General features: G+C 63.3%; 43 protein-coding genes (1 of these 43 cut by a window edge). 7 read left to right on the forward strand and 36 right to left on the reverse strand.

Annotated elements, in window-relative coordinates; genetic code table 11:
• The 7 genes from AB1384_10535 to AB1384_10565 all read right to left on the reverse strand — a co-directional run.
• Positions 1-405, reverse strand: partial view of an SCP2 sterol-binding domain-containing protein gene (locus AB1384_10535; protein ID MEW6554708.1) — the 5' portion only. It extends 30 nt beyond the left edge of the window; 405 of the gene's 435 nt are visible here — the first part of the coding sequence; it begins with the start codon at positions 403-405; its stop codon lies beyond the left edge, outside the window.
• Positions 406-760: 355 nt separating this feature from the next.
• Positions 761-1,429 (reverse strand): HAD-IA family hydrolase, encoded by a 669-nt coding sequence (locus AB1384_10540; GenBank protein MEW6554709.1) that lies wholly within the window; start codon positions 1,427-1,429, stop codon positions 761-763.
• A 90-nt stretch (positions 1,430-1,519) separates the two neighbouring features.
• A complete protein-coding gene (locus AB1384_10545) occupies positions 1,520-2,140 on the reverse strand; it encodes a histidine phosphatase family protein (protein MEW6554710.1) in 621 nt (206 codons plus the stop codon).
• 11 nt (positions 2,141-2,151) lie between these two features.
• A complete protein-coding gene (locus tag AB1384_10550; protein MEW6554711.1) occupies positions 2,152-2,733 on the reverse strand; it encodes a metal-dependent hydrolase in 582 nt (193 codons plus the stop codon).
• A gap of 4 nt (positions 2,734-2,737) precedes the next feature.
• Positions 2,738-3,316, reverse strand: coding sequence for a ribonuclease HI family protein (locus tag AB1384_10555; GenBank protein MEW6554712.1), 579 nt, complete (start codon positions 3,314-3,316; stop codon positions 2,738-2,740).
• 40 nt (positions 3,317-3,356) lie between these two features.
• Positions 3,357-4,064, reverse strand: coding sequence for a C4-type zinc ribbon domain-containing protein (locus AB1384_10560; protein ID MEW6554713.1), 708 nt, complete (start codon positions 4,062-4,064; stop codon positions 3,357-3,359).
• A complete protein-coding gene (locus AB1384_10565) occupies positions 4,061-5,182 on the reverse strand; it encodes a Nif3-like dinuclear metal center hexameric protein (GenBank protein ID MEW6554714.1) in 1,122 nt (373 codons plus the stop codon). Before AB1384_10565 ends, AB1384_10560 begins: the two co-directional genes overlap by 4 nt.
• A gap of 151 nt (positions 5,183-5,333) precedes the next feature.
• Between AB1384_10565 and AB1384_10570 the strand changes: the two genes are divergently transcribed.
• The gene (locus AB1384_10570; protein MEW6554715.1) at positions 5,334-6,587 is read left to right on the forward strand and encodes a metallophosphoesterase; all 1,254 of its coding nucleotides are present in this window, start codon (positions 5,334-5,336) and stop codon (positions 6,585-6,587) included.
• Here the strand turns inward: AB1384_10570 and AB1384_10575 are convergent.
• The 14 genes from AB1384_10575 to AB1384_10640 form a co-directional block, all read right to left on the reverse strand.
• Positions 6,584-7,372, reverse strand: coding sequence for a methyltransferase domain-containing protein (locus tag AB1384_10575; GenBank protein MEW6554716.1), 789 nt, complete (start codon positions 7,370-7,372; stop codon positions 6,584-6,586). The genes AB1384_10570 and AB1384_10575 overlap by 4 nt on opposite strands.
• Positions 7,373-7,499: 127 nt before the next feature.
• The gene (locus tag AB1384_10580) at positions 7,500-8,378 is read right to left on the reverse strand and encodes a hypothetical protein (protein MEW6554717.1); all 879 of its coding nucleotides are present in this window, start codon (positions 8,376-8,378) and stop codon (positions 7,500-7,502) included.
• 40 nt (positions 8,379-8,418) lie between these two features.
• Complete coding sequence (locus tag AB1384_10585) at positions 8,419-9,549, reverse strand: HXXEE domain-containing protein (protein MEW6554718.1); 1,131 nt, start codon at positions 9,547-9,549, stop codon at positions 8,419-8,421.
• A gap of 52 nt (positions 9,550-9,601) precedes the next feature.
• The gene (locus tag AB1384_10590) at positions 9,602-11,314 is read right to left on the reverse strand and encodes an FAD-dependent oxidoreductase (protein MEW6554719.1); all 1,713 of its coding nucleotides are present in this window, start codon (positions 11,312-11,314) and stop codon (positions 9,602-9,604) included.
• 35 nt (positions 11,315-11,349) lie between these two features.
• Positions 11,350-11,568, reverse strand: coding sequence for a ferredoxin family protein (locus tag AB1384_10595; protein ID MEW6554720.1), 219 nt, complete (start codon positions 11,566-11,568; stop codon positions 11,350-11,352).
• Between the two features lie 94 nt (positions 11,569-11,662).
• The gene (locus tag AB1384_10600) at positions 11,663-12,163 is read right to left on the reverse strand and encodes a hypothetical protein (protein ID MEW6554721.1); all 501 of its coding nucleotides are present in this window, start codon (positions 12,161-12,163) and stop codon (positions 11,663-11,665) included.
• Position 12,164: 1 nt separating this feature from the next.
• Positions 12,165-13,100 carry a 3-hydroxyacyl-CoA dehydrogenase NAD-binding domain-containing protein gene (locus AB1384_10605; protein ID MEW6554722.1) on the reverse strand — a complete coding sequence of 312 codons (936 nt, stop codon included), beginning with the start codon at positions 13,098-13,100 and terminating at the stop codon, positions 12,165-12,167.
• 12 nt (positions 13,101-13,112) lie between these two features.
• Positions 13,113-13,892 (reverse strand): glucose 1-dehydrogenase, encoded by a 780-nt coding sequence (locus tag AB1384_10610; GenBank protein ID MEW6554723.1) that lies wholly within the window; start codon positions 13,890-13,892, stop codon positions 13,113-13,115.
• A 21-nt stretch (positions 13,893-13,913) separates the two neighbouring features.
• Entirely contained in the window at positions 13,914-14,261 is a 348-nt protein-coding gene (locus AB1384_10615) for a cupin domain-containing protein (protein ID MEW6554724.1), read from the reverse strand.
• A gap of 15 nt (positions 14,262-14,276) precedes the next feature.
• Complete coding sequence (locus tag AB1384_10620) at positions 14,277-15,026, reverse strand: cyclase family protein (protein ID MEW6554725.1); 750 nt, start codon at positions 15,024-15,026, stop codon at positions 14,277-14,279.
• On the reverse strand, positions 15,004-15,801 hold the full coding sequence (locus AB1384_10625; GenBank protein MEW6554726.1) for an IclR family transcriptional regulator: 798 nt from the start codon (positions 15,799-15,801) through the stop codon (positions 15,004-15,006). Before AB1384_10625 ends, AB1384_10620 begins: the two co-directional genes overlap by 23 nt.
• A 149-nt stretch (positions 15,802-15,950) precedes the next feature.
• Positions 15,951-16,649, reverse strand: a complete 699-nt coding sequence (locus AB1384_10630) for a tetrahydromethanopterin S-methyltransferase subunit A (protein MEW6554727.1) — start codon at positions 16,647-16,649, stop codon at positions 15,951-15,953.
• A 6-nt stretch (positions 16,650-16,655) separates the two neighbouring features.
• Positions 16,656-17,753, reverse strand: a complete 1,098-nt coding sequence (arsB, locus tag AB1384_10635; protein ID MEW6554728.1) for an ACR3 family arsenite efflux transporter — start codon at positions 17,751-17,753, stop codon at positions 16,656-16,658.
• Positions 17,754-17,780: 27 nt separating this feature from the next.
• Complete coding sequence (locus tag AB1384_10640; protein MEW6554729.1) at positions 17,781-18,140, reverse strand: metalloregulator ArsR/SmtB family transcription factor; 360 nt, start codon at positions 18,138-18,140, stop codon at positions 17,781-17,783.
• Positions 18,141-18,303: 163 nt separating this feature from the next.
• Between AB1384_10640 and AB1384_10645 the strand changes: the two genes are divergently transcribed.
• Positions 18,304-18,699, forward strand: coding sequence for an arsenate reductase ArsC (locus tag AB1384_10645; protein MEW6554730.1), 396 nt, complete (start codon positions 18,304-18,306; stop codon positions 18,697-18,699).
• 75 nt (positions 18,700-18,774) lie between these two features.
• On the opposite strand, the gene AB1384_10650 is transcribed toward AB1384_10645, so the two are convergent.
• The 14 genes from AB1384_10650 to AB1384_10715 all read right to left on the reverse strand — a co-directional run bounded on the left by AB1384_10650 (position 18,775) and on the right by AB1384_10715 (position 36,124).
• Positions 18,775-19,788 (reverse strand): amidohydrolase family protein, encoded by a 1,014-nt coding sequence (locus AB1384_10650; protein MEW6554731.1) that lies wholly within the window; start codon positions 19,786-19,788, stop codon positions 18,775-18,777.
• Positions 19,789-19,814: 26 nt separating this feature from the next.
• Positions 19,815-21,968 (reverse strand): molybdopterin-dependent oxidoreductase, encoded by a 2,154-nt coding sequence (locus AB1384_10655; GenBank protein ID MEW6554732.1) that lies wholly within the window; start codon positions 21,966-21,968, stop codon positions 19,815-19,817.
• 59 nt (positions 21,969-22,027) lie between these two features.
• Positions 22,028-23,110, reverse strand: a complete 1,083-nt coding sequence (locus AB1384_10660; protein ID MEW6554733.1) for a hypothetical protein — start codon at positions 23,108-23,110, stop codon at positions 22,028-22,030.
• 13 nt (positions 23,111-23,123) lie between these two features.
• Positions 23,124-25,289, reverse strand: a complete 2,166-nt coding sequence (locus AB1384_10665) for a molybdopterin-dependent oxidoreductase (GenBank protein ID MEW6554734.1) — start codon at positions 25,287-25,289, stop codon at positions 23,124-23,126.
• Positions 25,290-25,323: 34 nt separating this feature from the next.
• Positions 25,324-26,160, reverse strand: a complete 837-nt coding sequence (locus AB1384_10670) for an MBL fold metallo-hydrolase (protein MEW6554735.1) — start codon at positions 26,158-26,160, stop codon at positions 25,324-25,326.
• An 11-nt stretch (positions 26,161-26,171) separates the two neighbouring features.
• Positions 26,172-26,969, reverse strand: a complete 798-nt coding sequence (locus tag AB1384_10675) for an SDR family NAD(P)-dependent oxidoreductase (GenBank protein ID MEW6554736.1) — start codon at positions 26,967-26,969, stop codon at positions 26,172-26,174.
• 75 nt (positions 26,970-27,044) lie between these two features.
• Positions 27,045-27,842, reverse strand: a complete 798-nt coding sequence (locus tag AB1384_10680; protein MEW6554737.1) for an SDR family NAD(P)-dependent oxidoreductase — start codon at positions 27,840-27,842, stop codon at positions 27,045-27,047.
• The gene (locus tag AB1384_10685) at positions 27,839-29,383 is read right to left on the reverse strand and encodes a long-chain-fatty-acid--CoA ligase (protein ID MEW6554738.1); all 1,545 of its coding nucleotides are present in this window, start codon (positions 29,381-29,383) and stop codon (positions 27,839-27,841) included. Before AB1384_10685 ends, AB1384_10680 begins: the two co-directional genes overlap by 4 nt.
• 32 nt (positions 29,384-29,415) lie before the next feature.
• Positions 29,416-30,813 carry an NADH:flavin oxidoreductase gene (locus tag AB1384_10690; GenBank protein ID MEW6554739.1) on the reverse strand — a complete coding sequence of 466 codons (1,398 nt, stop codon included), beginning with the start codon at positions 30,811-30,813 and terminating at the stop codon, positions 29,416-29,418.
• A gap of 172 nt (positions 30,814-30,985) precedes the next feature.
• The gene (locus tag AB1384_10695) at positions 30,986-32,149 is read right to left on the reverse strand and encodes an acyl-CoA dehydrogenase family protein (GenBank protein MEW6554740.1); all 1,164 of its coding nucleotides are present in this window, start codon (positions 32,147-32,149) and stop codon (positions 30,986-30,988) included.
• A gap of 3 nt (positions 32,150-32,152) precedes the next feature.
• The gene (locus tag AB1384_10700; protein MEW6554741.1) at positions 32,153-32,962 is read right to left on the reverse strand and encodes an enoyl-CoA hydratase/isomerase family protein; all 810 of its coding nucleotides are present in this window, start codon (positions 32,960-32,962) and stop codon (positions 32,153-32,155) included.
• 124 nt (positions 32,963-33,086) lie between these two features.
• Entirely contained in the window at positions 33,087-34,403 is a 1,317-nt protein-coding gene (locus tag AB1384_10705; protein ID MEW6554742.1) for an NADH:flavin oxidoreductase, read from the reverse strand.
• 27 nt (positions 34,404-34,430) lie between these two features.
• Positions 34,431-34,901 carry an OB-fold domain-containing protein gene (locus tag AB1384_10710; GenBank protein MEW6554743.1) on the reverse strand — a complete coding sequence of 157 codons (471 nt, stop codon included), beginning with the start codon at positions 34,899-34,901 and terminating at the stop codon, positions 34,431-34,433.
• Between the two features lie 20 nt (positions 34,902-34,921).
• Positions 34,922-36,124: a thiolase family protein gene (locus AB1384_10715; GenBank protein ID MEW6554744.1), complete on the reverse strand. Its 1,203-nt coding sequence runs from the start codon at positions 36,122-36,124 to the stop codon at positions 34,922-34,924.
• 269 nt (positions 36,125-36,393) lie between these two features.
• Between AB1384_10715 and AB1384_10720 the strand changes: the two genes are divergently transcribed.
• From AB1384_10720 to AB1384_10730, 3 genes are all read left to right on the forward strand, one after another.
• Entirely contained in the window at positions 36,394-37,230 is an 837-nt protein-coding gene (locus tag AB1384_10720; protein ID MEW6554745.1) for a MerR family transcriptional regulator, read from the forward strand.
• Positions 37,231-37,259: 29 nt separating this feature from the next.
• Positions 37,260-38,288, forward strand: a complete 1,029-nt coding sequence (locus AB1384_10725; GenBank protein ID MEW6554746.1) for an amidohydrolase family protein — start codon at positions 37,260-37,262, stop codon at positions 38,286-38,288.
• Positions 38,289-38,521: 233 nt separating this feature from the next.
• On the forward strand, positions 38,522-40,009 hold the full coding sequence (locus AB1384_10730; GenBank protein ID MEW6554747.1) for a 4-hydroxyphenylacetate 3-hydroxylase N-terminal domain-containing protein: 1,488 nt from the start codon (positions 38,522-38,524) through the stop codon (positions 40,007-40,009).
• 26 nt (positions 40,010-40,035) lie between these two features.
• Here the strand turns inward: AB1384_10730 and AB1384_10735 are convergent, their stop codons facing one another.
• A complete protein-coding gene (locus AB1384_10735; GenBank protein MEW6554748.1) occupies positions 40,036-40,335 on the reverse strand; it encodes an STAS domain-containing protein in 300 nt (99 codons plus the stop codon).
• Positions 40,336-40,808: 473 nt separating this feature from the next.
• Between AB1384_10735 and AB1384_10740 the strand changes: the two genes are divergently transcribed.
• Together AB1384_10740 and AB1384_10745 are read left to right on the forward strand one after the other, a co-directional pair.
• A complete protein-coding gene (locus AB1384_10740) occupies positions 40,809-41,189 on the forward strand; it encodes a MerR family transcriptional regulator (GenBank protein ID MEW6554749.1) in 381 nt (126 codons plus the stop codon).
• Between the two features lie 790 nt (positions 41,190-41,979).
• Positions 41,980-44,241, forward strand: coding sequence for a PAS domain S-box protein (locus AB1384_10745; protein ID MEW6554750.1), 2,262 nt, complete (start codon positions 41,980-41,982; stop codon positions 44,239-44,241).
• Positions 44,242-44,497: the final 256 nt, after the last annotated feature.

Genomic DNA, 44,497 nt, shown 5'->3' on the forward strand with positions numbered 1-44,497 from the left:
GTCATCGAGCCCCTTGCTCTTGAGGAGACCGATATAGATGGCGTAGGCGGGCTTGATCACCGGTAGCATCTTGAGCAGCTTGGGCACCGATCCCTCGGCGTCGATCTCGCCGCTGGAGAGGGCCCCCAGCAGGTTGAGCTGCCCGCACCAGAAGGCGTGCGCCGTGTCCAGTTCCATGGAGAGGGTCGCGTCGGGCTCCCATGCCTCCCCAGGTCCGCCCGGGTATACCTTGACCTCGTCGCCCCTGCAGTCGATCCAGTATTCTCCCTCCGGGTCACGGTAGTCGAACTTCACCAGCAGGTTGGAGTCCAGGGCCTTCTGGCGGATGGCGTCGTCCTGCATCAACTCGTCGAACACCCCCACGAGCAGGTCGTAGAATACCTGGATGTCTGTGAAATACGGCATGTCGTTCCTCCTCTCGAGCGTATCTTCCCTCGCGTCCTAATACTTATCTCCAAAATCGTGCCGCTTGAACCATTTCACCCGTCTCAAACGGGCGAGGCTAGGATGGTGCAAGGGCCCTCCGATGCTTCTCTTTCGTCCTAGGAGGGGTTTTTATGGACCTTTACCCGGAAGGCCCTTCACCAAACTTTTACTCCGCTCCCCCGTGCTCCGGACACAGCAGCGCAATCCGCCTTGGTGGTGGATCAGCGGGAACGGGAAAGACGCTTTGCGTTGTGGGGTACAGCGAAACTCGCCTTGCGGCGCGCGGACGTGCATTAAATTATCACGCCGTTGGGCAAGTGTCAAACAGATGGGGTCAGATGCCGGGGAAGAGGGTGAGGAGGGCCGGCGGGTCGGGTATCCAGTAGTCCGGCCTCTCCGCCTCCAGTGTCTCGCGGGCGAAAGGTCCCCAGGCCACCGCTCCCGCGAGCACGCCGGCGGCGCGGGCGCAGCGCAGGTCGTATGGGCTGTCGCCGATGAAGGTGGCCTGCGCGGGCACGGTCGCCAGGCGGTCCAGAGCCTCGAGCACCGGTTCGGGGTGGGGCTTGTGCAGGGTGGTATCGTCGGCGGTGATCACCACCTCGAAGAACCCGTCCAGGCGGAAGAACGCGAGATCGGGGAGGGCGCTGAAGTCGCGCTTGGAGGTCACCACCCCCAGCCGGTATCCCCTCTCGCGAAGCCCGGCCAGGGATTCCCTGATGCCGGGGAACTCGCGCACCATCTCGTCGTGGTGCTGCGAGTAGAGGTTCTGATAGAGGGAGAATATCTCGTCGGCGCGCCCCCGGTCGATGTCCCGAGCCTGCAGATGCAGGGGACGCCCGATCTCCGAGAGGATCTGTCCGTCGCTGCGCGGCGGCAGCTCCAGGATGCGCAGGGTCTCGCGGAAGCAGAATATGATGAGCTCGATGGTGTCGGCCAGGGTGCCGTCGAGGTCAAAGAGGAGGACGCTCAGGTTCTTGAGCGTGTCACTCGATGCGTCCGGCAATGTCGTCCCTCCTCCATCATCCGGCTTGTCCCGTGCATATGCCTCCGCCGCTTCACGGCATGTCTCCGGGAATAAGACGAGCCCAGTTCCTCAACGGAGGTGCTGGGTCTCGTTGACCAGCGTGACCATGGCCGTCTCCGGGATACCGCCGTCGAAGAACTTGACGGTGGAGATGGAGGCCAGGTCTATCTGCAGGCGGAACATGTCGTCGATGTCCATCTTCAGCGCCTCGCAGAGGATGCCGCGAATGGGGCCGCCATGGGCCACGACCAGGACGCGTTCGTTCCCGGGGTGGCGGGCGGTTATCTCCCGCATGGCAGCCATCACCCTTTCCCTCACCGCGCCGAAGTCCTCGCCGCCTGGGATTGGCACAGATGAGGGGTTGCGCATCCACTTGCCAACCGTCTCGCCCTCCTCCGCGAAGAGGTCGGCGATGAGCTGGCCGTCCCACTCCCCCATGTCCACCTCCATCAGGCCCTGCATCACCTGTACCTGCAGGCCGTTGGCCTCCGCTACCGGGCGGGCGGTCTCCCGGCAGCGCCGCAGGGGGCTGCAGTAGACGGCAGCCAGCTCCATGCCGTCGAAGAAATCCCTCACGCGCTCGGCCTGCTTGAGCCCGGTTTCGTTCAGCCCGACGTCCAGGCGTCCCAGCAGGCGCTTCTGGACGTGGTAGTCGGTCTCACCGTGTCGCAACAGATAAGCTGTTCCCATGGCGTCATATTCTATGTGCATCCGCGGGGGAAGGCAAACGGGGTCAGGGAGGGCGAGACACCGCTAACCACGAAGCCCTTGAGGGTGCGCCAGTTCTTCACTCCCAGGTAGCGCAGGGAGATGACGAGCAGCGCCGCTCCCGCGATCTCGGTGGACCAGAACATGGGGTCTCGCAGGTACTCAAGGATCTGCTCGATGATGGTCCCCTGTGAGGGGTAGCGCAGGAAGGGCCCCATGGCGGGCCACCAGGCGGTGGCGGCCTCGGTCCAAATGCGGTCCAGCACCAGGTGGCCGGCCACCCCGCAGGCCAGAAGGAGGATGCGGCTGTCCCCCCGCCTCTTCAGGCCATAGGTGCCGGCGACGAGGAGGAGCAGGGAGAGGGCGAAGGTGTGGGCGAAGATGCGGCCGTTCTCGAAGTGGGGCTTGAAGAGGACTTCCCCCACCGCCTTGTCGATGATGTCCGGCAGTACCGCCCCGGCCAGCAGCCACCTCAGGTCCGGCGCCCTTGACACGAAGCCGCGGTTCTCTCCCCACCAGGTGGAGACCAGGGCGGCGGGGGCGGCGGTGAAACCGAGGTGGGCGAAGAAGAACATGCCCTTACGCCTCCGGCTCCAACTCAGGTCCAGGTTCCAGCTCCGGCTCTTCCTCCGCGAAGAGCTCCTCCTGGCCCTCGGGGGGAGAGAGCGGTTTTCGGGCGGGAAAGCCCTGCACCGGGGCTCCCTCGTCGAGTGCCCGGTTGGCCAGCTCGTCCGCGACGGCGTTCTCCGCGCGGGGTACATGGGTGATCTTCCAGTCCCGGTAGCGCAGCAGCATGGACATGACCTGGGCGTTGAGGCTGTGCAGGGTCTTCTCCCTGACGCGGTACTCCCCCTTGACCTGCATGGCCATGAGCTCGCTGTCGGTGTAGATGCGCAGCCGGTCCACCTCGAAGACGGAGAGCAGCCGCAGCGCGTGCACCAGGGCGGTGTACTCGGCGTAGTTGTTGGTGGTCTGGCCGATGGCCTCCCCGAAGGCGGCGACCCGCCTGTCCTCGCGGGTGAGCACGAGCACCCCGATGGCGGCGGGCCCGGGGTTTCCCCGCGCTGCCCCATCGACAAAGACGTGCAGCTCCTCGAATCGCCTCGCTCCCTGGAAGGCCGCCTCCACCACGCTCTTTTTGCTCTTTCTCTTCTCCACCTCTCACCGCCTCGTCCGGGCCGTGTGCCGGTCCGCCCCGCTATTTCACCAGAATGCGCCCGCAGTTGGTGCAGTAATACGCGCCCTCCGACTTGAGAAAGCGGTCGTATTCGATCCCCGGCAGCTCCACTCGGCAACCCTGGCACACCCCGTCCACCACCTTGACCACCGCCAGGTGGTGCTTGCTCTCGAGCAGCCTGTCGTATTCCTCCAGCAACTCCTCGTCGATCCGTTCGCGCAGGCCTTCCCGTTCCTTCTCCAGTTGCGCGGCCTCGGCCACGATCTCGGCCAGCTCGCCCTCGAGCAAAGCCTTCATCTCGGCGATCTCCGCCTGCAGACTCTCCTGCGCCGCCCGCAGCTCCTCCAGCTCCGCTCTCTTCGCGTCCTGGGCCTCCATCTCCTCGAGCTCCTCCGTCTCCAGGTCGTCCTTCTTGCGCTTGAGGGAGCGAACCTCTGCCTCCAGCCCGCGCAGCTCCTTGGGGTTGGTCACCTTGCCGTCGTAGAGCTTGCCCTCCTCGCGGGAGAGCTTCTCATCCAAGCCCTGGACCTTCTCCTCGATGGACCGCAGCTTCTTTCGCGACTCCTCCATGCCGGCCATAGCCTCCTCCAGCCCGGCCCCGGCCGCCTCCCTTTTCTCCTCCAGCCCATCCAGCTCCGCCTTGAGGGGATGGCCTTCCTCGCGGTTGCGCAACTCCAGAATGCGGGTGTCCAGTTCCTGGACCCTGAACAAAGCCTCCAGCTCGTTCACTCGCTACCTCCATCGATCCAGGGGCAAGTATTTACTTCCGAAGCGATAATCTCCACCGTGAGCCCCGCTTCCCGGGCCCGCCGCGCCAGCAGCTCCGCCAGGCGCGGCACCGCCGGCCTCTCGGTATGGTAGTGGCCAGCGTCGATCACCGCCAGGCCAGCCGCCGCGACCTCCTGTGCCTGATGATAGCCGATGTCGCCGCTGACGAATACCTGGGCGCCGGACCGCAGGGCCTCCGAGGTCAGTCCCCCGCCGCTCCCCCCGCAGACGGCGACGCGGGACACCGCGGCGGAGAGTTCACCGGCGACACGCAGCGTAGGGTTTTCCAGCAGCTCGCGGCACCTGTCCGCCAGTTCACCCAGGCTCACGGGGACGGGCAGGTCGCCCACGACTCCCATGCCGGCGCCCGACGGATTATGCACGCGGTAGAGGTCGTAGGCGACCTCCTCGTAGGGGTGGCTCGCCAGCAGCGCCGCGACCGCAGCGTCCTCCCTCCCCGTTTCCACCGCCACCTCCAGGCGGATCTCTTTCACCTGGTTGGGACCGGAGGCGTCGCCGTAGGCTGGGTCGGTGCCGGGCCCCGGCGTGAAGGTGCCCGTCCCCTCCACCCGGAAGGAGCAGCCGGTGTAGCCGCCGATGACCCCCGCGCCGGTTGCGAAGAGCGCGGCGCTCACCGCGGCCGCGTGCTCTGGTGGGACGAAGGTGACCAGCTTGTACGCCTCCCGTGGCGGTGCCGTCAGCGGGCGCCGGTCACGCAGCCCGAAGAGGTCGGCCAGGGCCGCGTTGACCCCGTGGGGGGAGGCGTCCAGGCTGGTGTGGGCGGCATAGACCGCCACCTCCGCGAGGAGGGCGTCACTCAGCAGCGCCGTGCCGGGTTCGTCCGTGACCAGGCGGCGCAGGGGATGGAAGATGGGCGGGTGGTGGCAGACGACGAGACCGGCCTCCATCCCGCGCGCCTCCCGTAGCACCTCCGGGGTGAAATCCAGTGAGGTGAGGACCTTGTCTATCTTTGCCCGCGCCGAGCCCAACTGCAAGCCGGCGCTGTCCCAGTCCTCGGCAGAGCCGGGAGGGGCGATCTCCTCCATAAGGGCGATGATGTCGCTTACGCTGCAGGTCATCCGTCTCTCCACTTGCCGCGGGAAATCACTCATCATTATACGGGTACCCGGCAGCCACTTGATAGAGCGGAAACCTATCTGCCGTAGGGCCTATCAGGGGTGTTATACTCATGCATTGACTGGAGGATCTTGACGGGAACGGCGGTCGGGAATGGCCAAGAACACGTATATCGTCAGCGACCTGCACATCGGGGCGGGCGATTACCTGGACGATTTCGACGAGGACGCGGGGTTCAGGGAGTTCCTCGACACCGCGGCCGCCCGCCGCAACGCGGAGCTGATCATCAACGGCGACTTCATCGACTTCGTGGCGGTCAACCTGGAGAAGCATTCGGCGCGCCCTTTCTCGCGCCTGGGTGGCACCGAGGCCGAGTCCGTGGCCAAGCTGGAGCGGGTTCTGGGGGCGCACCCCGACATCTTCATCTCCCTGCGCGTGTTCATGGAGAAGGGGCACCGCATCGTCCTGGTGCCCGGCAACCACGACGTGGACCTCTTCTGGCCGCGGGTACGCGACCGTCTCGTGGAAGAGCTGGGGGGTCCGGACTCCGACCACTTCCATTTCGAGTCCAGCGGCATCTACCGCTCCGGCGCGCTCTACGTCGAACACGGCAACCAGTACTACGCCGACAGCGTCTTCGAGGACTTCACCCACCCCTTCCTGCGAGACCCCAAGACGGGCGAGCAGCGGCTGGAGCGCAGCTGGGGCAACTGTTTCCTGGAATACTTTTCCAACGGGATGATGAGCGAGCGCAACCCCTTCATCAACAACGTGCGCCCCATCCCCAACATGGTCTTCCTGGGCCTGCAGGACGAGAGCCTGTGGTTCAAGATGGCCTACGCCTACAAGCTGCTGCACTTCATGTCCCGGGTGGGCTTCCCGCCGTTCAAGGAGAGCCGGGACCTGCTGCAACGCAAGCGCGAGGGCCGCATCGACTCCTGGGGCTACACCCGCAAACGTTTCATGGACCTGGTCTCGGGGCGTGGAAAGGTGGAGCTGCAGGGGCTGGAGGACGCGGAGGCGCTCTCCCTCGAATTTCCCCCGGAGGACGAGGAGGACGGCAACGCCCAGGACGGCCTGCTCCTCGACTCCCTGGCCACGCGCGAGGACGCGCTCTCGGTGGCCGCACGGGAGATACTCCTGTCGGAGGAGGGGGTGGACGCCGTGGTAATGGGCCACGACCACCGGTACTATTCCAACGAGCTGCAGCCGGTGCTCGGGGGGCGCAAGGGTAAGTACTATGTGAACACGGGGACCTGGATCCCCATGTTGTTCTTGACCCGCACCAAGCGGCAGCTGCGCTGGCGGGACCTGGAGGACGAGAGCCTCTACCAGCAGCTTCTTACCTACGCCGTGGCCAGGAAGGGGCTGCACGGCACCACCGTCTCGCTGCGCCGCATAGCCTAGGACTTGGAGCAGATGAGCTGCATGAACTTGCCGATGCCCTTGAGGTGAGGCTCCTGCCCCGCCCGCTCCTCGAGGGCCAGCATCCCCTTGAAGCACTCCCCCTCCGCGAAGAGCGAGCAGTCGATGAACTCCGAGAAGACGAGCAGGCCGTACTTGCCGTCGATGTTGTATCCCAGGGGCTCGAGCAGGGCGATCATCTCGTCGTCGGAATACAGGTGCCCGCGCCCGCTGTGCAGGTCGGTCGCGAACTCCTCCACCTCGAAGCTGTCCATGGCCTCCCCCACGTTCTCGTCCACGATGATCTTGCGGGTTATGAGGCCGTAGCGGTTGAGGAATACCAGGGAGAGCGTGCCCCGGGGCTTGAGCACTCGGGTGATGACGTTGAAAGCCCGCAGCGGGTCGTCCACGTACTCGATGGTCTCATGGCATACGATGAGATCGAACTCGTCTTCGATGCTGCACTCCAGGTCCTCGATGCGCTCGTTGAGGAAGCGCATAAGGCCAGTGCGGTCGGGCAGTTGCTCCCGCGCCCTCTCCTCCGCCGTCTGCAGCAGGCAGGCCTGCGGCTCCAGCATGGTCACTTTGTGCCCCGTCGCTGCGAAGCGCAAGGCCACCTCCCCCAGGCCGCTGCCGACGTCGAGCACGTTCAGCTCGCCGCTGCGCTTGATGGTCCCCTCCAGGTGGGAACAGAGGAAACGGAAGGCCAGCTCGGCCTCGAGCCGGCTGGCCGGTGTCTCGGCCTTCTCCATGAGCAGTTCGGCTTTTTCCTCCGGTGTGGGGTCCATGATCGCTCCTCCGCCTTGCTCTCCTCTCGCCCGTGTAACCATCATAGGGCCGCCGCGCGAAGACGGTCAACACGCGTGGCACGCCTGGAGTCAACCCCGGCCCGTGCCACATTCATCGGCGGCAGGTTCAGATCTTGCCGCCCATCTCCCCGTAAATCTGCGGCAGGAACGACGCCAGGTTGTTGTACTCGATGAGGCTGTGGATACAGTTATTGCGCGCCAGGTCGCTCATCTTGTACGGCAGGGGCCGCTTCACCCGCACCGGGGCTCCGCCCTTCATGGTGTACCCGAGCCAGTAGCGGCTGCGGTACTCCACCCCGCCGTCCACCTCGCGCACGGCGTGGAAGAAGGCGTTGAAAGGGGTCTTCAGCAGGTCCAGGATGACGTTGGCGCAGTAGGCGCGGGATATCCCGGGTTCGGAGAACATGCTCATGTCCAGCCCGAAGTCCTGGGGGGAGAAGAACTTGATCCATACCTTCTGTGACCCCTCCACGTTGAACCCCTCGACCGGGTAGTGGGTGCTGCCGTAGTTCCTCTCGCGCAGCGGCACCCCCGAGCTGTCCAGGTGCCGGGCGGGGTTGTCGATGCTGATATCGGTGTGCGCGATGGGGCACCAGATGGCGTACCTGAGGCCCTCCAGCGGGTGCCAGTTGAACCACCAGTCGAGCATCTCCGGCGTCACCCCCGGCATCTTCACCAGGGTGGCCGCGAAGCCGCTGCCGTCCGGCATCACCGTGTAACCGGTCTCCACCTCGAGGTACCCCGGCTTCATGAGCTCGCTGCGCTCCTGGATGGTTGTGGCCTTCGAGGCATCCACGGGCCCGGCGTTGACCGCCGCCAGGTCCTCCGTCGGGATCTCGGCCAGCTCCTTGTGGTAGTACTTAGCGTACGGCCTCTTCTTCTCCTCCTCCGTCAGCTCCCGGCGCTTCATCTTCCTGATGTCGTCCATACTCACCGGGTCCGGGAAGACCTTGCTCATCCTCACCATCAAGCTCTTCAGTCTCATCGCCGATCCTCCTCACCTCTGCTTCCCTACCCCTATAAGACTATACCCAGCCGCGCTGCCCCGGCCTGGATCGCTCGCTCCCCTTGCCTAAAGCCCCCCTGATGGCGAAGGCCACGAAGGGGGTGGAATGGAGAACGGTCCCCAGCACCGCCGCGCCGGCGGCCGTCGCCCTCCTGTACCGTGGCGACCTGCGGAACTCCGCGAAGGCGCGCACCGATAACGGGACGTAGAGGACCAGCCCGGTGGCGAGGCCGGGCATGTATCTCTTGAGCCTCAGCGAGCCCGCGCTGTGGATGATGGCGTTTTGTAAGAGCAGGCTGGCCATGGCGAGCCCGAGCACCGGGCTATGCTTGCGCCGCAGCGCCCCGAGGGCGCAGCCGATGATCATCGCCGCGTTGACGCCGACCACGATGGGGATGGAGGAATGGGCGAATACGTCCGGGGCGACCTCCTTCGCGGCCGCGAGGAACCCGCCGGGCCAGAAATACTCCTCCACCACGTGGGCGCACGACGCCGCCGTCAGGGCCCAGAGCGTGGCCCCGCTGCCGTCTTCGCCACCCATGGCGTCCCCGCTGCCCGGTGTCCTCTCCCCTGCCGCGCTGCCTTCCGGCCTTCCCGCATCCCCCTGGACCTCCTGCAGCAGCTGCGGGAGGAACCTGCAGAACTGCTGCATCTCCTCTATGTTGTGCTTGCGCAGCCCCGCCACGAAGAACCCGGGGGCCTTGGCGGGGATGCGGAAGGTCGAACGCATCCGCGTCCCGCCCGGCATCTCCTCGTACTGGTGCTGCGCCCAGGCATAGGGAACGCCGTTGCGGTCGAGGCTGGAGCCCGCGACCACGTGGCCGTATTCCGCGGGGATGGAGACCGCGTCCGGGCTCTCCAGGCGCAAACGCAGCTCGCTGGGGAGCCCGCCGATCTTCTCGATGACATGGTGGACCAAGACCGTCTCCCCTTCCTCTTCCTCTACCTCCAGTTCAGCCCAGACGTGGTCGCGGGGATGCCAGAGCTTGTACCGCTCGGTATCTCCCATCAATGCCCACCACGCATCGATCATCTCCGGCGTGACGCCCGGCAGTTCGTGGTCGATCACCAGGTCCTTGGTCTCGGACCTGGACAGCCTGACGACCATGCCCGTGACGATTTCGCTCCCCTTTATCATGATCTTCTGCAACGGCACTCGCCTCACCCCCGTGAACATATGCTGTTCGACTTTATCCTGACCATCAAGGCTTATGGGGATATCTCTCCATGGGGATGTCCTCGGTGGAGACGGCCATCTCGCCGTCCTTCTCCCGCAGGACTATCCACTTCAGCCAGTTGGCGTCGTCCCTCGCCGGGTAGTCCTCCCGCACGAACCACCCCCGCGATTCCTTCCTCGCGAGGGAAGCGCGGTAGAACATCTCCGCGCACAGGGCCATGCTCTCCGCCTCGTGGCAGCGGGCCAGGTCGTGGGGGTCCTGTGCCTTCAGCTCCGGCAGCCTCGCCTTGACCTCCAACACCATGGCCAGCGCCTCCCGCATGCGCTCCTCGCTCTTCCAGTTGCTGTACTTCACCGGGGTCATCGCCGCCTGGATGTCGCGCACCAGTTCGGCGGACGATATGCCCACCTCCCGGGACATGGGGGCGTAGATCCTCCGCTTGAGCTCCGCGGCCTGCGTACGGTCCGCGCATGGGACCTCCGCCAGCCCGGCTACGTAAACGCACGCCGCCAGGGCGCCCTTGCGTGCGCTCCACACCGCGTTCATGAGGCCGGTGCCGCGGATGCGCCCAGGGGGAGAGGGCACGGCGCCCGTCCAGGCGGAGCCGTTGTAGCTGACGTCCCCCACCGCGTAGAGGCCGGGCAGGGTGGTGGCCATGTGATGGTCCACCTTCACCGGGGACTGCTCCCCCACGAAACCGGGCAATACCTCGGGCTCGCCGGCGTCGCCCTCCTCGGCCGCTCTACCCTTCTCCCACAGGCGCGACCAGAAGGCGTTTGCGGCGGGGCGGTCCCAGATGAGGTCGGTAGCGAAAAGTATTTCCGACCCTATCTGCAGGAGGTTCTCGTCGCTCTTTATCCGCACTGGACCGTTTCCGCTCGCATGTTCCCGGTACCAGCCGACGGCGGCCATGGCGCAGATGTCGGGTTGCAGGCCGGGGCGGTACTTCGCGGAGATAAACTCACCCCTGGCGTTGTACATGTGGTCCTCGGCCCCGAAGATGACCTCGCGGCTCACCGCGTGCACCATGTTGACGAAGCTCCCGAACTCTGCGTTGCGCATCTGTGCGCCCGCCCTCCAGGCGGCTGCGATGCCGTCGCCGCGGGCCGCGCTCCACATGGGCAGGACGCGGTAGTTCTGGCTGCCGCTGGCCAGGATGGTCGCCTTCGCCCGCACCAGGAAGCATCTGCCGTCCTCGACGCCGAAACCCATGGCGCCCGCCACACGCTCCCCGCCGCAGAGCAGCTCCACCAGGGCCACCTTGTCCATGAACCTCGCTCCCAGCTCCCGGGCGCGCCGGTGCAGGCGTCGGCACATGTCCAGGTCCACACCGGCCAGGCCCCACGGCACCTCTACGCCCGGCGTCTTGATATAACTCCATCTTCCATCCCCATCTCTGGCCACCTTCACCCCCCAGGCATCCAGGTGGTCGAGGACGCCGTTGCAGGTATGGGCGTATTCCCGCAGCAGTTCCTGGTCCTCGAGGAAACAGCCGATGTTGTGCACGTGAAAGCGGATGAACTCCTCGGGGGTGTCGTCCGGGGTGAGGAAGGCCAGGATGCCGCCGCCCCGGTCCGCCTTCCCTGCCCAGCCCGCCGTGGCCTTCTCGACCACCAGGACGTCCAGTTCGGGATGCCTCTCTTTCACGGTGATGGCGGCCGCGAGCCCCGCGATGCCGCCGCCCAGGACGAGGATATCGGCGGAGAGCGCCTCGCCCAGCGAATCCAGCTCAGCCATTGTTCACACCCTTCCTGTGGCCTGGAGCGGAGTTGCTACCACGCCGACCAGCGCATGTGCGCGAAGTCCGGGGTCACCTTGATGCAGTCCCGCGGGCAGGATATCTCGCACAGGTTGCAGTGGACGCAGTCCTCCGCATGGGCGACCACCGGCTTCTTTATCACGCGTTCCCAACCCAGCACGTTCACGAAGCAGGCCTTCAAGCATGACCTGCAGCCGTCGCACCTATCCGTATCGATGGCTATGGCGTTCATCTCCTACCTCCTCCAGAGCCACTGCTCTACCCCGTGGCGCGGGCGCCGCAACCCCGTCCCCCGCTGATCCATCCCCGGTTTATCCGGCCCGTCCCTATCGCACCCCCGGGGCCAGGAAACCCGCGAACCTCATCATCCCCAGAGGATGCCTCACCGCGCCCCGGATCTTCAGCTCGCCCGAACGCATCCCGGCCAGGAGAGCCTTGCCCTCGTTGGTCAAGAGGAACTTGATGGCCGCCGGCCCGGGAGGCACGCGCGCCAGCCTCATCAGCACCGCCGCCTCGCACTCGAGCACGATGTCCGGACGCGGCGAGACGCCGCTCTGCAACGCCACGCGCCCGCCGTGGAAATCCAGGGTCAGGGCGCTTCCGGGATGGGCGGGGGGATCCACGGCCACCACCATCTCCATGCCCTCCAGGGCTCGCACCTTGCGCGGGTCCTTCAGCAGAGCCAGGAGCATGGCCCGGAAGAAACGCCCCAGCACGTGCAGGTCCTCTCCGCCGGTGACCACCAGCCTGTCACGCGCCGCATCCGTCCCCGCGCCCATCGCGGCCTCTCCTTCCCAACCCACCATTTCGCCTCTTCCGCCCGTCATCTCACCCGCTCCCCCATCCCATCAGGTGGCGCTGCAGGCGCGTCCTGCACGCCTCGATCTCCTCGGGCGCCCATCCCCTGAACCCCCCACCGCTCGCGAAACCGAGCTCCCCTCCTTCGACCTTCTCCTCGAGGAGTGGCGACGGCGCGTGGGAGTCCTCGATGTGTTCCAGGATGTAGCCATGGATCTGCAGGGTCAGGTCCAGGCCGATCATGTCCGCGTTCTCCAGGGGACCGAGCACCGGCAGGCGCATTCCGAACCCCATCTTCACCACCTCGTCCACCGTCTCCGCGTCCGCGATGCCATGCTCCACGATGGAGATGGCCTCGCGCCACAGCGCGTGCTGCATGCGGTTGCCCACGAAGCCCGGCACGTCCTTCTTCACCCTTACCGGATGCCTGCCCGCGGCGCGCAGGAGATCGCAGGTGCGGTCCAGCGCCCACGGCGCCGTGTCCCGGCCCGGGACCACCTCGACCAGGGGTATGAGGTAAGGGGGGTTCCAGAAATGGGCCCCAACCACGCGCTCCCTCCGCGCCGCCTCCCCGGCGACCTCGGTTATGCTGATCACCGAGGTGTTGGTGGCCAGGACCGTGCGCGGTGGACAGAGCGCGTCCAGCTCGCGGAAGACGCCGCGCTTGAGGGCCGGCTGCTCCGAGACCGCCTCCACCACGAAGTTTGCCCCCGCACAGGCCTCCTCCAGGCGCGTCGAGGTGAATATCCTGGCGACGATGCCGTCGATGTCCCCGTCCCGGACGCTGCCATACGCGGCCATGGCCTGGAGGTTGCCGCGGATGTTCGCGAGGGCAGCGTCGAGGCGTTCCCGCTCTAGGTCCACGAGGGAAACGGCATGGCCGTGAGCGGCGAAGACCTGGGCGATACCGTGGCCCATGAGGCCGGCGCCGATGACCGCGATCCTTTCCTTTCCCTCTCCTCCCATAACCTGCTCCCGTCAGCTCGCGACGTTGCCGCCGTCCACGTAGAGGACCTGGCCGGTGACGAAGTCGGAGGCGGCCGAGGCCAGAAAGACCGCCGCGCCGATGAAGTCCTCGGGCTCCGCCGCCCGCCCCCAGGGGATACGGTCCAGGAATATCTTCGCCGCGGCGGGGTCCGAGAGGACCGGCTCCGTCAGGGGGGTGCGGAAGATGCACGGGGCGATGGAGTTCACGTTTATCTTGTGCCTGGCCCACTCCACCGCCAGCTGGCGGGTGAGCAGGTTGACGGCCCCCTTGCTGGTGCCGTAGGCGGCATAACCCAGGGGGTGGCCCAGGACGGCGCGCACCGAGGAGACGGTGATGACCTTGCCTCCCCCCTGCCCGATCATGGCCCTGCCGGCGTGCTTGCAGCAGAGGAAGGTGCCCTTGACGTTGGTGTCCATGACCAGGTCCCACTCCTCGGTGCCCAGCTCCTCGGCGGGGGCGCGCCTGGCCACCCCCGCGGCGGTGAGCAGGATGTCCACCCTGCCCAGCTCACCAGCGGCCCTCCTCACCATGGCCGCGACGCTCGCCTCGTCGGTCACGTCGCAACTGACGGAGAGCACTCTCCCTCCCGCGTCCCGTATCGCGGCCGCCGCCTCCTCCAGGGCATCGACCCTGCGGGCGGTGATGACCACCGAGGCGCCCCAGGCCGCCATCCCCGCCGCCGCCGCCCGCCCCAGCCCCCCGGAGCCGCCGGTGACGATAGCCACCTTGCCGGAGAGGTCGAACAGGCCTCTCATCTCCTCCGCGTTCATCGCGCGATCCCCCCTCGGCCGCTATGTTTCCTCGGTATAGTTGATGATCACCAGCATGCTGGCGGGACGGTTGGTCTCGTTCACGATGGCCCGGCCCTCGTCCGGCCCGATGAAGATGGAATCCCAGGGTCCCAGGGTGACTATGTCGCCAGACTGGCATTTTATGGTGATCTCTCCCTCCAGGACGAAATAGACCTTCTCCGCAGGGGAGGCGTCGAACTCGGCGCCCCCGCCCGGCAGGAAATGGGACAGGCCCACCCAGAAGGACTGCGAGCCGGTCTCCTCCCGGCCGTGCAGACGCAGCGCGGTCATGCCGAAATGCTTGGGCGCCTGGTAGGACCTGCAGTCCTTCAGCTCTACTTTCTTCATGGCGTTACCCCCTCTTTAATCCACGATGGCCACCAGCCGGACGATGGAGCCGTCTCCCTTCTCCCAACGGATGGGGAACCCGGCGATGGTCACGCGCCTGCCCACCACCTCGTCGATGTCGCCGCCGACGTTCTCCCACCCCATGATGCCGTTGCCCAGAAGGAGGCGGTGACAGGGCTCCCATTCCGGGAAGTCCTCACCGGCCTCGCGCCCCGTCTCCCGGCGGTACTCCTCGCAGACGTCGGGGAGCAGGGGCCCGGTACCGTGGGGACCGATGGCCGTGGCCAGGGGATGGTCCAGGGCCTGGTGGTCCACCCCCACCGCCTTCACCTTCCTTTCCACGAACCACTCCCCCGCCTCGCGGTAGAGGCCGGGCGAGTAGGCGAAGTACTGGCGCGAGTCGCTGTAATAGCGGTGCCAGCCGGTGCGGATGATCACGATGTCGCCTGGCTCGATCCGCGGCCGCGCCTTCTCCAGGTCCTCCGGGGTGATGACCTCCCACTTCCCCTTGGGGATGTCCACCACCACCCCGGTGCCGTAATAGCTGTCCAGGGGGATCTCGTCGGTGTAGGGGGCGCCCTCGATGACGTGGGCCGGGGAATCGGCGTGGGTGGTGCAGTGCATGAAGGTGGTTATCTGCTGGGAGAGCACCCCCGACTTGGCGTGATAGTGGAAACGCTCGATCTTGACGTCGGGGAAATAGGGCCAGAGGGGGGCGTTGTGCCCGAAGGTCTGGCTGAGGTCATACAGCTTCACTTTGCCCATCTAAGACACCTCCCTTGTGGTGTAACCTCTCCGAGATCTCGGACGCCACCTGCATGGTGCGCACGACCACGGCGGAGTCCGCCTCGCCCGTGATGCGCTGCGCGAGGCCTGCGACAACCACCGCCGCGACGGCCTCGTCCTCGCGGTTGAAGACCGGGGCCCCCACGGCGTTGATGCCGATGTCTATCTCCTCCATGTCCAGGGAATACCCTCTGCGCCTGATCTCCTCGAGTCCGCGCCTATATGCCTTGACGCTGGTGATGGTGTTGGGGGTGAAACGCTGCAGCCTTCCCTTGACCAGCTCATCGGCCCTCTCCGGCGGCGAGAAGGCCAGGACGGCCTTGGCTCCAGCGGCGGCGTGCACGGGCAACCTGTCGCCCACCGTCCCGGCGATGCGCACCCGCTGCGGCCCCTCCGCCACGTAGGCCATTACCGTCCCCGGGCCTGAGAGCACCTCGAGTACTACCGTCTCCTTGAGCTGGTCTCGGAGCGCGTCTATATAGGGTGCCGCCATCTGGACCAGGCTGGAGTTCAGTCCGTTGTTGTATGCCCTGCCGATGTCGGAAGCGACCGGCCCCAGGGAGTACTTCTTGGTCTCCGGGTCCTGCTGCAGGAACCCCCTCTCGGCCAGGGTGCGCAGGATGCGGGATGCCGTCGCCTTGTGCAACCCCAGCCTCTGGCTGATCTCCCCGGTGCCCAGTTCCCGGTTGTAGGGGGTGAAGGCCATGAGGATATCGAGCGCCTTCTCAATGGAGTTGGGCCTGCCGCCGTCCATAGCACATCCCGTAATATGGTATCGTATTATGATACTGTATATTGCATTATAATACGATTATTATGTATGTCAAGACGCTGCCGGGTTGGGTATCCTGGGAAGCGCAGGACCTGTTCAGCTTGGAGCGCCAAGCGCCTGGCCCTAGCCCATCAATCCATGTCCGTTTCGTCCGCCCTGTTCCGCCTTGTCTCTCTGATGCGCTCCATGAGATCGAAGGCCCGCTGCTGCGCCGCCCGCTCGGCGTCATTCCTGGGCATACCCCATGGCTGCATGACCTTCCAGGTTATCCTGCCGCTGAGCGGGGGTTCCGGGAAAGCTCCCACGTCGTAGAGCTCCTGGCCGCGGAATCCCACCGGCTCCTCCTGGTAGCAGGACCACACCGCCCGCCTTATCAGGCCGGGGTCGCCCTGGAACTGCAGGTCCACCAGGGTTAGCTGGGCACGGAAGCGCTCGATGAGTTCGCGGGGGATGTTGTAGAGGAAGGGATGGGGCGACTCCGTTCCGATGATGTGCATCTTCTCGTCCACGCCGTTGGCAAAGAGGGCCTTGACGGCGTCCCCGGTTAGGTGGCCGTCGGATTCCGGTCCCCCCAGGATGAAGTAGCGGATGTTGGGGTTGGCGACAACGTTGCAGATGACCTTCTCCAGCCCGATGTTCTCCGTCTGCAGGGTGCCGGAGAGGGCCGCGCCGCTCTCGGCCCCGGCACGCACCAGCGCCTCGATCTCCGGCGGCACCTTATCCTGGTTCCACTTGAGGATGACGCACACGACCACCGGGGAGCGGTCGTTGCCCCGGATGAAGCAGCCCTCCTCGGGCGGGTAGTCGGAGTGCGGGTCCACCTTGAGCACGGCGCCTCATGCCTCCTCTCGTATCGTCCCCGTTTGCGCGGCGGCAAGCTCTTCGCGCGGCTGGAAGTACTTGCGGCGGAAGAGCAGGGCCACGTTGACCAGGCTGATGAGGATGGGCACCTCCAGCAGCGGCCCGATCACCGCCGCGAATGCCTGGCCGGAGGATATCCCCCACACCGAGATGGCCACCGCGATGGCCAGCTCGAAGTTGTTGCTGGAGGCGGTGAAGGAGATCGCCGTCGCCCTCCTGTAATCGAGGCCTATCCTGTAGGAGACGTAGAAGCTGAAGAAGAACATGAAGAGGAAGTAGATGGCCAGGGGGATGGCGACCCGCATCACGTCCAGGGGGAGTTCCACGATCTGCTCCCCCTTGTAGGAGAACATCACCACGATGGTGAAGAGCAGGGCCACCAGGGTGATGGGGCTGATGCGGGGGATGAACTTCTCCTCGTACCATTCCTTCCCCTTGAAACGTATGAGGGTAAAGCGGCTGATGATTCCCGCGAGGAAGGGTATGCCCAGGTAGATGAAGACGGTACGGGCGATCTGCCACATGGTCACGCCGACGGCCACCTCGCTCTCGGCGACCCCCAGCCACACCGGGAGCTTGGTCACGTAGAACCAGGCGATGAAAGTGTAGAAGAAGATCTGCACCAGGGAGTTGATCCCCACCAGGGCGGCGGCGTACTCGTTGTCGCCTTCCGCAAGGCTGTTCCAGACGATGACCATGGCGATGCAGGGGGTGATGCCTATGAGGATGGTGCCGTACATGAACTCGGGATAGGCGCGCAGGAAGAGCGCGCTCAATCCGAACATCACGGACGGTCCCACTATCCAGATAAGCCCCAGGGCCAGAAGGAGTGTTTTGCGATCACTGAAGATGCGACCCATCTCCTCGTACTTCACCTTGGCCAGGGGCGGGTACATCATGAGGATGAGCCCGATGGCGATGGGGATATTGGTAGTGCCGGAGGTGAACCTGTCCAGGAAATCGGGCACTCCTTCCCAGAAGTAGCCGATGGCCACGCCGATCCCCATGGCCGCGAATATCCACAGGGTCAGGTAACGGTCGAGCCACGAGAGCCGCCTGGTCTTCTCCGTCACGGTTAAGATGCCTCCGGTCACAACTTACTACTTTGCGCAGCAGTATGCGCTCTTCGCCTCCGTCTTCATCGAAAGCCGGTCATCCCCCAGGACATCCCGGAAAGCCCGATTGAGGCCGCGGACGGCATCACCATCCAGGGAGTAATAGGACCAGGTCCCTTCCCTGCGCACCTCGACCAATCCCGCCTCCCTGAGCACCCCCAGGTGATGCGAGGCCAGGGGTTGGGAGATGGCCAATCCCTCCTCGATCTCGCAGACGCACTTCTCGCCCGAGAAGAGGGCGCAGAGTATGCGCAGCCGGTTGGGATCGGAGATGACCTTCAGCGTCTCGGACAGTTCGTTCACCTCGCGACTGGCCGCGCATTCGAAGGTTGGCTTCCTCTCCATAACCTCTCTTATCCTCCTTCGCGGTGGTAATAAATAAACGCTTGCTTATATAAACTAATATTAATATAATATGATCTTGAGTGCAATGCAACAGTTAAGGTCATTACGGGCTTGACCAGGCCGACCATAACGCGACTGAAGCCGACCGGGCCAAGGAGTTGTGATGCCTGAAAAAGTCCTGTTCGTATGCGGCGAGAACGCCTGCCGCTCCCAGATGGCGGAGGCCTTCTACAACGCCATGGCCGCAAAGAGCACCGCCGAGAGCGCCGGCACCTTCCCCGCGGACCGGGTCAATCCCCTGGCCGTCGAGGTGATGCGCGAGGCGGGCATCGATATCTCTAGCATGAGGCCCGTGAAGCTGGACCTCTCCCGCCTCGATGAGTTCGGCCGTATCATCTCCTTTGGCTGCATCGCAAAAGCGGCCTTCCCGGCTCGGGACCGCCTGGAAGAGTGGCTGATCGAGGACCCGGCCGGCCAGGACATCGCTTTCTTCCGCGGCGTCCGCGACGACATCCGCTCCAGGGTAGAGCGCCTCGTCGCGGAGATGGAGGGCCTCTGAGGGCGCGGTGTCGCTACCCTGCCATGGTCCGCATGTCGCGCTTTGCGGAGATAGCCGTTCCGGCCAACTGATACCCTACTTCTTGATTTTTCTCTTTGATGCGTCCACCCCAAGCAGGCCCGCCAGGTTGAGGCCGAAGATCTTGGCGCGGTCATCGTCGGTGAGGGCGGGATAGCCGTAATCCTCCTGCATGTCCTCGGGGAACTGGAAGTCGCGCAAGCCCTGCACGGCCGCCTTGATCTGAACCCCGAAACCGGCGTAGTCGCAGCCCCAGATGATGCGGTCCGGGCCCACGAAGCGCATGGCCTCCCCCAGGATCTTGGCGAACTTGCGCGGAGCGGAGAGCGCCCAGGGGATGAGCAGGGAGAGGCAGGGGTAGATGTTGGGGTGCCCCATGGCCACCATGTTGAGGTCGTCGCAGTAGGGGTAGCCCATGTGGAAGGCGACGAGCTTTAAGTCGGGGAAGTCCCGGGCCACGTCGTCCAGCTGCAGGGGCAGGGCGTACTTGCTCTTTCCGGGGGGCACCCAGCAGAAGCCGGTGTGGATGTCGAGCACGATCTGGAGCTCCTCCGCCTTCTCGTAGAAGGGCCAGAGGTCGGGGTCGTTGATGTAGGTATCCTCGGGGGGATAGAACTTGAATATCTTCGCCCCCCGCTCCTTCACCCAGTACTCCAGCTCCCAGATGGTGTTCTTCACGCCCTTGAACTTGATGGGGCTGATGTTGGGCTGGTACATGAAGCGGTCGGGGTGGGCGTCCACCACCCTGGCCATGGCCCCGTTCGACATCCAGCGGCTGGTGTAGCCGGTGGTGTCCATCATGGACTCGGGCAGGCAGCAGGCGATGTCCACCCCGTACTTGTCCATGTACTCCAGCAGGGCTTCGGGGTCCTCGTCCTTGGTGAACTCCTTGGGGTCCATGTCCGCGAACAGCTCCAACTTCGCTCCCAACATCAGCGGCATCCTGATGTTGTCGATGGCCCGCCACCACATCTGCACCCCGGGGAAGTGGTTGATGGGCTCCATCTCCCCCAGCAGGTGAGCCTCCGGGTCGATCTTGAAGAAATCGTCCTTCTCGAAAGCATCGCTCATGACAGCCTCCTTTGTTCAAGCCACTCTCATCCGCTGTTCCCGCCTCTGACAATCACTCTCTCCGCGTCGCCGATCTCGGCCGGGTAGACCTTGCAGAGCAACGCCCGCAGCTGGTAGGTGCCCATGGCCGGGTCGTAGGGCGGGCCGCCATCGGTGAGCAGGTTGGCATTGGATCTCCATGCCCCATGTTCGGGCCCTTCCTCCTCGGGGAACCACCAGCCATGTTCCACGTTTACGACCCTGGGATCGATAATATCGGTGAGTCTGGCACGCTGCGTGATCTTTCCGCGCCGGGTCTCTATGTATACCCTGTCTCCCTCTGCTATTCCCAGATGCTCCGCCGTCTCCGGGTGTATCTCCACCAGCGGCTCGGGATGCTTCCGTCTCAGGGAAGGGATCTGACGGTGCTCGGAGTGGAAGAACTGGGCGATCCTGGCCCCGGTTATGAGGATGAGGGGATACTCCTCGAGCAACTCGGGTGTGCTCACCGGGCTCTCGGGCGGCTCCTCGTAATGAGGCAGGGGATCATAACCCAGGCGCTCCAGCATCTTCGAGTAGAGTTCGACCTTGCCGGAGGCGGTGAGGAACATCCCCATCTCCTTGTATTTCCCATATCTCAATGGCGGAGAGACGTGCCCTTTATCCTTAAGTTCCTCAAAAGTCAGGCCCAGCGGTTCCAGTTGACGGTCGAGGACATCCCGCAGGGGTTCGGTTCCCACCGCCAGCCCCATCCGCTGCGCCAGCTGTATCATGATATCTTCGTCCTGCCGGCATTCCCATCGGCTGGCCAGTTTTTGCTGAGCCAGGACGTGCAGGTCTGCCGCTATGGGGAAGGCCTGCAGGCCGTCCGCCTCGAGCCAGGTGGCGGCTGGGAGTACCAGATCGGCCAGTTCGGCCGTGGGGGTCATATAGATGTCCGTTACCACCAGGAGGTCCAGATTCATCAGGGAAGCGTAGACCTCCCTGGGATTAGCGTAGGTCGACAGGGTGTTGTTGCCGAAAACGAGAAAAGCCTTCACGGGGTAGGGCTCGCCGGTGCGCATGGCCCTGAAGACAGTGGGAGCGTGCGCGGCCGGCATGATGGCGCCGTTGCCTCCAAGTATCCTGTAGGTGTCCCCTCCCAACCTTTTATCCCTCGCCTCATTGGAGAGGTTTTCGGCCAGGAAGGGGAAGAAGCCCATGGGGCGCGTGCCGCATACCCAGCCGCCGGGAACGTCGATATTGCCGGTGATGGCCGGGAGCAGGGCCAGGGCACGGCAGGTCTGGAAGCACTTGGGGGTGTGCTCGACGGCTACTCCCCACTCCAGGGCGGCGGGCCGTGAGGTGGCGAAGAGGCGCGCGGCTTCGCGTATCTTCTCCGCCGGGACCCAGGTGATCTCCTCCGCCCACTCCGGGGTATATGCCTCGACCCGCTCGGCCAGCTCCTCGAAGCCGCTGGTCCAGTTGTCGACGAACTCGCGGTCATGCAGATCATCTCCGATGATCACGTTGAGCATGGCCAGGGCCAGGGCATCGTCGGTACCCGGGCGCAACTGCAGCCACAGCTCGGCCTTTTCCGCCGTCTCGCTGCGGCGGGGGTCCACAACGAGAAGGCGTGAGCCCTTTTTCAGGCTGTCGCGCAGGGGAAACTGGAGTTCACCGTCGGGCCCACTCACCAACGGGTTATGGCCCCAGACGAGGATGCACTGGGGGCTGACCTCCCCGTAATAGTCGCAGACGAAGTACTCGCCGAAAGTAACGACGGAGGTGTTCAAGCGGGGGATGAAGCACTGGGCGCAGCCGGGCTCGCACCAGTTGGGAGTCCCCAGGGCGTTGGCCAGCCTGATCACGTAGTTGAAGTGGCGCCGGCCTGTCCCCTGTCCCAGGGCGATGGACTCCGGGCCGTATTCCTGGCGGATGCTAAGGAGCCTGCCGGCGATCTCATCCAGGGCTTCGTCCCAGGAGAGGCGTTCCCACTTTTCCCCACCCCGCTCCCCGGCCCGCTTCATCGGGTACTTCAAGCGGTCGGGGTGGTTGAGGTGCTCCAGGCTGGCCTGGCCCTTGACGCACATCCTCCCGTGGTTAAGGGGCGATTCCTTGTCCCCTTCTATCCTTACGATCTCCCCATCCTCGAGGTATACCAGGACGCCGCATCCCCCGTGGCACATCTTACACGAGCTTCTTAGGACCTTGCCGCTCATCACATTTCTCTTTTTCACCTGTCGGTCATCGCGGGCTTATACGGTTTCGTGCATCCTCTCTAGCCGACCAGGTCCAACAGTGCCTCCAGGTCCTTCGTCTTCCGGTACCTGGGTCTCTCGGCCAGTATCTTTTCGTAGCCCAGCACCTCCCCGGTCCTCTCGTAATGGTCCAGCGCCTCGCCTGGCCCGAAGCGGTGCAGGGGGCAGGAATTGATACAAACCGCGCATGTATGCCAGGCGGTGAAGAAGGCCCAGCACCTGAGGTCGTTGATCTTGCGTTTACGGACACCGCGCCACCACAGCGGCTTCTCGGGGATGGCCTTAGCCGGGCACTTGGCCACACAGAGCAGGCATTGCTCGCAGAACTCCGCCAGGCCGCGGTCAGCGGGCTCGTCCAGGGGAAGCTCCGCGTCCACGGTGATCATGCACCAGCGCTGGCGGGGGCCGAACTGCGGGGTGGTGACCCCGCCGAAGGCGCCCAACTCACCCAGGCCGGCGGTGATAGCATGCACGGGATACACGACCGCGCCGTTGAAGGGTACGCGGGCGGAGCAGGATACTCCCTGCCTGCGGATAAAATTGGCCAGGCGGTGCACGGCATTGCCCGCCCTGCGGTATACGTCGTAGTCGGGGTAACGGCGCAGGCGGTAGTTGGGCGCCTGCAAGAGCCAGTCCTTGCGCATCTCCATCCCCAGTACCACGGCCCTGGAGTAAGGAAAGCCGGGGTCGAATCCTTCCACCACGAAACGGCGGTCGAGTAAGGTGACCCCGCAGAGGGAGAAGCCCAAGGAGGCGGCACAGTCCTTGATGTCCCGCTTCAGACCGGCCGGATCCGGATGGCCTCCCGCGTGCTTTTTAACCATGTATGCGTCGACCTGCCCCTGCAGCGTATCCATATAGACCAGGGCTGGTGCCGCGGGGAGGATCTCGGTGAGGGCTTCCCGCCTGTGGTGGGTCCACACATAGCGCAGGGCATTGCTTCCGCGCAGCGGGGGGACGTTCTCCTGCAGGGGGTCCACCTCGCTGTAGAGGTTCAGCTCCTCCGGCCTGTACTCCAGGTTGGGTATGAGCGCCACGCGGTCTTCGGCCGTGTCGTCGGGACGCAACTTCACGAACTGCCCGCGGTATTCCCTCAAGCGCATGGTCCTGGCCCTTTCATTTCCGGGAGTTCTCCCCCTCAGCTGCCCCAACGGGATCGGATGCCTTATATACTTTGCACAGCGCGCTGCGCAGGGATTCGGACCCGGTATCGGGATCGTATGCCGTATCGCCGAAAAGGAGGTTGACACTCGATCTCTTCCAGCCGTAATCGGGCGGCCCTTCCTCCGGGAACCACCAGGCATGCTGGGCGCTGACCACGTCGGGGGCGATGCCGTCGAACAACCTGGCCCGCATCCTTACCCGACCCTCCGGGGTCTCCACCCACACCCAATCACCCTCACTTACATGCAGGCTCTCCGCGGTGCGCGGGTGGATCTCCACCAGCGGATCGCCGTTCCTCTTCCTCAGTGACGGGATCATACGGAACTCCCCGTGGAAGAAGTAGGGTGTCTTGGCGCCCGATGTCAGAATGAGGGGGTAGTCCTGCGCGAGTTCTGGGGTCGAGAGCGGAGACAGCGGCGGCTCCCGGTACACGGGAAGGGGGCTCACGCACAGCCCCTCCAAGATGCCGCAGTAAATCTCGAACCTGCCGGAGGGCGTGATGAAAAACCCCGGGTCCTCGTACTTGCGATAGCGGGGTTCCGCGACGAGGATGCCCCTCTCGAGGAACTCATCGAGGCCGATGCCCGTGCCCTCCAGCACCCATTCGCTCAGTTCGCGGTGGCTCTTCCAGGGGAACGCCTCCTCCAGGCCAAGCCGGTTGGCCACCCGGATGATCACCTCCTGGTCGTCCAGGGTGTCCCCCACCTGTGCGACCTTCCTCCGCGCCAGCAAGCTGAAGGTGTGGCCGCCGCTGGTATGGATCTCGTCGTACTCCAGCCAGGTCGAGGCGGAGAGGAAGAGGTCCGCATGCTGGGCGGTGGGCGTGAGGAACATGTCCGAGACCGCGACGAACTCCAGCTTCCGCAGGGCCTCTTCTATCTCCAGGGAATGGGTGGAGGTGACCAGTGGGTTGGAACCCATGATCCACGCGGCGCGCATGCGGTAGGGTTCCCCGCTGACGACGGAGCGCCAGAAGGCGGGCGCCTGTGCCGTCATGATCACCGGGTAGTCGAATCCGCCGATCTTCACCGCACGCTTCTCCGGGGGAAGGAACTGCATGCCTGAAAACGCTACATCCACGAAGGGGGTCTTGTGTCGGATACCCGGTACCTGGGGGGGGAAGAAATCAGCTCCCGGACGGTCCAGGTTCCCGGTGATGGCTCGCAGAATGAGTAGCGCCCGCGAGGTCTGGAAGTTGCACATACTCTGGTCCACCGCGTTCCCCCACTGGATACAACCCGGCTTTGTCGTGGCATAGGTACGAGCCGCCGCCCTTATCTCCTCCGCACGCACCCGGGTGATCCCCTCGGCCCACTCGGGTGTGAACTCCCGGACATGCTCCACGAACTCGTCGAAACCGCTGGTGTAGTCCTCCACGAACGCATGGTCTATGAGGTCCTCGGTGACGATCACGTGCAGTATGGCCAGGACCAGGGCACCGTCCGTCCCCGGCCTGAGCTGCAGCCAGTGGTCCGCCCCGGCAGCGGGCCCGATCCTCCTCGGGTCCACGACGATGACTTTCTTAGCACCCTTGATGGCACGCTGCAGCATGTGTCCACACATGCCGTCGGAGGCACCCGTTTCGGTGATGTTGCAGCCCCAGACCAACACACACGCCGGCATCTCGCCCCCAAGGCCGTACACGTCGCAGATGGGCAGGAGCGGGAACCCCATGGTGAAGAAGTTGACCATGATGCGCGGCAGGTAGCAGAGGTGGGCGGGCGCGGTGTAGTTGGGGGTGCCGAAGGCGTTGGCGAAGCGGTTGAAGAGGTTCTCGTACGGGCGCCCCGTGCCCTGCACCAGACCCACGTACTCGGGACCGCTCTCATCCTTCACGGCGGCGAGCCTCGCCGCGAGTTCATCCAGGGCTTCGTCCCAGGAGATGCGCTCCCACCTGTTCTCGCCCCTTCTGCCGGCTCTCCTCAGGGGGTGGAGGACGCGCTCCGGGTGGTAGAGAAGCTCGGGTGCCGCCCTTCCCTTGGGGCAGATAAAACCGCGGCTGACCGGGCTCTCCGGATCGCCGGTCACCTTGACCACACGGTCATCTTCCAGGTGCAGCAGCACCTGGCATACCCCATGGCACATGCGGCACGCCGACCTCAGGACCTTCCTCTCCAAGTTGGTCGCTCCCTCCTCCGCTGTTGCCAGCTTCCTATTCGTAAAAACACGGTGCCAGCCCGAAACGGCCGGGAATACGATAGTCGTGGCACGGCACCATCTCGATCTCCGGTTCGTCTCTCATGAGATTCCACAACCTCTCCAGCGTCTCCTCGCTCTCCGGCCCCTCCTTTACCAGCGCCCGCATCAGCCGCGACTTGGGGGCCTTCCTCTCCAGGCTGTCCGGGAAATAGAAGGAATCACCGGTGAGGAAGAAACGCCTCCCCGAGGGCAGGTTGACCACCATGCCCACCTGTCCCGGGGCATGGCCCGGCACGTCCACGAGCACCAGGTCGCCGTCACCGCAGACATCGTAGGAAGCCGGAAAAGAAAGGTATGGCGCTTCCGGGTCCGTCGAGATCAACTGGATATCCAGGCCCGCTCCCTCGAACTGTCCCCTGATGTAGGCCCCGGCGGCGATGCCCCTGCGCGTGGTAGCTTCATCCCATTCGAGACGGTTGACGACGAAACGGGTGCCGGGAAGATCCCTCATGCCGCCCGCGTGGTCCCAATGGAGGTGAGACAGTATCGCATACCTCACGTCCGCGGGATCGTAGCCCAGCGCCGGCAGTTGGTTGACCAGGGCATCCCGCCGGGGCTCGAACTCCGTGCGCATCATCGCCTTGGAGAAGAACCAGTTGCCGCGGTGGGGGAGTGGTTTGAAATCTTCCGCGATGCGGGTACCGATGCCGGTATCGAAGAGCACCAGGCCTTCATCGCGCTCGATGACCGCGCAGAGGATGGGGAAGCGGACTTTGCCCCATCCCCCTCCCTGCACGAAGAGTCCCAGGGGCACGGTGCCGTAACCGGTCGATACAAAAGAGAGTCTCAATCCCCACCTCCTCAATGCATGATCATGCCGCCACAGACGTTTACGGCCTGGCCGGTGATACCACGCGCATCTTGCGACGCCAGATATACGGCCATGGCCGCGATCTCCTCCGGATCGAGCATCCTCTCCTGCAGGATGATGGGTCGGTATATCTGGTCCCACACCTCCTCCCGGGAAAGGCCCAACATCTGGGAGAGCATGGCGATATTCCCATCCGGACCGGTCATGATGTCCGTGTTCACGATGCCGGGGCAGATGGCGTTGACCGTCACTTCCCTGGCTCCCAGCCGTGCCACCTCCGCCGCCAGGGACCGCGCCAGGCCGATGAGGCCATGCTTGGCCACGGCGTAAGACGAGTTGGCGGGGTTCGCCATCTTGCCCGAGACCGAGGACATGATGATCACCCTCCCGGAGTTGCGTTCGATCATCCCCGGCATGAACGCCTTGCAGCAATGGTAGGCACCGTAGATGTTCACCTCGATGACCCGCTTCCATTCCGCCTCGTCGGAGAAGGGAAGCAGGGCGCGCCGCTGGATGCCGGCATTGGAGACGAGTATGTCCACCCTGCCGAATGCAGCGAGGACGGCCTCCGCCATAGCCTGCACCTGGCCGGTCTCACAGACGTCCAGGGTAAAGGCGAGGGCTTTGCGCCCCAGGGACCCTATTTCATCTGCAACCGCTTCGTTCTCACCGGATACGTTCGAGGCCACCACGAGGTCGGCGCCTTCCCGGGCATAGGCCAGGCAGATGGCGCGCCCGATACCGCGGCCTCCTCCGGTCACCACCGCGACCTTGTCTTCCAGCTTCATCGCGCGTTCCTCCCCTGCTCATACCGGGGCTTCTGCCTTCCCCGTGTCGCCCCTGTAAGGTCCCGTCTCGTTCTGTCAGAACATGTTCGCGCCGCCGCATACGTTGATGGATTGCCCGGTGATGCCGCGGGCGTCATCCGAGGCCAGGTAGACGGCCAGCGCGGCGATCTCCTCCGGCTCGATGAGCCGCTCCTGCAGGCTCATCTTCCTCAGTACCTGCTCCCACACGTCCTCGCGGGACATGCCCAGCATCTCCGACAGCCTGGTCAAGGTGCCCTCCGGTCCGGTTATCATCTCCGTGTTCGCGATGCCCGGGCAGATGGCGTTGACGGTGACTCCCCTGGCCCCCATGATGGCGACCTCGGCGGCGAGGGTGCGGGTGATACCGATGAGGGCGTGCTTGGCAGCCGCGTAGGACGAGTTGGCGGGATTGGCCTGCTTGCCCATGATCGAGGACATGACGATCACCCGACCGTCGTTACGCTCCACCATGCCCGGGACGAAAGCCTTACAGCAGTGGTAGGTGCCGTAGACCATGACCTCGATGGTCTTCTTCCACTCGTCCGAGTCGGAATGGATGAGCAGCCCGCGGCGGATGATGCCCGCGTTGGAGACCAGGATATCCACCTGGCCGAACTCCGAGAGCGCGCTTTCCGCCATCTCCTTGACCTGTGCTTCGTCGCAGACGTCTATGCCATAAGGAAGGGCAGCGGCGCCCTGCGACCTGACCTCGGCCGCCACCGCCTCGTTCTCGGAGCCGGTGTCGGAGGCCACGACCACGTTCGCGCCCTCACGCGCCAGGGCCAGGCATATGGCTCTGCCCAGGCCACGGCCTCCGCCGGTGACTACCGCCGCCTTGCCCGCGAGCGTCATTTCTCCGACTCGAGTTGTTCGCGCACCTGGCGGCGCAGCACCTTGCCCAGGGCCGAAGTGGGGATCGTCTCCTTGAAGACCACCCGCTTGGGGCACTTATAGCCGGCGATCTTATTCCGGCACAGGGCGATGATCTCCTCCTCGGTCGCCTCAGCCCCCTGTTTCAGGGAGATGACGGCGGTGACTTCCTCACCCCATTTCTCGCTCTTCACCCCCACCACCGCCGCGGTCAGGACCGCGGGGTGCTCATAGAGGACCTGCTCCACCTCAAAGGGATAGACGTTCTCCCCCCCGGTGATGATCATGTCGTTCTTGCGGTCCACGATGTAGATGAACCCGTACTCGTCGGTCTCGGCCAGGTCCCCGGTGTGCAGCCATCCGCCGCGCAGGGCCTTCGCGGTCAGCTCGGGGTCCTTCCAGTAGCCCTGCATGACGTTCTTGCCTCGGATGACGATCTCCCCGATCTCGCCGGGTGGCACCTCGTTGTCGTCCTCGTCCACAACCCTCACCTCGGTGACCAGGGACTCCCGGCCGCAGGAGTTGATGCGCCTCACCAGCTCAGGCGGTCCCTCCAGGCGGCACTGGTCCTCCATCATGAGCATGGTGCCAAGGGGCGAGGCCTCCGTGAGGCCGTACCCCTGCTGGAAGATGGGGCCGAACTTGGCTATGCAGCGCCTGAGCACCTCCTCCGGCATGGGGGCGCCGGCGTAGGAGAAGTACCTGATGCTGGAGAGGTCGTACTTGTCGGCATCGGGGAAGTCGAGCAGCCAGGAAAAGAGCACCGGCACCATGTTGATGTGGGTCACCTTCTCCCTCTCCGCCGTGGCCAGTATCTCCTGAAAGTCGAAACGCGGAGAGATCACCGCCTTGCACCCGGCGAGGTGGTGCAGGAGCACCGGCCACCACGCGGTATGGAATATGGGCAGCACCTGCAGGGTCGAGTAATGGGGCTCGAACTCCAGCGCCAGGCCCATGCCGATGGCCGTGGTCATGTAGTTGCGGTGGGTGATCATCACTCCCTTGGGCAGGCCGGTCGTCCCGCCGGTGTACTGCAGGTGGCAGAGGTCGTCCTCGTCCACTTCCACCACGGGTTCGGCATCGGAGGACTCCGCGAGGAGTTCCTCGTAGTCCAGCCAGCCCTCCGCCGCGGTCCTGAAGACGATACGCTCGCGGATGTTCTCGAGTCGGGCGAGGAACCCCTCGGCCATCTCCAGGGTGTTGTGGTCCACGACCAGCACCTCGGCGTCGGAGTGGTTGATGATGTAGACGAGCTCTTCCGGGGCCAACCGGAAGTTACATGGCACCGTCACCGCCCCTATCTTGGAGGTGGCATAGTAGATCTCGATAAGGCGGTGGCAGTTGAGGGCTAGCGTGGCCACCTTGGTGCCCTTCTCCACCCCCAGCCCGGCCAGGGCATTGGCAAGACGGTTGACCCTCTGGTTCAACTGTAACCAGGTCAGCCTGACCTGGTCACAGACCATGCATTCCTTGTCGGGGTCGAGGCGGGAATGCTTCCTGGATATATCTGCCAGGGTTATCATCCTCTGCTCCTTCCATGTACACAAGCGACGCCTTATATCGACGGCAGGCCTTCGGCCTTGGCCAGGAACTTGTCCACCTTTTCCTTCACGGCGGGCGCGTTTACGCGCCACAGCTCGGGCAGGTACTTCTCGTATCCGGCGGTTGGATTGACCTTGCACTCCAGCCACTTGTGCTCGAAGAGGTTTAAGTAACACAGGTTGCATCTGGCGCATTTGACGATGTCCTTGAAGCGCCCTTCTTTTACCTTGGCCGGCCAGAAGGGATCGGCGATCGCCTGCCGGCCCAGCATCGCCACGTCGGTCAGTCCCTTGCCCACCGCCTCCGCGGCGGCTTTCGGGGTCATGAAGTTGGGCGTGAGGATGGGCAGTCCACCCGAGGCCTCCCGAAAGCCCTCCGCGTACTTGGTCATCTCCCCCTCGCCGTCCGGCGCGAAAGCGCCGGGGTTCTCGTAACAGCCCTGAGAGATACTTATATAACTCAGGCCCTCGGCGGCCGCCAGCTCTACCACCTCGCACATCTCGTCGTGGGTGACCCCATCCGGCATCATCTCGTCGCCGGAGAAGCGCGCCCCAAGCACCGCCTCTGGACCGATGCGGTCGCGTATCTTCCTGATTATATTGAGCAGGAACCGCGCGCGGTTCTTCAGCGGACCACCGTATTCATCGACACGCAGGTTAGAGCGGCGAGAGAGGAACTGGTGGATGAGGTAGCCGTGGGGGCTGTGGATCTCCACACCGTCGAAGCCATAACGCAGCGCCTCCATGCTCATCTCGGCCATCTTGTCTTCCATGAAAGCGATCTCGTGCGCTTCCAGCTCGCGTGGGACCTCGCCGTAGACCACCTTGATCATTCCGGGGTCCTTCACCTTCATAACCGGGACTATCAACGATTCGAGGTTCTCGTACTGCTCGTCTGTCAGGGACTGCAAGCCAGCGAGTCCACCGATACTTTCGAGGATCTGGGAGAGCTCGGGGCGCAGTTTCTTGACCTGGGTGATCCAGCCCTTGTTGAAGTTGCGCAGATCTATGCGGATAGGGATGGGAGAGGGGGCAGCGATGGGCTCGTGGGGAGCGCGCGCCGATGCGTGGCCCTGGCGCCCGAAGCCGGGGCTGAGCTGGATGAAGACCTTGGAGCCGAAAGCGTGGATGGTGTCGGCCATCATCCCCAACAGTCGTCCGTAACGCTCGTCGGTGAAGAGGTGGCAGTTCAAATGGTCCGATCCGCGCCATGTGTTGGGGTTGACCACCGTGGCGTCGGTGATGATCAGGCCGAAACCGCCCTTGGCCCTGGCCGCATACCAGGCGGTCCACTGCTCGGAGTTGAAACCGTCGGGAGCGGAGTAGACCATGTTCATCGGCGCCATGGCCACGCGGTTCTTGATCTTCACGTCCCCGATCTTGATGGGCTCGAACAAGGCATCGTAACTCATTTCATCCCCCTTCATATTTCCAAGGCACTGCTGCCCCGCGCTGCATCCGCGCCTCTGATGTCCGACGCTGTGCAGGCCTTTCCAGTACCTTACAGCAGGCGAGATCGCCATCCCGGCGCCGCCTTCTCACAATGCGCCCTTTCGGACTGCGAAAGGACCGTCCGGTTTCAGGTCAGAACGACTTGGGCAGGCCGTAGCACTGCGCGATGAAGTTCTTGCTCATCTCGTTGGAGATGGGGCTGAAGACCATCTGCTGCGAGTCGCGCCAGTAGCGCTGGATGTCCGCCTCCATGGTCACCCCGTAGCCGCCGAATATCTCCATGCCCACAGTCGCGGCGTCGAGCGCCATCTGGGAGGCGTAGAGCCCGGCCATGGTCGCCTCGATGTGGTAAGGCCTCCCGGTATCGGCCAGCCACGCGCACTTGTAGACCAGGTTGCGCGCGTTCTCGATGCCGACCGCCATATCCGCCAGGTAGTGCTGGATGATCATGAACTGCCCGATAGGTTTGCCGAACGCCTCGCGCTGTTTGGAGTAGGCGAGGCATTCCTCGAACACTTTCTCCGCCAGCCCCACCGAGATCATGGCCACCCCGATGCGCTCGGGGTTGAGGGTGGAGAGCACGTCGTACCAGCCGTTGTTGAACGTGCCCAGCAGGTTACTCTTCGGCACCCGCACGTTGTCGTAGAAGACCTCGCAGGAGCCGCAACAGTGCGTGCTCACCTTGGGGATGATGCGGATGTCTATACCCGGGGTATCTGCCGGTACCAGGATGATCGAGAGCGCGTGCGCGCGCTTGGGGTTCTCGCGGTCGGTTATGGCCACAGTGGTCAGGTAGTCCGCCACGTGCGCGCCGGTGATATAGATCTTCTGCCCGCTGATGACGAAGTCGTCCCCGTCGGAGTCGGCGTAGGTAGATATCGCCCCCAGGATGTCGGTGCCCCCCGCGGGCTCGGTCAAAGCGAGTGAGAACTTGAGCTTGCCCTCCGCGATGCGGGGCAGGAACTCCCGCTTCTGCTCCTCGCTCCCGAGTTCCACGATCGGCCTGGTGCCGAAGCCGATGGTCGCCCCGACGCCAAGGGCCACCGCCGTGGACGCCTTGGATATCTCCTCGAAGCCGACCATGGCGGTGACCATGTCGGCGCCATCGCCGCCGTACTCCTCGGGGACCGAAGCGGCGAAGAGCCCCATGGCGGCGGCCTTGTCCCAGACCTCCTGGGGCATGAAATCGAGGGTCTCCTCCCACTCGCGGACCTTCTCGCTGGTTATCTCCTTCTCGCAGAACTCGCGCACCGCGGTGCGAATGAGTTCCTGCTCTTGCGTGAAAGCGAAATCCATCAGTTATCCTCCTTGCTCCCGCTTGTTCATGGCCTCCAGGGCCTGCAGGGCCATGTTGCGCAGGGCTGTGGTGTGGTCGGAATGGAAGAGCCAGGCGATGGACTCGCGCTCGATGGCCATGGCCGCATCCCAGGGCATTCCCTGGAAGGAATAGTTGAGCACCGCCTTGCCCATGCGCAGTGAATCGGCGGGGTTGGCGCAGAGCACCGCCACCATCTCGTCCACGCGGGCGTCGAACTCGTCGTCGGGATAGACCCGCGTGAGCAGGCCCATGTCGTAGATCTCGGCCGCGGTGTAGTCCTTGCGCCCGGTGAGCAGGATCTCCCGCCCGCGGAAGATTGGCAGGCACCTGGCCAGGCGCACCGTGCCCCCCCAGCCCGGCAGGATGCCCATGGTGATCTCGGTCACGCCGAACTTGGTCCGCTCACTCGCGTAAATTAGATCGCAGGCCAGGGCCAGCTCCAGGCCGCCGGCGATGCAGTGCCCCTTCACCTTGGCCACCACCACCTTCTCGCTCTCGGTGATAGCCCGGACGATGTCCTGTCCGGTGCGCCCCATCCAGTCCACCACGGAATAATGGTTGAAGGTGGGCAAGACCGAGAGGTCGCCGCCGGCGCAGAAGGACTTGCCGGCCCCGGTGAGGACCACCACCTTCACTCCCTTCTCGCCCCGCGCATGCGTAAGGGCGTCTAGAAGCTCCTCGGCCATCTCCACGTTGATGGCGTTGCGGTGGTCGGGGCGGTTCATGGAGATGGTGCAGACGGCGCCCTCCGGCCCTCCTATCTCGTAGAGGATTGAGTTGTATTCGGCCATATCGAACCTCCTTCTATATTGCGGGCGTACACGTCCCAGGCCTCGACGCTCGGAAGTGTCAAGGCCTGGGACACCGCCGCGCCGCCCTCGGGGCGTCGCTGTCGCTTACGCGACGCATACTCTCCTACCTCCCTTGATGTTCGGGGAAGTAGTCCCAGAGTTTGGGCGGCAGCTTCGTCTTCAGGATCGGAGTGGTTTTAACCGGCGGCCGCCAGTACTCAGGCATATACTTTTCCCGCCCGGTGTTGGGGTTCCTGATGCAACGCACCGGTATGCCTACGCTCGCTCGCAGCAGGCACTCGTTGCAGCGCAGGCAGCGTACGATCTTGTCCGCTCTCCCCTCCGCCACCTTGTTGCCCCATTCCGGGTCGGTGAAAAGCTGGCGCCCCAGCGAGACGATGTCGCACTTGCCGCTGGCTATCGCCTTCTCCGCGGCCTTGGGGTCATGGATGGACGGGCACATGACCGGGACGGACAGCTCCTTCTTGAAGTTCGCGGACTCCGCGAGCATGGTGCCGTCCTCGTCCGGGAAAAAGTAGCTCAGCGCCTCGTAGGAGCCGTCGGAGAGATGGAAGTAGTCGATGCCGAGGCTGCCCATTATCCGCGCCACCTCCAGCGCCTCCGCGTGGGTGAAGCCCTCGGGCATGTGTTCGTCGGCGGACATGCGCATGCCCACCGGGAAGTCCGGGCCTACCGCCTCGCGGACCTTCATGTACACCTCTACCAGGAAGCGCATGCGGTTCTGCAAGCTGCCGCCGTAGAGGTCGGTCCTCTTGTTGGAGCGGGGGGAGAGGAACTGGTGCTCCAGGTAGCCGTGGGGGGCGTGCAGCTCTATGCCGTCGAACTGGGCGATGACAGCGAAGCGGCAGGAGTTGGCGAACTCGTCCTGCTCCCGCCTGATCTCGTCGATGCTCATCTCGTAGGGGATGTGGCCCTGGGCCGCCTGCAGCGCCTGGGGGTGCTTCGCGACGGCGGGCGGAAAGGACTTGGGCATATGGAAGGGCGACAGCTCCATGGGGATGGCCGAGGGCGCCGGCGGGTGCCGTCCGTCCAGGGCGTGCCCCTGGCGGCCGAAGCCGATGGACATCTGGATGAAGACGCGGGATTCGAAAGCGTGCACCGTCTCCGCCAGTTCGGCCAGGCCGGCCATAAACGACTGATTGTACAGGTGCAAGTTTGTGGAGAAGGGATAATGTGCCGCCAGGCGCGTGCCCAGCACGCATTCGGTGATGATGAGGCCGCACCCCCCCTTGGCGCGGGCGGCGTAGTAGGCCAGGATCTGCTCATTGACATAGCCGCGGTTGTCCATGGAAAAGAGGGTGTTCATGGGGGCCAGGGCGATGCGGTTCTTCAGCTCCACCCCCTTGATCTCGATGGGCGAGAGCAGGTGCTTGAACTCTTCCTTTTTCTCCGCTCTCTTGGCCGCCTTCTTCTCTGCCATGTGTTTATACCTCCCGATGCTCCGCCGCTATTTCCGTACCGGCCGCCACTTGGGCAGGGTGATCTCATCCGAGACGTCGTCGAAGACCACCTCCAGCTCCATGCCGTTCTGCAGTTGTTCGAGGTCGCACTCCACGATGTTGGAGATCATGCGCACCCCCTCCGCCAGGTCGACCATGCCCAGGGCGTAGGGCAGGTCGGACCAGAAAGGGAAGGGCACGCCGAAATAGTTGACGGCATAGGCGAAAAGCTTCCCTTTGCCGGAGGCCTCGATCCACTCGTGCCCGTCAGCCTGGCAGGCGGTGCAGTAGAGGTAAGGGGGATGGTCGATGTTTTCGCATGCGCTGCACCTGCGCAGCACCAGGCGGTGCTCCTTGGCGGCGTCCCAGAAGGGCTGGGACCATTTGGTCGGGATGGGCAGGGGCTTCTTGAGGTCCTCGTCGGTAAGGTTCATCATCCCCTTGATGACCTCGATGTCTATGGTCTCGTACTGGCTCATCTTGCGCCTCCTCTCCTCGCTTATCCAGGTATCTCGCTGCCCAGGACGGTGAAGTGGCAGTCCATGAAAGCGCCGCCGCCGGTGTTCTCGATGAGGAACTTCGCCCCTTCCACCTGGGCCTTGCCCGCCTTGCCCTGGAGCTGCCTGATGGATTCGACCAGCAGGGCGATGCCCACCCCGGTCCCTGTATGCCCGAAGGACAGGGCCTCCCCGTTGGTGGTCACCGGGTACTTGCCGCCGGGCGAGGTCTCTCCGGACTCCACCAGGGCGCCCGACTTTCCCGGCTCGCAGATGCCCAAGGCGTCCATGATGATGAGCTGGATGCATGGGTAAGAGCCGTAGACCTGGTAGATGTCCATGTCCTCGGGCCCCAGGCCGCTGCGCTCGAAAGCCGCTTTCGCGATGGGGGAAAGGTACTCGGCCATGGTGGCAAAGTCCTTCATCCCCGCGCGCGTGATGGTGCGGTGCGAGTAGTCGGAGGCCTCGCCGAGCACGTAAACAGGTCTGTCGCACACCTTCCTCGCCTTCTCAGCCGTGGTCATGACGAAGGCGCTCCCTCCGTCCCCCAGCACGTTGCACATGAGGGTGGTCAGCGGGTAGGAGACCATGCGCGCGTTGACCACCTTCTCCACCGTGATCTCCTTCTGGTTGAACATGGCGTTGGGCTGCAGCATGGCCCATTTGCGGTTGGCCACGCACACCGCGGCCACCTGCTCGATGGTGGTCCCGGTTATGTTCATGTAGGCCTGGGTGATCATCGCCGCCAGCGCGTTGTAGGTCATCCCGTATGGGACCTCCCACTCCACGTCCGAGCCGGCGATGGAGAAATACCTCGCCTGCTCGTTGGGGGTGAAGGTACTGAAGCGCTGGGCGTGAACCACCAGCACGGTGTCCGTCTCCCCGGAGTGCAGGATGCCCTCGGCCGTCTTTCTGAGCGAGAAACTGGATGCCCCGCCTGAGGAGGTCATGCAGGTGATCTTGCAACCCCTGGCCCCGATAGCCTCGGGGAGCCTCCCGAAGACCATCTCGGTGTTGTAGTCGTTGTCCGGGTTGGACATGATGTGCTGTGCGCACACTACCGCCCCGACGTCGCCCGCGTCGATCCCCGCATCGCGGATGGCATCCCGGGCCACGGTGTACGCGATCTCGAACTCCGAGCGCTCGGGGTAATTGCCGCAGGGCACCTCGCCGGTGCCTATGATGGCGAACTCGCCGCTGCCCATTTATCAGCTCCTTTCCGCTCTCGATACCGTAACGACAAGGGATAAACCATATATCAGCCCGATTCCTCTCACCCCCTCTGGGAATGACGAGTCATTCCATACTCGATAATATATTGTCAATAGATAGAGCTTGATTTTCGCACGATGCCGATATTATAGTTGTATTTAAGAGCAAATTGCAAGCGCCATTTTGTGGTCCCACTATTGACATATTGTTGACTTGGTTTTATTATTACTACACATTTACTCAATAGTTACGGAGGTTTGCCATGAGTCCCGACGAGGGACGGCCGCTCAAGATATCCGACCTGGAGAGGATAACGGGCGTGGGCCGCAGCACCATCCACTACTACCTGCGGGAGGGGCTGCTCTCGCCTCCGCGGCGTACCGGGAAGACCATGGCCTACTACGACGCCGGGCACGTCGAGGAACTGCGCCGCATCCGCGACCTGCAGGAGGAGGGATATCCTCTCACCCTCATCAGGGATATGAAGGACGGTTCCCGGGGATGGAAGGAGCAGGACACCGTGGAGACGGCTCCTTCCGCGGATAAGAAGGCCCAGATCATGGAAAAGGCGGTGGAGGTCTTCGCCCGCAAGGGGTACCACAACACCCGCATCAGCGATATCACCCGTGCCGTGGGCCTGGGACACAGTACCTTCTATCTCTACTTCCCCTCCAAGAAGGCCATGTTCATGGAATGCGTGGACCAGGTCTTCCAGACCATGTTCAGCGGGGTGTGGGAGGAGATCAAGCACGAACAGGATCCCCTGAAGCGCATGAGGATGAGGGGCGAGGCGGTCTTGAAATACCACCCCGAGTTCCTCGACATCCTGCACGTGCTGCATGGCACTATGGAGGACGATCCACGCATGGAGGCCAAGCGCAAGGAGATATACGCTTCAATCGCCAAGACGGTGCAGCGGGACATCAACAAGGCCATCAAAGAGGGAATGATACCCGGGGTCAACACGGAGATCGCAAGTTATATGCTGGTGGGCTGGCTGGAGACGGCGCCGCTCCTGCTCAACCTGGATAAGGGCTATACCGTTGACCAGCTTCTGGACACCCTGGACGAGATCTTCTCTAAGACGCGCGGCGGATAGGCCGTCCGCTCAAAGCACAAGGAGGGGTTATGGCAGAGAGCTTCATCGTTGACGTACAGAACCATGTTCTTCCGCTCGACCTCATAAGCGGCGCCGTCACCGCGGGGATCGTGGATGCGAGTGCGCTGCCCGCGACCGTGAAATGGCGCGGCATTACCTTCGCGACCTCACAGGACATGGTCGACGTCGACAAGCACATGCGGGCATGCACGGAAGCGGGGCTCACCCACGTCATGCTCCATATGCCGATGGTCGTGACCATCGCCTATGAGGTCATGGGCATGCCGGCCATCGAAGCGGCGAGGGTGCATAACGACACCATGGCCGAGATCCGCGACCGCTACCCGGACATCGTCTTTCCCTATGGGACGGTGCGGCCTCACGACGGTGCCCAAGCGGTTGAGGAGGCCGCGAGGTGCATCGATGAGTTGGGCTTCAAAGCTCTGGCCATCGACACCAGCTACGGCACCACCGATCGCCTCTTCCCCCACACCGTCGAGTGCTTCGAGTTCTGGGAATACGTCAATGACATGGGGATCGCGGTATACGTCCATCCCGCCATGCTCTGCTACGGCTGGGAGTGGATGGACCGCTACAAGTTCGACGAGACGGTCGCCAGACCGGCAGAGACAGCCCTCTGTGCATCGCTGATGATCATGACGGGGCTGTTCGACCGTTTCCCGCAGCTGCGGATCATCCTGGCCCACATGGGGGGCGGCTTTCCTATGTGCCTGTCGCGGCTGGAGTTCGGGCATCGCCTTGGATACGATGGGATCCCGGAGTACCAGAAGCCGAAGAATATCAGGGCGCCAAGAGAATACGTTAGGGAAAACCTGTGGGCGGACACCATGGGTTTCGATGCCGCCGGGATCAGGCACGCCATCGAGGTCTTCGGCGTGGACCATGTCATGCTCGGGACCGACTACGGCCCCATTCCCATCTCGCCCGCGGAACACATAGACATCGTCCGCCACGACCTGGGCCTGACGCAGGCGGAGCAGGAAAAGATACTGGGGTTGAACGCTAAGGAACTGTTCGGCCTGACGGCTCAGGCATGAGTATCCATGAACCCGCCCCTCAAAGCGGGAGAGTAGCGAGCCCCGTCAAGCCCATAGATGATATCTTCTCCCTGCCCTCTTGAGTGCCCCTGGTCACCGCGTACAACGCGACATGGCGTGCATATCCCGGGCAAATTATCAATGCCATTTCGCATGCGGCACGCTAGGATAGAAGTTGTAATGATCTCTTAGAGTCGGCGCATGCCTGCGGAGAATCAAGGAGGGAAACGACCATGAGGACCAAGCAACAGTATATCGAAGGCCTCGCGAAGATGGGGCGCAACGTCTATTTTAACGGCGAGAAGATCGACCGCGACTGCGAGCTGCAGATGGACTGCCTCAACGTCATCGGAACCACCTTCGACGAGGCGGAGAAGCCGGAGAACGCGGAGCTCATGACCGCGACCTCCCACCTCACCGGCCACACCATCAACCGCTTCACCCATATCCACCAGAACACCGACGACCTGCACAAGAAGCAGGACATGACCCGCTTCCTGTGCCAGAAAGTGGGGGGATGCATCCAGCGCTGCATGGGCATCGACGGCACCAACGCCATTTACAACGCCTCCTACGAGGCGGACAAGCAAAACGAAGGCACCACCGAGTACCACGAAAACTTCAAGAAATGGCTCGTCCGCTTCCAGGACGAGGACCTGGTGGGGTGCTGCGCCCAGACGGACGTCAAGGGCGACCGCATGCTGCGCCCGGCCGACCAGCCCAATCCCGGCGCCTACGTACACATCAAGGAGAGGCTGGCGGACGGCATCGTGGTAGAGGGCTGCAAACTGCACATCTCCGAGGCCTCGGTGGCCGACGAGATCCTGGTGCTGCCCACCCGCGCCCTCAGGCCTGAAGACGCGGACTACGCCGTGGCCTTCGCGGTCCCCGGCGACTGGGAAGGCCTGAAGCACGTGGTGACCATCCACAACCTGCGGCCGCGGGAGGTATACAAGCGGGGGTTCGTCCCCGGCGCCACCGACTCTTACCTCATCTTCGAGGACTGCTTCGTCCCATGGGAGAGGGTCTTCCTGGCCGGCGAATACGTGCACGGCGGCGCCCTGGCCCTGCTCTTCGCACTCTTCCACCGCCATTCCTATTCGGGGTGCAAGCCGGCCATCGGCGATGTCATCCTGGGGACGGCAGCCCTGGCGGCGGAGATGAACAACATCCACAAGCAGCCCCACGTGCGGGAGAAGCTGGCTGAGATCATCCTCACCAGCGAGCTTGGTTACGCAGCGGGCTACACCGCGTCGGACCTGGGCAAGCCCGAGGTCTACATCCCGGGGGTAGGGTTCATGCCCTACGGCCCCGGCTCCTACATCCCCAACTCCATCTACTGTAACGTGGGCCGCTGCCTCACCGGCGAAGCGGTGTGGCGCGAATCGGAGATACTCTGCGATATCGCGGGCGGCGTGGTGGCCACCTTCCCCCACGAGAAGGACTTCGAGAACCCGGAGACCGGCGAGCTGCTGCTGAAGTACACCAAGCGCAACCCGCACGTCCCGGCGGAGGACCAGGCGCAGTTCTGGCGGTACCTCGGCGACCTCATGTGCTCGGCAACGGGCGGGATCGTGAACATCGGGAACTACCACGGCGGCGGTTCGCCCATCATGGAGCAGATCGCCATCACCACCCAGTATGATATAGAGTCCCGCAAGAAGCTGGTGCGCTACCTGGCGGGGATGAGCGGCGGAGACCGCGACGCCCTCGACAAGTAACGCGAAAGCTTCGAGGGTCCTGGGGATCATCGAGTGCCAATGCCCCCCGAGGAATACCTCCGGGGGCAATTATCGGGAGGCAGCGATGGTGGCCTTGGTCTCTCCATGGAAAGATCCGCAATGAAATGCTCCTGGCCCTGGTAGGATCCATCTCGCGCTCCCGCAGCCTTGAGCACCTTGAAGCAGGGGCCGTTAGCACAGATAAGATAGAAGCGGAGGTTAGATCCCTTTGTCCTGTCTCTCATCCTCGAGAGCATATGTATTCCCTGCGAATCCATGAAATCCAGTTGGTTGAGGTCGACTGCGAAAACCGTCCCCGGATTCAAGCGCCGCGGCTAATGTTGCTTCGAATTCCGCCCGGGCTGACAGGTCCAACTCACCATGAAGCGCGACTATGGTACCGCTTTCCGTGTGAGATAAAGAACCCGGTTCTTCAACTGTTTGTCTCATCCCGCTTTGACCTTCCGCCTCAAAGCTTCAGCACTCCACCGGGAGTCTCCGTTGCGATTCATTCCGTAAATCGTCGTCTCCGATTCCTTGGGCAGCCGCCGTATTCGCTCTTGCACCCTCTTATGGCTCAAAGAATGGTCCTCATAGCAGACCTGGCACATATCGAATTCTATCGAACCCGCGCTTCCGCAGCGATGACAACGTTTGGGTTTCGTCATCGTCAATCACCTCCAAGCCGGCACTTTCAAAACGATTGTCTACGATGCCAAGATAATATATTATCTCATTAATAATGTCATATTTTATTATTAATATTTACAAATTTATATCTATATTCTATACATATTATATGGCAATAAATAAGGAGGGGACGACAAGCCGCAAGGCGCGGCTGCTGGAGGGCCATGAAGACACTCCGCTATATAGCATAGGGGTTGCCTCACGGCTTCTTGGTTGTGATCCGAGTGCATTGAGACGATATGAGAAGGCGGGGCTAATAGAGCCACAGAGGACCGGGGGCAACACACGGCTTTATTCCGAGAATCAGCTTGAACGGCTGAGGGACATACAGGGGCTTATCGAAGTCGATGACGTAAATATGGCGGGTATAAACATTATCCTGAGCCTGAAGAAAGAGGTAGAGGACCTGAAGGAAGAGATAGCTGTACTAAGAAAGGAACTAGCGTTTCTCAAGGATAAGGCGAATAAAAAGGACAAACATCGCGGTTAAAGACGAAGCAAGGAAATCTTCCCTGCAAGGCCCTCCCGCATCTTCAGGGCGTGCAAGGTGCTCGCTCTCTGTTCCTCCTGTCGCAACAGTATGATCGAGCAATGCAAGGAAAGGACCTGTGTGGGCCCACACCGCTTCCACCCAGGCTTTCCCGCACATCGCCGGAACGGCAACCCCCGGCGCCAGAACGGGATAGAGTATCAAGGGAATGCGAGCCGGCTGCAGCTTTAACGTTTTGCACGACCGAATTCGGGCAGGGGAATGCTATCGTAAGGCAGGAAATGCAGGTCCCATGAGCGTGGCGGAGGAAAGCCACTAGGTACTTCCGGGGTACGCCATTGCGGTCGCCGGTTGGTCCGCCAGGCGATACCGCCTCGATATCCGTCCGAATGGGACTTCTCTGGAGGTTGAGCATGGATAGTAGCGCTGGCAGTTCGGAGGTGTCACGTTAGAAGCCAATAGGTTTCGGGCCTGCACGAGGAAGTGGTCTTCTCCGAGAACTCCGCGATACTGAGTTTGGCAACAGGCCCGGTTCAGGACTTGGCCTGCTCGCTTAGATTACCGGGACAACCGCAGGCTGACCTTTCGGACGAGCGGGTATAATTAGGTTATGGTCATGCTAATGGAAGAGCGGCGGGATCTCACTCCTTCATCAGTCTAGAAACGCGGCGTTTGATATTTACGGGTGATGCATATGGGGGGCTGTACCGAGGACAAGTCATGGTTTGCGGAGGTAGCGCATCGGACGTGGAGCCGCTTCTTGTGCCGTGGGCACGGAGAGGCGCAGGAGATGGAGCCGCGCTACAGGGACCTGTATGAGAATGCGCCCGTGGCATATTTCTCCATCGGTACGGATGGACGTATACTGGACTGCAACAAGGCCGCTGAGAGCTTTCTGGGCTATACGGCGGAGGAGTTGCGCAAGCTCAAGGTATTAGACCTCTATGCCGAGGAATCCGTGCCCAAAGCCATGCAGATCTTCGAGCGGTTCAAACAGGGCGTCCCGGTGGAGAATGAGGAGCTAGTCTATATCGGGAAGGACGGCGCCATAGCTCACGGCCTCCTCTCCATAAACCCCTTGAAGGATAAAGACGGCAATGTCATCGCCAGCCGTTCGGTGGTCATAGATATCGGCGAGCGTAGACGGATCGAGGGAGCTTTAAGGGAGAGCGAGGAGAAGTACCGGGAGTTGTTCGAGAACATGAGCAGCGGGGTGGCGATGTACGAGGCGGTCGAAGGCGGGGAGGACTTCGTGTTCGTCGATTTCAACCGGGCGGGTGAGAGGATAGAGGGAGTAACAAGGGGGAGCGTCGTCGGCAGGAGGGTTACGGAGGCCTTCCCGGGGGTTGAGGAGTTCGGTCTTCTCGAGGTCTTCCGCAGGGTGTGGAGGACGGGGGAACCCGAGCATTTCCCCCTTGCCCAATACCGTGATGAGAGGATAACGGGATGGAGAGACAACTACGTCTACAGGCTCCCGGGCGGAGAGATAGTCGCTGTTTACGACGACGTGACGGAGCGAAAGAAGGCCGAAGAAAACCTGCGCAAGAGCGAGGAGTATCACCGTAAGCTGGTCGAGAGCGCCTACGACTTCTTCTCCGTACTCAACGAGGAAGGAAGCCATCGCTACATAAGCCCATCGGTGAAGCGGGTGATGGGCTACGAGCCCGGGGAGCTGATGCAGAAAAATTCCTTGGACCTCATCCACCCCGAGGACAGGCAAAAGGCCATGGAGGCGTTTTCCGGTATGACTAGGAGCCCTGGAAGCGAGATCCACCTGGAATACCGTGCCAGGCACAGGGACGGGACATGGAGAGTCCAGGAGACGGTGGCGAGGAACCTGCTCCATGACCCGGTTGTCAGGGGCATCGTTGCCAACACCCGCGATATAACCGAACAGAACCTGGCCACGGAAGCGCTGAAGAGCATCAATCGCCTCTTCCTCAGCCTGGGGGCGGACCTCATCGCCAACCTGGAGAGGATAATAGCGGCCGCCCGGGAGATCCTTGGCGCGGAGCTGGTCAACTACTGCAGAATAGAGAGGGGGAGGCTGATCTGCGCTCTCTCCACTGCGCCGGGGGAGGCGCCCAGGCCCGTAGGCAAGCCTGAGGACCACATCTGCTACGAGGTTATAAGCGGAGGCGGTGCACCCCTGGTTATCGAGGACCTGGACGCCACTAGCTACGCGGAAAGCGATCCCTACGTAAGGAGATACGGACTCAGGTCCTTCCTGGGATACCCGGTGGTCCTGGAGGGAAAGACTATGGGCTGCCTTTCCGTCTTCGATACCCTCAGGAGGAGTTTCTCCCACGACGAGACAGAGCTTCTAGGTACTCTGGCCCGGGCCACGGCCATCGAGGAGGAGAGGCTGGCCCGCGAGGAGGAAATGAAGGATTTCATCGATATCGCCTCCCACGAGCTGCGCCACCCCGTGACCCTGATGAAGGGCTACGCCCTTAGCCTGCGGGATCTCTGGGAGCGGCTGGACCAGGAGAAGATAAAGGACATGCTTGACGCCATAGACCACGGGGCGGATCGCCTCAACAGGCTGGCGCTGGGCCTGCTGGACCTCTCCCGCATCGAGCGGGGACGCTTCAGGATAGAGAAGCGGGATGCGGAGCTTACCACGCTCGTCGAGCAAGTGGTGGATGAACTGCGTCGGGGTGGCGCAAGAAACGAGTTCGGGATCGACACTCCCGACGGGCCGGTTACCATTGTCGTGGACCCCGAGAGGATAGCGGAGCTGCTCATTATCCTGCTGGAGAACGCCGTCAAGTTCTCGCCGCCCGAAGCGCCCGTCGAGATAGGGATATCACGAGGGGATTCGGAGGTGCTGGTGTCCGTCCTTGACCGGGGAGAAGGGGTGCCAGAGGACTACCGCGAGCTGGTTTTCCAGCGTTTCGTGCAGGTGGAGGACGCCCAGCACCACTCCATCCCCGGCATGGGCATGGGGCTGTATATCGCCAGGGAGATCGTGGAGGCCCACAGGGGCATGATCTGGTGCGAGCCCCGTGTAGGCGGAGGCTCGGCCTTCCGCTTCACCCTTCCCGCGTAAGCTTTGGGGCCTCCAGGCCCGGAGCAACAGACGCTTTTGATACAATCAATACATCGGTCTTTTTGCAGGCTAGATCCATAATATTAACGGCAGGAAAAAAGCCGGGCACGAGGCCCGGCTTCTATTGCTTTGGTGGGCGTTAAGGCCCTTGGAAGACCTATCCCCACTTATTGTCCTCGAGGAAGCCGGATAGAGATGCCTTGCTTAATGTTTCAGTATATGATATAGTTTCAGCATAATGCTGAAACTAGCATAT

The organism is Actinomycetota bacterium, from assembly GCA_040757835.1.
GTDB lineage: Bacteria > Actinomycetota > Geothermincolia > Geothermincolales > RBG-13-55-18 > SURF-21.

Bases quoted from the DNA above. Each gene is read 5' to 3' on its own strand.
- AB1384_10545 (MEW6554710.1), bottom strand. From the start codon at position 2,140: ATGGGAACAGCTTATCTGTTGCGACACGGTGAGACCGACTACCACGTC.
- AB1384_10550 (MEW6554711.1), bottom strand. From the start codon at position 2,733: ATGTTCTTCTTCGCCCACCTCGGTTTCACCGCCGCCCCCGCCGCCCTG.
- AB1384_10565 (MEW6554714.1), bottom strand. From the start codon at position 5,182: ATGACCTGCAGCGTAAGCGACATCATCGCCCTTATGGAGGAGATCGCC.
- AB1384_10570 (MEW6554715.1), top strand. From the start codon at position 5,334: ATGGCCAAGAACACGTATATCGTCAGCGACCTGCACATCGGGGCGGGC.
- AB1384_10575 (MEW6554716.1), bottom strand. From the start codon at position 7,372: ATGGACCCCACACCGGAGGAAAAAGCCGAACTGCTCATGGAGAAGGCC.
- AB1384_10580 (MEW6554717.1), bottom strand. From the start codon at position 8,378: ATGAGACTGAAGAGCTTGATGGTGAGGATGAGCAAGGTCTTCCCGGAC.
- AB1384_10590 (MEW6554719.1), bottom strand. From the start codon at position 11,314: ATGGCTGAGCTGGATTCGCTGGGCGAGGCGCTCTCCGCCGATATCCTC.
- AB1384_10595 (MEW6554720.1), bottom strand. From the start codon at position 11,568: ATGAACGCCATAGCCATCGATACGGATAGGTGCGACGGCTGCAGGTCA.
- AB1384_10600 (MEW6554721.1), bottom strand. From the start codon at position 12,163: ATGACGGGCGGAAGAGGCGAAATGGTGGGTTGGGAAGGAGAGGCCGCG.
- AB1384_10605 (MEW6554722.1), bottom strand. From the start codon at position 13,100: ATGGGAGGAGAGGGAAAGGAAAGGATCGCGGTCATCGGCGCCGGCCTC.
- AB1384_10610 (MEW6554723.1), bottom strand. From the start codon at position 13,892: ATGAACGCGGAGGAGATGAGAGGCCTGTTCGACCTCTCCGGCAAGGTG.
- AB1384_10615 (MEW6554724.1), bottom strand. From the start codon at position 14,261: ATGAAGAAAGTAGAGCTGAAGGACTGCAGGTCCTACCAGGCGCCCAAG.
- AB1384_10620 (MEW6554725.1), bottom strand. From the start codon at position 15,026: ATGGGCAAAGTGAAGCTGTATGACCTCAGCCAGACCTTCGGGCACAAC.
- AB1384_10625 (MEW6554726.1), bottom strand. From the start codon at position 15,801: ATGGACGGCGGCAGGCCCAACTCCATTGAGAAGGCGCTCGATATCCTC.
- AB1384_10640 (MEW6554729.1), bottom strand. From the start codon at position 18,140: ATGGAGAGGAAGCCAACCTTCGAATGCGCGGCCAGTCGCGAGGTGAAC.
- AB1384_10645 (MEW6554730.1), top strand. From the start codon at position 18,304: ATGCCTGAAAAAGTCCTGTTCGTATGCGGCGAGAACGCCTGCCGCTCC.
- AB1384_10650 (MEW6554731.1), bottom strand. From the start codon at position 19,788: ATGAGCGATGCTTTCGAGAAGGACGATTTCTTCAAGATCGACCCGGAG.
- AB1384_10655 (MEW6554732.1), bottom strand. From the start codon at position 21,968: ATGAGCGGCAAGGTCCTAAGAAGCTCGTGTAAGATGTGCCACGGGGGA.
- AB1384_10660 (MEW6554733.1), bottom strand. From the start codon at position 23,110: ATGCGCTTGAGGGAATACCGCGGGCAGTTCGTGAAGTTGCGTCCCGAC.
- AB1384_10675 (MEW6554736.1), bottom strand. From the start codon at position 26,969: ATGAAGCTGGAAGACAAGGTCGCGGTGGTGACCGGAGGAGGCCGCGGT.
- AB1384_10680 (MEW6554737.1), bottom strand. From the start codon at position 27,842: ATGACGCTCGCGGGCAAGGCGGCGGTAGTCACCGGCGGAGGCCGTGGC.
- AB1384_10685 (MEW6554738.1), bottom strand. From the start codon at position 29,383: ATGATAACCCTGGCAGATATATCCAGGAAGCATTCCCGCCTCGACCCC.
- AB1384_10690 (MEW6554739.1), bottom strand. From the start codon at position 30,813: ATGAGTTACGATGCCTTGTTCGAGCCCATCAAGATCGGGGACGTGAAG.
- AB1384_10695 (MEW6554740.1), bottom strand. From the start codon at position 32,149: ATGGATTTCGCTTTCACGCAAGAGCAGGAACTCATTCGCACCGCGGTG.
- AB1384_10700 (MEW6554741.1), bottom strand. From the start codon at position 32,962: ATGGCCGAATACAACTCAATCCTCTACGAGATAGGAGGGCCGGAGGGC.
- AB1384_10705 (MEW6554742.1), bottom strand. From the start codon at position 34,403: ATGGCAGAGAAGAAGGCGGCCAAGAGAGCGGAGAAAAAGGAAGAGTTC.
- AB1384_10710 (MEW6554743.1), bottom strand. From the start codon at position 34,901: ATGAGCCAGTACGAGACCATAGACATCGAGGTCATCAAGGGGATGATG.
- AB1384_10715 (MEW6554744.1), bottom strand. From the start codon at position 36,124: ATGGGCAGCGGCGAGTTCGCCATCATAGGCACCGGCGAGGTGCCCTGC.
- AB1384_10720 (MEW6554745.1), top strand. From the start codon at position 36,394: ATGAGTCCCGACGAGGGACGGCCGCTCAAGATATCCGACCTGGAGAGG.
- AB1384_10725 (MEW6554746.1), top strand. From the start codon at position 37,260: ATGGCAGAGAGCTTCATCGTTGACGTACAGAACCATGTTCTTCCGCTC.
- AB1384_10730 (MEW6554747.1), top strand. From the start codon at position 38,522: ATGAGGACCAAGCAACAGTATATCGAAGGCCTCGCGAAGATGGGGCGC.
- AB1384_10740 (MEW6554749.1), top strand. From the start codon at position 40,809: ATGGCAATAAATAAGGAGGGGACGACAAGCCGCAAGGCGCGGCTGCTG.
- AB1384_10745 (MEW6554750.1), top strand. From the start codon at position 41,980: ATGGAGCCGCGCTACAGGGACCTGTATGAGAATGCGCCCGTGGCATAT.